Below are 56,811 nucleotides of genomic sequence, written 5' to 3' on the forward strand. Positions count from 1 at the left end.
CACTACATACTCCAAATTCCGGGCGCGCGTACGAGCGCCCGGAATTTATCATCCGATTATTCCCACGCTGTGGGTCCGGTGTCGCGGTAGTTTTGCGCCAGGAGTTCCAGGTCTAGCACATTGATCGTGCCGTCGTTGTTCAAGTCGGCGGCGGCAGGAGAGGCAGTGTTGTAGCTCATGCCGATGGTCAATGCGTCGAATTGATCGATTACGTTGTTACCGTCAATGTCGCCAGCCAGCAGTGTGATGGTCGGCTTCGTGGTCGTGTTCCCCGGCAGGATGTTGGCAGAACCTTGCGCGGAGAGGTAGCCGCTTGCCGTGGCAATCACTATGTAATTGCCCGCCGGCGCGACGAGGCTAAACGTCCCATCGGGATTGGCGTTGACCGAAGTAATCGCCACGTTGCCGGAGAACAGCGTCACAATCACCTGCTTACCCGCAATGACTTGTCCCGCGAGCGTGCCATCCGGGGCAGATGTGGGAGTGGGCGAACTTTCGGGAGTGAAGGTGAAAGTGGGTGTCGGCGATTCAGCCGGGGTGGAGGAAGCCGTGGGCGTGGCAGATTCAGCCGGGGTGGAGGTGAACGTCGGTGTGGCGGTTTCGCCGGGCTGGGAAGTCGGTGTGGCGGTTTCGCCGGGCTGGGATGTTGGCGTGGCGGTCTCGCCGGGCTGGGAAGTCGGTGTGGCGGTCTCGCCGGGTTGTGACGTTGCAGTTGGGGTGTCACCCGGCGCCGGCGTAGAGGTTGCGGTGGGTCCGCTTCCATTGACGGTGAGATTCATGCCAGTGGACGGGAGGGAGGTCAGCGTGTTATTCCCTTGCGAGACGCGCGCGGCACACTCAATGGAAGTCTCGCCCGCTTGCAACGCGGTTACGTTGAAACTAAAGACTGCTCCGCTGGCGGTCGCTTTGTTGCCGTTACTCCCTGCAATTGCCACAATGAGCGCGCCGGGCTGAGGCGTGTTAATGGCGACCGCAGGATCGGCCCCAAAGAAATTAGTGACGACCGGAGTTCCCACGCTGACGAGGCTGGCATCAAAGGTACACGTAAACTCCGCGCTGGTATATCCCTCTGGGGGAACATTATTCAAATTTACGGTGACCACGGCAACTTCACCCACGTTCACACTCGTAGGCGCAACCACCGTGGAAACGGACGGACCGGTACTCACCACATCCCGCAGGGTCATGAAGTAAAACCCGGCGCCTGAATCTGGCTGGACCTGCACGTAGAACGTGCCCGCCGATTGGGAGGTGATGAACGAGCCTGTGCCGCGTGTGACTTCAACGCCGTTCGCATCCTGCAAGATAAGCAGGGGCACAAGGTCTCCAGCCGCCGTGTTGGCTTTCACCTCGAAGGTGTGCGCTTCGGTCAGTTCGAGCCGCCATTTTTCATGGATGGCAGACGATACGAACCCGATGAAGGTGGCGTCCCAGATATTCAGGTTGCGGTTGATGACAATGGGATCCTGAGGCACAGAGGCAGGCGAACTGGCAGAGACAACCTGCCCGCTTCCAAATGTGCTGAACAACAGCGCGATCAAAACAAAGACTTGAAACCGACGTTTTAAATTCATGATTTTTACTCCTCTTCTTAAACGTGACATATCAATACAATGAATATGTTCTGCTTCCATTGTATGACCGAGGTTACGAATCACGCGTTGCAGTAAAGTTGCCGCGAAGTTGCAAAACGATTGCGCACTGTGGAGGACTTTTGGGTGAGGCGTGAATGGATTGCATCCGTTGAATCGATGTGCATTACCTTAAATCCTGATAGAATGGGGAGGAGAAAGCCCTTCGCGGGCTTTTTTGATGTCAACATGCGCCGTCGACTTAAGTCGGCGCTATTCAAGGATGCCTTCATGCACTACAACCTCCGCCTATTCTGGCGCACATTCTATCGTTCGTTCTTTGCTTCCAAAAATACGCCCGCCCCGCTCAATAACAAACGGATCATCTTCCTGACCCTGTTTTATCTGGTCTGGCCCCTCGGGTCGCTCTTCATCTGGCTCTGCTTCTGGCTCGATGACATCTTCTTCCCCGGCTACAAAACGCATCCGATCGAGAAGCCCCTTTTCATCATCGGCAATATGCGCAGCGGCTCTACCTTTTTGCACCGCCTGCTCTCGCGCGATACAGCCACATTCACCAGCCTCACCACATGGGATATTTACCTGACGCCGTCGGTCACACAGAAGAAGTTTACCCAGTTTGTTTCGAGGCTCGATAAAAAATTCGGCGGGTACCTCCACCGCGCGCTCTATGCGTTCGACCGCCGCACTCTGGGTCAGATCAAGATCCATCCCATTTCGTTCTTCCAGCCTGAAGAGGATGAAAACGTGTTGATGCATGCCTGGGATTCGCTGTGGGTTACTTTCCTCTTTCCCTTCATGGATGAGTTTCCCAACTACCAACACTTCGACGAAGCCCTGTCGCCCGAGCGCAAACGAAAGATCATGGCATTCTATAAATCCATGCTGCAACGACACATGTACGCCACCGGTAAAAAATACTACGTGGCAAAGGCTCCCGCATTCAGCGCCAAGATCGAAACGCTGATCGAGTTCTTCCCCGACGCGCGCATCATCTACCTCGCCCGCAACCCGCTCGACATGCTCCCCTCCACAGTGTCTTGGATCAACTACTCGCGCGGCGTATTCACCGGTGGATTCACAAAATATCAATATCTGGATGAAATCACCGACCTGACCCAACACTGGTATCGCTATCCGCTCCAATACCTCGACGCGCATCCCTCCCCCAGATATCTGATCCTCAATTACGACGGTCTGATTCAACGCCCCGAGCAGGTCATCCGCGGATTTTACGAACAATTTGGCTACCCCGATAAACCGGGGCTGGACAAGATCGTGGACGAAGCGGTAAAAGACACGCTCGCCCACCGCAGTGACCACACCTACTCCTACGAGGAGATGGGCTTCACTCGAGAGAAGATCGTCGAAATGTACGCGGACATCTTCGAACGTTTCGGCTTCGACAAGCGCGAAGAAGAAACGTCTATTCGGCGCTCGCAGGTTGTGACAGTCACATCGATCGAATAAAATCAGGTCAGGCGTTTGCCTGACCTGATTTTTTACTTCTCCTTGCGGGTCGTCTTTGGCTTACGAGGCGGAGTTTCTGCTTTCGACTTTTTTCGGCTGACACTTTTAACTTTTACGGTTTCACGTTCCATGGCCGGTAGCGCAGTAATCGCGCCAGCCGCCATCGCTTCCGCGCCTTGACCATCGACCTGATACTCCTCCTCCCAGTTTTCGGCGCCGGGGAAATTAATGGCGTTATAACGGATCATCAACAGAATCGCCCCGGCAACCGCCATCAGCGCGGCGACCACCATCGAATAGCTGATGCCCGTCTCTCCAATCTTCGGCTGGTCTGGGCGGAAAAGTTCGATCCACGCGCGACCGATGCCGGCGAGCAGGAGCCAGCCGGCGAACATTGTTCCGGGCTTGAGTCCCTTTTCATAGCGGCGAGACAGCCATAACAGGAATCCCGCCGCGGCAAAGTTCCAGAGCATTTCGTAGGCAAACGTTGGGTGGAAGCGGGTAGTCTCCAGATAATTGATCACCGCGTCGATCGGTTGATCGCGCATTTCAATCGGGGTCTGATAGGAATATTGGGTTGAGATCTTCAGCCCCCACGGAAGCGTGGTGGCAGGACCATAAAGCTCCTGGTTGACGAAATTGCCGAGCCGCCCAATGCCCTGCCCGATCAACATGGCGGGACCGATCGAATCCAACACCAGCCAACGGTCAACGTTGTATCTGCGCAACAGCCAAAATAATGCGATAGCGCCAAAAAGAAAACCGCCAAAGATATGCAAACCGCCATTCCAAACCCGAAGGATCTCGGAAGGGTTATCCATGTAGATTCGGTTACCGCCAATCGTGGCATTCATTACATACCACAGCCGCGCGCCCACGATACCGACCGGCAACACGCCCAGCGGCAAGCCGAACTGGAAAGCGCCAAACGGAAACTTCATCTTGGGTCCAATATCGACCCAACCTACCAGCACATCCCAGATCACATCGCCATTGCCGCCGCGCCGGATCAATTCCCGCTCGGCAATTAGCGCTCCGACGATCACGCCCGCCATCACGATCACGCCGTACCAATGCAGGGAAAAATTACCAATCGAAAAAATAATAGGGTTAATCATTCATACCTCAAACGCTGATTTTTTGAAATTATAACATTGCAATCCTTCGCCACTTGTCAACCGCGCAATCAGGGTTAGAATTGGGTGATGCGCTCTTTTGAACTCAATATTTTCATCAACCGTCCGCGGGACGAGGTGTTCGACCAACTTGCCGAACCGATCAACATGATCGGGCTTCGTCCGCGGCTGACGACGATCGATGTGCTCAAGGAACAGAAAGATACGGCGGGCGTGGTATTACGCCCATTCTACACAGTGGAGACCTATCGCTGGGCTGGGCTACCCATCTTCCGGAGCCGCATCTATCTCGTCATTCACCTGACCCACCCGAAACGAGCGCTAACGATTCGCTTGTATGGCAAATTTGGAACCCGTATCGCCTTCCATTACGAATTCCATGAGGTGGAAAACGGCAAAACACACCTGGTGCAAAGGGTTCAATTCGAGAAGGTGAACAGACTGGTCGAAAACCTTGTCTACAATGAGGCAAATCACAGCCAGCGCGCCTTGCTCACAAACTTGAAAGTTCGCCTCGAAAAGTAGTCAACCGCTTGCCTTGCAAAATCTACCGTGCTATAATCGCGGCACATCCCCAGTTACTTTACAGCCTACCAATGTGTCATCAGAATGCTTGGTTATTCAACCTGCGCGGGTGACACGCCCGGCAACATCTTGATAGAAAATCCAAATTCACCTACAAACTAAGGGAGTCTCCCGATCCAGCGCCGAACTTCGGCGCGTTTGGGGCGTTCCCTACGAACAATAATCCCACCTAGAGAAAAGAAACATGAAGATACTTGAATTAGAAAACGAACCCCTCTCAAAACTACGAGCGTTGGGAAAATCGCTGAATATTCCCAATTCGAATCGCCTCAAGAAAGAGACGCTCGCCATGATGATCCGCGAGGCGGAGGCGCAAAAAGAAGGTATCGAACTGCGCGGCGGCATCCTTGAGATCATGAGCGAAGGCATCGGTTTCCTGCGAGCCACGAATTACCGCATTAGCGACCAGGATGTGTACGTCTCGCAGGCGCAGTTAAGGCGGCACGACCTCCGGGCTGGCGATCTCGTCATTGGGCAGGTGCGCCCGCCGCGTGAAAGTGAACGGCATTTTGGTTTACTCAAGGTGGAATCTATCAACGGGCTCGATCCTGAAGAAGCCTCCCGAAGACCTGCGTTCGAAAACCTCACCCCAATCTTCCCGGACAAACGTTTTGACCTCGAGACCGATCACGACACGCTCGCCCCTCGGCTGATCAACCTGATCGCCCCCATCGGGCGTGGTCAACGCGGTCTGATCGTATCTCCTCCCAAGGCGGGGAAAACAACCATCCTCAAACAGCTCGCGAATTCGATCTCAACAAAATATCCCGATGTGCATTTGATCGTCGCCCTCATTGGCGAACGTCCCGAAGAAGTGACCGATATGGATCGGTCGGTGGATGCCGAAGTGGTCGCCTCCACCTTCGACGAGCCGGTCACCTCTCACGTGCGCACGGCGGAACTTGCCTTAGAGCGCGCTAAGCGCCTCGTGGAGATCGGTCGCCACGTGGTAATCTTAATGGACTCGATCACCCGCCTCGCCCGCGCGTACAACCTGGTCGTCAACCCCAGCGGGCGCACCCTCTCCGGCGGTATGGATCCTTCGGCGTTGTACCCGCCCAAGCGGTTTTTCGGCGCGGCGCGCAATATCGAGGAAGGCGGTTCGTTGACCATCATCGCAACTTGTTTGGTAGACACCGGCTCACGCCTCGACGACGTAGTCTACGAAGAATTCAAAGGCACCGGCAACATGGAATTGCACCTCTCGCGCAAACTCCAGGAACGGCGCATCTTCCCCGCTGTGGATATCGAACGCTCCTCCACGCGTCGCGAGGACCTGTTGCTGGGTCCCGATATCCTCCAACGGGTCTGGCTCATGCGGCGTATGTACATCCAGATGACTTCGCCCCAGCCGCAAGGCGCCGGCATGGATCAATCTGTCGCCACCGAAGCGATCGTCACTCGTTTGGATAGGGCGCGCAACAATCAGGAATTCCTCGAAAACCTCGGCAGGGATTCGTAACGATACACAGACTCAGAAATGTCGAAAGCGATTTCGTTCCTCAAAGAGAATAAATTCTCCATCGTCAGTTGGGGCGTGACACTCGCCCTGGCGGCCGGGATGATCTTCGGCGCGCTGGCGTGGAAACAGGCTCACACTCCGCAAAGGCTGGTTGCTCCCGCAGCGACAATGGCTCCACAGGAGAAACCGGCCAAGGTGGCGATGCCAGCCTTACTTGGGTCCGATCCGTTTGCGTCCATTTCCAGAGATATCCAACTGAAGACAAACATCCCCGCAGATAAACCTCGGTATAAGCCGGTGGAATATCGCGTGTCGCGCGGCGATTCGATCTTTGCCATTTCCAAATCGTATAATGTGGAACCAGAGACCGTGTTATGGGCAAATTACGATGTGTTGCAGGACGATCCGCACAGCCTGAAACCGGGGCAGGTTTTGAGCATTCCCCCCACGAATGGAATTTATTATCAGTGGAAGGCGAACGATACCTTGCAATCGGTTGCCGCCGAATTCGACGCGAACCTCGACGATATCATCAATTATCCGGGCAACAATATCGACCTGACCGATCCCAAGGTTGACTCTGGTTCGTGGGTGATGGTGCCCGGCGGATCGCGTGAATTCGTGCAATGGCTTGTGCCGACGGTAGGCACCGGCAATTCGGGGACGGGTAGTTCCCCGACCAGCCAAAGCGCCTGCCCCGGCGGCGCAGTTGGCAGTGGCGGCTTTATGTGGCCCGCCGACGCCCATTCGCTCTCCGGCAATGATTATTGGAGCGGGCATCTCGGCCTTGATATTGCGGCTGGCGAGGGCGCGCCGGTCTACGCGGCAGACAGCGGCGTGGTCACCATGGCTCAAGGCGGGTATAACTACGGTTACGGCAATGTGATTCAGATCGATCACGGCAACGGATATTCGACCGTGTACGCCCACTTAAGCACCATTGGCGTATCGCCCTGCCAAAGCGTGAGCGCGGGTCAATGGATCGGCGCGGCGGGCAACACGGGCAATTCACAAGGCGCGCACTTGCACTTTGAAGTGCGTCAGGGCGGCGGTTCGATCAGTCCGTGGTTTGTGCTTCCCTAGAGTATTCGATGAACCAAGCCTCGCTTCACTCTCTTCTTTCAACTATGGGGCTCGGGGAAATCAAGTATTTCAGTTCCATCGGTTCGACGAACGATGAGGCGCTGGCGTGGGCAAACAAAGGCGCGCCAGACTTTTCCGTTGTGATCTCAGACGAACAAACGATGGGACGCGGCAGGATGGACCGTCCGTGGTTCACGCCTGCTGGCACGGCTCTCGCATTCAGCTTAATTCTGCGCCCAACGGCCGCTGAAAGACCCTTTCTTTCAAGGTTTGTCGGGTTAGCCGCCCTCTCCATTTGCAAACCGCTTCAAAACTTTGGTTTGAATCCCCAGATCAAATGGCCCAATGATATTTTGTTGAACAACCGCAAGATTGCGGGTGTGTTGATCGAACTGGTGTGGGCTGGGGACGATATACAATGCGTGGTGATCGGCATCGGGTTGAATGTTCTCAAACGGGCGGTTCCCGATACCGATGTGTTGCGCTTTCCCGGTACCAGTCTCGAAAACGCGTTGGAGCGCGAAGTGGAGCGCGAAGAAGTTTTGCGCGATATTCTTGCCGCTTTCGTATCCCTGCGTCCCGAATTAGGCTCGGATGATTTGATGAATCAATGGGGAACGGCGCTCGCCTTTCGAGGCAAGCAGGTGCGTGTGGAAATGGGCGCCGGTAAATCCGTGGTCGGGCGCCTCGAAGGGATTCTTTCCGATGGCAGTCTGCGAGTGCGCGATGACAATAACAAATCCGTGACAGTACAATTTGGCGATGTGAGCCTGCGCCCGTTCACGGGTATACTTATTCATAACAGGTAACCATGTTCGATAATTTACGCGAATCAGCATCCGACTCCCCGTTCTACGAGGAGGAAACCAACGATCTGTATAGAGAACCGGCATCCAAGCCCATGGATTCGATTGCCGCGCCAGCCCCCCGCAAGCGCGGGTCGCGATTCCTGGGAATGAATGGCGCCCAGCGTTTTTTTCTTTCCATGATGCTATTCTTCATCGTTTGCCTGTTGGGCACACTGGCGATGTTGCTCCTCGGCAAGATGGCTGTGTTGTAGCCTGTAAGAGTTTATACAAAAATCCCGGGATGATCTCCCGGGATTTTTTATTCGTTCGTTCCTCTTAAAGCGCGTTTCTTAGAGGCATGGAAAAAAGAGCCTCAGTCTCAGGGAACACCGAGTTCGCAGAGACTTTGAAAGAGTTTTTTCAGCGTTCTCTGCGCGCTCTCCCGAAGGACATCGGGACGATGCGTGGCAAAGAAAGAGTTATGAAACATGCTCTTACATCAACGGCTGTTGAGGGTCAGGCTTTTCCTCTTCCATCATTGCCGCGCCCGCCTTTTTCATATCCTCGGCAGAGATGCGCGCCACCGACGCCACATAATCTCCCTCTTGCGGCTTGATGAGATGCACGCCTTTGGTGGCGCGTCCGGCTGTCTTCACCGTTTTGTTCTTGATGCGGATCGTCTGCCCGTTGGCGGTCATGATCGTGAGATCGTCGTCTTGTTGAACGACGCGCGCCGAGACGATCTTGCCGATCTCCTTCAATGCTTTATTGTCGATCGTGGCGATGCCGCCGGTGGCGCGTCCCTTGGATGAATATTCTTTCAAGGGAGTCTGCTTGCCAAACCCGCCGCTGGTGACAACTAAAAGCGAACCATCTTTCTCGACCACATCCATACTGGTGACCGCGTCATCTTTCTTGAGTTTGATTGCCGTCACGCCCGCGGCTTGCCTCCCCATCGAGCGGATCTTGGATTCGTTGTAGCGAAGCGCCTGTCCATTTTCAGTGACGAAGATGAGATCGTCCTTGCCGCTGGTGACGCGCGCCCAGCCGAGGTGGTCGCCGTCTTCTAAATTGAGGGCGATCAAGCCGGAAGGTCGGACCGACGCGAATTCTTCCATGACAACGCGTTTGGTTTTGCCGCGCGCCGTCGCCAGGATGCAAAAGCCATGCGCCGAAAAATCCGAGACGGCGATGGCGGCGGTGATACGCTCATCGCCGTTCAACGCCAGCACGTTGACCAGCGGAATGCCTTTTGCGGTTCGATCCGCGTCGGGGATTTGATAGACCTTCTCGCTGTACACTTTCCCTTTGTCGGAGAAGAACAACATCGTGTCGAGACTGCGCGCGGGGATGAGCGCGACAACTTCATCTTCTTCTTTCGTCTCAAAGCCTTTCACGCCGCGTCCGCCGCGACTCTGCGAACGGAACGCCGATGCCGCCACGCGCTTGATGTAGCCGCGTTCGGTGAGGCTGATCAGCACGGCTTCATCTTGCACAAGATCGGCTTCGCTGAGGGATTCTTTGGCTTCTGCCGCGATGCGCGTGCGGCGATCGTCGCCGTATTTTTCGGCGAGTTCGTTCAAATCTGTTTGGATGAGCGCGAGGATCTTTTTCGGGTGGGCAAGCAAATCTTCGAGGTAGGCGATCTGCTCGGCGACTTGTTTATGCTCCTCTTCGATCTTCCAGCGTTCGAGCGCGGCGAGGCGGCGCAACTGCATATCGAGGATCGCCTGCGATTGCAGGTCGCTTAACTTGAAGCGCTTCATCAGGTTTTGCTTGGCAACGTCGGCATCTTCCGATTCGCGGATGGTCTTGATGACCGCATCCAAATTGTTCAGCGCGATCAAGTACCCGTCGAGGATGTGTTGCCGCGCGCGCGCTTTCGCCAGGTCAAAGTTCGTGCGGCGGACGATGACCACCTGCCGATGCTCGATAAAAATTTGCAACGCGCGTTTGAGCGGAAGCGTGCGCGGCTCGCCATCCACAAGGGCTAACACTTGCGCGCCGAAGGTTGTTTGCAGTGAGGTGTATTTGTAAAGTTGGTTCAGCACCTTCTTGGGTTGGGCGCCGCGCTTCAATTCGATGACGATGCTCATGCCGCGTTGATCGGATTCGTCGCGCAGGTCGGAGATTTGGTCAATTTTGTCGTCGCGCACGAGTTCGGCGATGCGTTCGATCAATGTCGTCTTGTTGACTTGATATGGAATTTCCGTGATGATGATCTCGTGCCTGCCGCCCTTCCCCTCTTCGATGTGTGCCATACCGCGGACAACGATACGCCCCTTACCGGTCCCATACGTCGATTCGATCCCCTCGCGTCCGACGATGATACCGCCTGTTGGGAAGTCGGGTCCTTGCACGAACTTCATTAAATCTTCGACGGGAATGTCGTCCATCCTGTCGTGGTTATCGATCAGATAGTTGATGGCATCCACCAGTTCGCGCAGGTTGTGCGGCGGGATATTGGTCGCCATGCCGACCGCGATGCCCGAGGTCCCGTTGAGGAGCATGTTCGGAACCCGCGCGGGCAGAACAAGCGGCTCTTCGAGAGAATCGTCGAAGTTGGGACCGAAATCCACCGTGTCTTTATCGAGGTCCGCCAGCATTTCTTCCGCCAATTTTTGCAGGCGGGCTTCAGTGTAACGCATCGCCGCGGGCGCGTCGCCGTCAATGGAGCCGAAGTTGCCCTGCCCATCCACGAGTAGGTAGCGCATGGAGAAATCCTGCGCCATGCGAGCCATGGTTTCGTAGACCGCCGAGTCGCCGTGCGGATGGAATTTACCCAGCACCTCGCCCACGATACGAGCGGACTTTTTATAGGAGGTGTTCGAGCGGATTCCCAGTTCCTGCATGGCGTACAAAATACGCCGGTGGACGGGTTTCAGCCCGTCGCGGGCGTCGGGAAGCGCGCGCGCCACGATCACGCTCATGGCGTAATCGAGGTACGCCGAGCGCATCTGGGCGTCTATATCTACGTGTTCGATGTTTCCAGATTGGGTGGTTTCTTCTGCCATGTTTATCTCATAGGAAGGGATTTCGGCATAAAAAAGACACGAAGGACGAATTTCTGCGACTTCGCGTCTTAACTAATGAAAGGTCTGCCTGATTTTTCTCTGATTATACCACTGCCCCACCCTAACCCTCCCCAAATTCCGACTGAAGTTCGTCGGAATTTGGGGAGGGTGCCCGCAGGGCGGGAGGGGTAACAAAAAACCCGCCTCTCAGCGGATTTCAACCTGCTACAATGCCGAAGGAGGGATTTGAACCCTCAAGAGATTGCTCTCACCACGCCCTGAACGTGGCGCGTCTGCCAGTTCCGCCACTTCGGCTTACGTGCGGCTTGAATTTTATCTCAAAGGCGGGTTTTGTCAACGCGGGAGCGCACTGACAGACCTCCATGATTCAACAGGACTTACGCAGTTGAATTTGTTGCGCCGTAGTTGCACTGCGGCGGCGGTACAACTGCCCGCCAACTGCGTAACGCCTATTCAAAACTTCGACCAGTTGGAATCGTATGAATTTTGGAACATACTTTTAGCGCTCAACGTCAAGTCAATGTTCTTTGCGCGTTTGAAAAGCGACTCCATTACAGTACCGTTAGGGGATGGAACTTTCAAAATAAAAAGATGTTTAATCAGTCATCAGAGAAAGGAGTAGCCATGTTTATCGCCGCAGTCGCAATCTGTTTGCTCTTGTTCGCGGCTCTTGCCGCCGCAGACCTGCTCGTCTCGAACAGCAATTCAGACGAGTTGAGCAACATGGGTGTCGAAAAAAGACCATGATCGGCGACACCCACATTCCCTAGCCCGATGCGAAATCGAAAACGCATTGGGCTATTTTGTTTAATGGATCTCTTCCGCATGATCGTCCGCGCGGTGTTGGTTGAGGGTTTCAAGTTTCAGGCGTCGCCCTGAGCTTGTCGAAGGGTTTCAGGTTTCAGGCGTCGCCCTGAGCATGTCGAAGGGTTTCAGGTTTCAAGTTTCAAGTTTCAAGTTTCAAGTTTCAAGTTTCAGGCGTCGCCCTGAGCTTGTCGAAGGGTTTCAAGTTTCAAATAAAAGCGGAGATTGGGCAATCGCCCAACCTCCGCTTTTTCATTCCGTGAATCCGTGACAAAGTCCGCTTACCAGTTCATTTACGATTTTGTCATTCCCATTCCCCCGCCTCCCTGCTACAATGGCGCACATATTGCCGAGTAACACAGAATCGTCGGGAGGGCTTTTCATGCACGCTTTCAAAAAATTATTCTACGCATTTCTTTGCGCCAGTTTGTTGACTGCCGCGCTGGGGATACAACCCGCTTATGCCGCCAGCATCGTGGTGAACAGCGCCGCAGACACCGTCGCCAACGACGGCGCCTGCACTCTGCGCGAAGCCATCACCAACGCCAACGCGAACGATCAATCCGGCTCGACGGATTGTGCCGCAGGCTCCGGCGCGGACGCGATCACCTTCGCCGCGAACTACATCATCACGCTCGGCAGTCAACTGCCCGCCATCGCCACCAATATCACCATCAACGGCAACGGCGCGGCGAACACCATTATTGAGGCGAATGTCGCGCCCAACACCGCCACCTACCGCGTTCTGGAAGTGGCTGGCACAGGCAACCTGACGCTCGACGGCGTAACCATTCGGAATGGAAAGGATAGCGACGGCGGCGGGATTTACAACTCTGGAACTGCGACGATCAGCGCCAGCACGATCAGCGGAAATACGGCTGACAACGGCGGCGGCGGGATTTACAACTGGGGAACTGCGACGATCACCATCACCGCCAGCACGATCAGCGGAAATACGGCTGACGGCGGCGGCGGCGGGATTTCCAACTATGGAACTGCGACGATCAGCGCCAGCACGATCAGCGGAAATACGGCTAACATGGGCAACGGTGGCGGGATTTCCAACTATGGAACTGCGACCCTCACCGCCAGCACGATCAGCGGCAATACGGCTGACAGCGGCGGCGGGATTTCCAACCGCGGACCCTTGAGCGTAACGAACAGCACGCTCGCGGGCAACTCCGCCACCAGCGCTGGCGGCGGAGCCCTGAGAAATGGCAACGCCAGCATAGCGACTTTGATCAACGTCACCATCTCGGGCAATGCCAGCACTTCACAAGCCGCCGTCTGGAACGAGAGCGGCACGCTCCACCTGACCAACACCCTCATCGCCAATTCCAGCGGTGTGACTGCTGTGGACTGCCTCAACAGTTCCGTACTCGGCACGAACGCGAACAATCTGATCGAAGATAACACCTGCTCCCCAGCCCTCAGCGGCGACCCCATGCTCGGCGCGCTGGCGAACAACGGCGGCTTCACGCAAACCTTCGCTCTGCAAACAGGCTCGCCCGCCATTGACGCAGGCACAAACGCGGGCTGTCCCGCCGACGATCAGCGCGGCGTATTACGCCCACGAAATGTGACTTGCGATATCGGCGCGTATGAATACTCGTCCGATGCTACTTTCCCAACCGTCATCACCACCAGCCTGGTCGCTTCTTATATCACCACAGGACCCAGCGCCTTCACCGTCACCTTCAGCGAAAACGTGGCAGATTACGCGGGCAATTCCAACCCCAACGATGTCACCAACCCCGTCAACTACCTGCTCGTCGAAAACGGCGCGGACAACGCCTTCAACACCGCCTCGTGCGCGGGCGGCTTGCTCGCCGACGATACGCAAGTCGCCGTCATCGGCGTGACGTATAACGCCGTCACGTTCACTTCCAACGTCACGCTCAGCGGCGCTCTGCCCGTCGGTGTCTATCGCCTGTTCGTCTGCGGCACCACCTCCATCGTGGATCCTTCGCTCAACGAACTCAACAACGGACTCTCCGATTACATCTTCAACTTCGTGGTCACAACCGCCTCAACTGCGAACGCTTCTTCCCTGCCTTCCACAGGCTTCGCCCCGAACCGTATCACCACGCTCCCCGTCCAGCCCGCCGAACTGGCATACCGCGCCATGGGCGATCTCTGGCTCGAGATCCCCGCGCTCAAGATCAAGTCGGTCATCGTCGGCGTGCCGCAAGCCAGCGATAAAACCTGGAACGTGGACTGGCTCGGCGCGAATGCGGGCTGGCTGAACGGCACCGCCTTCCCCACCTGGAACGGCAACTCCGTCCTGACGGCGCACGTCACCGACACGAACGGCTTGCCTGGTCCCTTCGCCGCCATCAAAAGCCTGACCTACGGCGACAAAGTCATCGTGCATCTGCTCGGTCAGCAATATATCTATGAAGTGCGCGACACGCGCCTCGCGCGCCCCACCTCGACGAGTTACGCGTTCAAGTCTCTGCAAGATCATTCCTATCTGACGCTGATCACCTGTCAGGACTACAACGCTTCGTCAGATAGCTATCTCTTCCGCATGATCGTCCGCGCGATATTGGTGGAAGTGAAGTAGGTTTCAGGTTTCAAGTTTCAAGTTTCAAGTTTCAGGCGTCGCCCTGAGCTTGTCGAAGGGTTTCAGGTTGATAAAAAAAGCGGAGATTGGGCAATCGCCCAACCTCCGCTTTTTCATTCCGTGAATCCGTGACAGAGTCCGTTTACCATAGTCCGCTTTCATTCCGTGAATCCGTGACAGAGTCCGCTCACCAGTTCTACAACGTCCGCACATACCTGAACTGCTTATAGCCTGGCGGGTCGGCGTTGATGGCGGGATCAACCGTCACGTGGAGCAAGGCTGGTTTGCCCGAATCAACCGCCCGTTGGAGAGCGGCGGGCAAATCCCCCACCGCATCCACTTTTTCGGCGTAGCATCCCAGCCCTTGCGCGATCAAATCATAGCGCGTCTCGCCTGAAAGATTTACGCCCTGTTGTTGCTCCGTTGGAATGCCGCCGAAGTTGTGCGCCGAGCGCTCCATGCCCCAGCCGTCGTCCACCGCCACCAGCACGATGATCGGCGCGTTCTCGCGGACGGCGGTTTCCATCTCCATGATGTTGAAGCCCGCCGCGCCGTCGCCCGTGATGCAATAGACGGGGCGTTCGGGCGCGGCAAGTTTCGCGCCAATCGCAAACGGGATGCCCGTGCCGAGAAAGCCCATCTTCACCGAATACAAAAAACTGCGCGGCTCATAAATCTGATTGAACGCCACGCCCCACAACGTGGTATTGCCGCCGTCCAACACCGTCACCGCATTGCGCGGGAAAAAACTGCGCGCATTGAACACCATCTGCCCAGGGTTGAGTCCGCGCGCGGGTTGCGCCATCAAAAATTGGATGCCGTTCGTCATCGTCTCCTGCGTCAACGCGCGATACCGCGCCAGGTCGGGCATGTCACTACGGGCGGCGGTCTTCGCCTTCACTTTGGAGAGGATCGCCTTCAGCGCCGATTTCGCGTCGGCGACGATGCCCACATCCACAGGGCGATTCAACCCGATGGAAAGCGGATCGGAATCAATTTGAATTGTTTTCTGTTTCTCGGGCATTCCCCACGCTGGAGGCGAACCCCAACCGTCATACTCGCCCAGCCGCGAACCGACCACGAGGATCACATCCGCTTCATTGCGCGCCAGCGACGTGGCTTGCATATCGAAGAGGAAAAAATAATGCGGGTGGTCTTCGGGGATCGCGCCGCGCGCGCCCATGCTCGAACCCATGCCCGCCGCGAGATAATTGCCCAACTCCAAAAATTCAGCGGAAGCCTCCGCCCACAACACGCCCTTGCCCGCGTGCAGATACGGCTTCTTGGAATTCGCCAGCAACTCAGCCGCCTGCTCGATCCACTCTGGATCGCCCGCGCCCATATCCACTTTGCGATAGCGCGCAGACGGATACACAGGGACTTTCTCGGCGTCAATTTTCACGCTCATCAATTCATCGGGGATGGCGAGGAAGGCGGGACCAGGTCTGCCCGTGAGCGCGGCGCGGAAAGCGGCGCGCACCATCTCAGGCAGTCGCTCAGGCTGACGGACCAACGCGCTATATTTGGCGATCGGTTTCGCCATCTCGACGAGGTCGGTCGCCTGCCACGCGCCGCCCCGCTCAGGGTCGGTGGTGAGGCGCCTGCGCGTGCAGGCAATCGCAAGGATGGGATGTCCCTCCGCAAACGCGCTGGAAACGCCCGCCAGCATATTCGCCGCGCCAGGTCCTGGCGAGCCGATGACCACGCTCGCCTTGCCGTTCGTGCGCGTGTAGCCCTCCGCCAAATGCACCGCGCCTTCTTCGTGTCGGCAGTTGATGTGACGGATGCCATAGCGCGCGGCGTGAGCCGTGAACGGGATGTGCGCCCCGTCAATGATGCCGAACATCATCTCGATGCCCTCGGCTTGCAAACACTTTGCCAACAGTTCTCCAACGGTTATTTCAGTCATGTTGTCTCCTTTTTAATTGGACGCGGATAAACGCTGATTGCGAAGCGTGCGGAGTTTTTTTTCTTTTCTCTTTCTCCGCGTTCATCCTGCTCGCCCGCGTCCCACTTGATAATTGCTTCCTTTTTAATTGGACGCGGATAAACGCTGACTGCGAAGCGTGCGGAGTTTTTTCTTTTTCTTCCGCGTTCATCTTGCTCGTCCGCGTCTCATTTGATAATTGCTTCCTTTTTAATTGGACGCGGATAAACGCTGACTGCGAAGCGTGCGGAGTTTTTTTCTTTTTCTTCCGCGTTCATCCTGCTCGTCCGCGTCCTATTGATTATTTCCACGTTGGAGTCTTGCGCTCATTATCATACGCTTTTCGGGCAAATGTGGGTTTTGGACCGAAGTTGAGCAAGAGACCCACTTCATAAGGCGTAGCTCGCAGGTAATTCAAAAGTTGAGCTTCATGCTCCAACAAAAGACGGCTTGCCGCTTTCAACTCCACAATCACAACATCCTCAACAAGCAGGTCTGCAAAATATTCGCCAACAATCTGCTCTTGAAAATATACAGAAATTTTCACCTGTTGTTGAACCTTCAATCCCATTGCAGTTAGGGCAATCACCATCGCATTTTCGTAAACTTTTTCAAGGAATCCATAGCCCAATTGTGGGTAAACCACTTTGAAAAACGCGTGCAGTATCTTATCTGTGATATCCCTGTGCTTAAGATCAATTTGAGTTACCATGTTCATCCTTTCATGATCGAGCCTTATGAAATTCAACAAGGTGATTTATCGGACGCAGATAAACGCTGAATACGCGGAATTTTTCTTTTTCTTCTTCCGAGTTCATCTGCGCTCGTCCGCGTCCCATTTGACCAATGATACCTTTTTGTTGGACGCGGATAAACGCTGACTACGCGGATTCTTTCTTTTCTCTTTCTCCGCGTTCATCCGCGCTCGTCTGCGTCCCTTTTGATTCCCTGTTCCCGCAACCAAACTTCCGTCCGCTTCATCCCTTCTTCCAAACTCACTTGCGCCTGCCAGCCGAGCAGGTCATGCGCTTTTTGATTCGAGACGGTGTTTTTCTTCGAGAGCATTTCCATCGCGCCGCGCCCGAGTTCGGTGGGTTTGCCGAGCAATTTGAAGATGATACGCCCAATCTCGGCAATGGCAATCGCGGACGAGGTACTCATCACACGCGGACTGCCCTTCCCCAACATGCGATAATAATGCCCGAAGAAAGTTTCGCAAGTGATGGTCTCTTCGCCGCCGAGGATGAAAATTTGACCCATGCCTTCGTCCCTTTCCGCCGCAAGCATGATGCCGTTCACCAAATCGTCAATGTAAATGGCGCGGAAGATTCCCTGTCCATGCGCGGGCAGGAGGAACAATCCCTTTTGAATCATCTGCACGGGGATCACCGTCCACGGGCGCGAGCCAGGTCCGTAAATATCGGCGGGGCGGATGATCGTACAAGTCATCGCGCCTTTCGCGTGCGCCGCCAGGACGACGTGTTCGCTGGCGATCTTCGTATCCACATACGGGTTGCCCGTCGGCATGATCGGTGCGGACTCGTCGGCGCGATCCTCGATATTGAAACGCATGGCGGCGAGCGATGAAACATGGACGAAGCGTTTCGCTCCCGCGCGGATCGCCGCCTCCAACACGCGCCGCGTCCCCAACACATTCACCCGCCACGCTTCTTCCCGCGCCACATTGTTGCTCACAATCGCGGCGGTGTGGATGACAAGGTCGCAGTCAGTCAGCGCGGATTGCCAACGTTCTGGCTTCGATACGTCGCCCGCGACGATGTTCAAAGCGGCATCGGCGCGGATGTCCAGTCCGCAAGTCTCTGCGCCCAATGCGCGATACTGTTCCGCCAGCGCGCGCCCGACAAAGCCCAACGCGCCCGTGATGAAGATTTTTTGATAACGAGTCGTTTTCATATTCAAATATATGCGTAGCGCGCGTTCTCTAACGCGCACTGATATACCATCGGCGTTAGAGAACGCCGATTACGCGCGGTTTCGCTCATTTCGCATCTTTTCCAAGCGCTTCATGCCGCGCCGCTTCATGGATTCGTACAGCCAGAGCATGAGCGACGGGTTGGCATGATTCAACTTCGTCAGCCAGCCGCGCCAGCGCGGGAGGTTGAGTTCAAGCGGCTTATCGCGCATGGCTTTCCAGAAGGCGCGCTCCAGGTCGAACACTGTCAGCGTGGCGCCGCTAAACGCAAGCGCGGCCTCCTCCCCCGCCGACTCGAGGCGTTCCGTCAGCACGGGCGTATCCACCAGATCGGGCGAGATGACCGTCACCGCGACTCCCATCCGCCTCCATTCAATCGCCGTTGCAATCGAAGCGTTTCGCAAGCCGCCCTTCGCCGCCGAGTAGAGCGCGTTGCCAGGCGTGGGCGAGACTCCCGCCAGTGAAGCGACATTGATGATGTGCCCCGCCTTCTGTTTGAGCATGATCTCGCCGACGAGTTTCATCCCGATCAACGCGCCCTTGAGGTTGATGTCAATCACGCGGTCTATCGCGTCGAGCGGCTGGTCGCGCAAAAACAGCGGACGATTCGCCCCCGCGATGTTGAACAGATAATCCACGCGCCCGAAGCGCTTCAACGTCTCTTCGATGAGCGCCTGCCATTGTTCGGCTGAGCGAATATCGAGCGCGCACAAAATCATTTGTTCATTGGGCGCGAACACAGAACGCAGTCCATCCATATTTGAATCGGCGAGTACCAATTGATACTCGCCGATTTTTTTCGAGAGGGCTTCCGCCCAATGCCTGCCGATTCCGCTGGCGGCGCCAGTGATGATGATGGTTTTTAGGGTCATGTTAATTCATTGGACGCTGACGAGCGCAGATTTACGCGGAGATTTTTCTAATATCCGCGTTCTTCCGCGTTTATCCGCGTCCAATTATGAATTGGCATTACTCCGCCGAGTTTGTAGATAACGTCGCCATTTCGCGGGCTTTCGTTTCGTTGACGCGCAACATCAGCGCCCAGCCAGCGAAGAGGAACACGGCAATCGAAAGAAGCGCGAGCCTGTGACCCGATTGTTCAGCCACCAACGCCGCCTGCCCCTGCGACTGATACCAGATGGTCAACTCCGCCGCGAGCCAGCCGAAGATGGCGGGACCGATGAACGAAGAGGTGCGCCCCGTCAGCGCGAAGAAGCCGAAAAATTCGCCGCTCTTTCCCTGCGGGCTGAACGTGGCGACCATCGCGCGGCTGACCGATTGCACGCCCGCCATTGCCGCACCGATGAACGCGCCGATGATGAAGAAGTGCGTCTGGTTTTGGGCGAAGTACATCGCGCCGATACAAGCCGCCATCAGAAAGATCGAAAGCGTCAACGCTTTTTTGCCGCCCAGTTTATCTTGCAGGTTTCCAAAGAGCAACGCGCCGACCACGTTGGTCGCCTGCACGACGATGAAGAAGATGATCAAGCCCGTCTGTTCCAGACCGAACAACACCGCGCCGAGGATCGCGGCGAAATCGAGCGCGATGATCACGCCTTCGTTATAAATCAAATAGGCGAGCATGAACTTGAGGAACTCTTTGAAACCGCGCGCGGCTTTGATGGTCCCGCTCAGTTGCTTGAACGCGATGCTGATATAGTTCTCGCCTGCGGGCAAAGCCTGCGGCTGGGCGCGTTCCTTCAACCAGCGGAAGATGGGGATGGAAGCCAGCGCGAAAAAGATCGCGGTGACAACCAGCGTGCCGCGCACCACGAGCAGGTCGCTGTCGGTCATCAGAATCGGCGGGAGGATGAGGAGTAGGATGACGATACCGCCCGCCGAGCCAATCGCCCAGCCCGTCCCAGCGATGCGACCCGTCTCTTCGGGGGCGGCGATCTCAGGCAGGAGCGCGTCGTAGAAAACTTGCGCGGCGCGATAGCCCAGTTCCGATAAAAGGAAAAAGAGGATCGCGATCGCAATCGTCCCTTTTTGGGTGAAGAATAATAAAGCGGTGAACACAACCGAGAGCGCCGTGAAAAAGAACAGGAATTTTTTCTTCGCGCCCGAATAATCGGCGATTGCCCCCATGATCGGCGCGGCAATGGCAACGATGATCATCGCGACCGAGATGCTCAAGCCCCACAAGCGCGAACCTTCCGCGCCGCCCACCACCTGGTTCTTGAAGTACGCGGAATAGACTGCCAGAAGTACAACCGAAGCGTACGCGGAATTTCCGAAATCGTACAAGTACCACGCCACCCGCTCGCGCTTCGTGGATTTGACCTGCGGAATTGTGTCTGTCATCTGTCCTTCCTCCTCGGCGATATGAAATTGTCTTACATTTCGCGCAAGTATATCATGGGGAAAAATGACTTCCGAAATTTTCAAGAACAAGAAATGCCTGTGTTCCAATCATATTTCTGTCAGGGTCTAACAATGAAAATCGGCGTTAGGCGCTAAAGCCACAAGGTATAATCGGTAAATCACGAAAATAGGTCATGGACGCGGTTACACTGCGTCAAGGCAGGCAACACGCTTTGTTTGGCAAATCGAACTGTCGCCTGAACTTTCATGAAGCGCTGGTAATCGGCGCAACAGCTAAAATGGATATTCAACCTCTTTATACAAAGATCGACAAGACCATCCAGTTGACGATGGGCTTCCTGGTGCTCGAAAGTTCGAGCGGGTACCCGCACGGCGAATCCAACATGTATCTGGTTGCCCCAAACGGAAAGATCCTCTGGAAAGCCGAAACCCCAGAAGGAAATACGTGCTTTTCGCGCGTCAAACTGAATGAAGACGGCGAGACATTTTCCGCCTACACGGTACACGGTCACGCCTGCGAATTAGATCTGAGAACGGGAAAACTGATCAGTTTTACGAGCATTCAATGATCCGAGGCTTTCTCAACCAGCCGTGGTTTCTGTGGGCAGGGCTTGCCATGATTTTGGCAATCGTGTGGGTTTTCGTAGGACCGCATACAAAGATTCCAGCCGCGCCGGGCTTTCGATATTTCATTATCCGCTGGGGTCACGCGCTGACGTGGCTCCTGTTGGCGGTGAATTTCTTCCTGCGAGGGATTAATCCGTCGTTCGATGGGACAGCCAACTTGATCGCCGCGGCGGGCGGGTTGGTATATCTACTGTTTATGGTGATGACGTTTATAATTAAGTAAGCATAAAAAGGAGTCCCGAATGGTACTCAAAACTCTTGATGAACATATAGAAATCACGCCTGGCGTCATGGGCGGAAAGCCGCGTATTGCGGGTCATCGCATCTCGGTGCAGAATGTGGTCATTTGGCATAACGAAATGGGCTACAGTGTAGAAAAAATTGCCGAAGACTATAATCTGAGCCTTGCAGATGTTTATGCCGCGCTCGCCTACTATCACGACCACAAAGAAGAAGTTGACAAATCCATCGTAGAAGGTGAAAAATTCGTTGAGGAGATGAAGAAACTGTATCCATCGAAGTTGAAGAAGAAACTCGATGGCAATTAATCGCTTATGCCCATCAAAGAACGCCCATGCGCCAAAACATCGAGGGCTTGGTTTTGATTGCAGAAACAATGACCGAAGAGGAACTGGTAAATCACGTTGAATACTTATAGCGCTTACCGCGACGCTCTGCGCAAGGCGGATAACAAGAAATCATAATTTCAGGAGTCACAATTGAAAATCATCGCATGTATCAAACAAGTCCCAGACTCGGAAGCGAAGATCAAAGCCGAGAATGGGCAAATCAACACAGGCGACTCGCCGCTGGTCATCAATCCATTTGACGAGTACGCGGTGGAAGGCGCGCTTCAGCAGAAGGAAGCGACAAACGGCACAGTCACCGCGTTGTGCATCGGACCCGAATCCGCGAAGGAGGCGTTGAAGCACGCGCTCGCAATGGGCGCGGACGATGCTATTCTCGTCTCAGACCCCGCGTTAAATAATTTAGATACAGTTGGCGCGGCGCGTGTCCTTGCCGCGGCGATCCAAAAGATCGGCAGCGTGGACATGGTCGTGTTCGGGCGGCAAACGCTCGACAACGGTTCAGGACTCACGTCCGCGCAGACGGCGCGCGCTTTAGGGTGGTCACTGCTGGGGTTGGCGGGGCAGATCAAAGTCCAAGAAAGAAGCGTGACTGTTGAACGAGTCATCGAAGAGGGCAGGCAAACTGTCAAAGCGAATCTGCCCGCAGTCATCAGCGTTGTGCAAAGCATCGGCGAGCCGCGCTATCCGTCGTTCATGGGAATTCGCAAAGCGTCGAAAGCCGAGATCCCCGTGTGGTCGTTGAGCGATCTGGGAATCGCCGCGCCCGATGCGATCATCAAACGCAGTGAGTTGATGAACCCGCCCGCGCGCGACACGTCGGTGGAAATTATTTCGGGCGAAAGCCCCGCCGAGATCGCCGACAAACTTGCCGACAAACTCATCGCGGAGAAAGTGTTATGAAAATTTTTGTTTACATTGATCACTTCAAAGGCGAAGCGCAAGCCACATCGTGGGAGGCGTTGGGACTCGCAAAAAGTTTCGGCGCGACGACTGCTTTGGTTTTTGGTTCTGGCGTGGATGATGTGGCGAAAGCCGCGTTGGAATATGGCGCGGATGACGCGCTCGTTGCAGACGACTCGGCTCTTTTGGATTTTCGCGCTGAGACGTACGCTTCGACCCTCTCTGCCATCGCTTCTTCTCGGACCCCCGACCTGATTCTGTTCCCCACAACGACTCGCACCCGTGAGTTCGCCGCCATGTCGGCCGTGGATTTGAACACCAACGTCATCACCGACGCGACCGCCGTTGAAGTGAACGGCGATTCGATTGTTGTGACACGTCCGATCTACGAAGCAAAATTGTTTGAGAAGGTGACTACCTCCGCAAAACCGCAATTGATCACGTTACGCGGACGCGCATTTCCGAAGCCAGAAAAAGTCGCTGGCAAAACTGGGACAATCACAAAAGTGGAAGCGAAGACCGACGCGCTCACAACCGTCGAAGGCTACAGCGTTGCGGATGTTGGAGTCAGTCTCAACGACGCGGGCATCATCGTCTCGGGCGGACGCGGCGTGTCGAATAATCCGTCCCTGCAACCGCCTGCTGGACTCGACGACAAGCAAGCCGAAATTTGGCGCGCGCATCAAGGATTCAAGTTGGTTGGCGATCTTGCGTCTGTGTTGGGCGGCGCAGTCGGCGCAAGTCGCGCGGCAGTGGACGGGGGCTACATCCCATACTCGAATCAAGTTGGGCAGACGGGTAAAGTCGTCGCGCCCGATCTGTACATCGCCTGCGGCATCTCTGGCGCGATCCAGCATCTCGCGGGAATCCGCTCGGCGAAGATGGTCGTGGCGATCAACAAAGACCCCGACGCGCCGATCTTCAAAGTGGCGCGCTATGGCGTGGTCGGCGACTTGTTCCAGATCGTCCCCGCGTTGACGGAAGCGTTCAAGAAGAAGTTGGGGAAGTAGCATTATCAACAGGGATGCGAATTCGATCCGTATCCCTGTTTTATATAGGGCTTACGCAGTTTAACCGTTGCGCCGTAGTTGCACTGCGGCGGCAGTACAACTGCCCGCCAACTGCGTAAGTCCAGTTATATCTTTTTTCGGAATGACGGAAAGGATGATCGCGTGAAACACACCCAAGTGTTACTGGTCAGCATGGCTCTCCTGACGCTTGCATGCAATGCTCTGCGTATTCCCGCCACCCCGGAACAAGAATCAAACGCGCCCCAGAACTGTCCCTCCACCCTATCGAGCGACGCGGAGGTGGAGCAAGCCCGACGCTATCAAGAATCAGAGTTTACCAATGGGGATTGGGAGCAGAGCTACACGGTAACGGAATTTCGGCTTACGGTCACAAGAAAGAGCGAAGCCTTAAACTCGGTGATCAACTTCGATACGGTCATTTTCTGCGATGTCACAAATCCCGCCCTGAATGAGTACTATTCTCCCGAAAATTTCGCGATCATTTTCCAATATTACGACACCTATAAATTTCTGGATGAATGCCAAACCGGTAATCTGCGGCTGTATGAGTTGGCGTTCAGCGACGCGGGGATCGACTATACGGGTCGCTTTTGGTCTGAGATTCTTGACCAACACCATATTCGAGAAACTCTGGTCGTATTTCCCACGCCTGATCAGGCAAGCCTCGAGCAATTCAGCCAGGCTTTGGAGTTTGAATTGCCCGCCTGCAAGTAAAAAGAATAGGGTCTCCCGTAATCAACGGGAAAGAGCTTCACCACGAAGGGCACAAAGTACACAAAGGCAAAAAGGAGCCTAGATTCCTTGCGTTTTCCTTTGTGACCGTCGTGTCCTTTGTGTTTGAAAAAAAGGTTTCCCGTTAAAAACGGTAGAGCTAAAGAATATTCACCTCGCCGACCGACGGTGGTTGAATCAGTTTGATTGGATGTGAAGTTTCATCCACCCCATTGGGGGAGTAACGAACAGCGGTTCTTCGTGTCATGGCTGACATGCTTCACGACAGTTCCCGTATAAAGAAGCAATCGCCACTCGAGGTGAACCGCCATGAAACGACAAAGCCATAAAACCATCCTGATCTTATTCGTAACCTTCGCGACAATTCTGGCATGTAACATGCCCAGCCAGGCAACGCCCACCGAGGCGCCTGTCGTCGAGCCGTCGGCAACGCTGATCTCGCCCGTGATAGAAACGCCGGTTCCGCCGCCGACCGAAATCGGCATCCAACATACAACCATCCCCGCGAACCTGCCCGAAAATCGAAGTAGTCATGCGGGCGACTACGATTCGTCGGTGACGGCGGACGAGAAAAAATCCAACGGCGGAGACAGGTTCACCTTCGAACGATTCGAGCGCCCGTTCAACGCCAACACGATGGACATTTACTATCCCGAACTCGATATTGTGGACACGTTCGTATTCCAGGATGAAACCTGGCTCTACGGCACAATCAAAGTGGTCGACCGGGCGGCGGTGAATATGTCGCCGTATCGTTTTGCCATGCAACTGGATACGGATGTCAACGGCAAGGGCAATTATCTCGTTGTTGCGTTGAATCCCTCCTCCACAGAGTGGACAACGGACGGCGTTCAAGTGTATCAGGATGCGAATCGCGATGTGGGGAACTTGACCGCCATGGTATCTGATAAGGGCGCTCCCGGAGGCGATGGGTTTGAAGCCAACTTATTTGATAACGGAAAAGGGAACGATCCAGACAGCGCGTGGATTCGCGAATCGCCCAACGATGCCAATACAGTTGAAATCGCCGTCAAGCGCGCATTGGTTGGCAACCCGCCTTTGTATATGGTCGATATGTGGGCGGGTCATGGAAACCTTGACCCATCCCTGTTCGATTTCAGCGACCATTACACTCACGATCAGGCAGGCGCGGCAGACCCGGGGTTGCCGAATTTCTATCCGATCAAATCGGTCTTCGAACTGGATAATTCCTGCCGCATGGCAGTCGGATTCGAACCCAATGGCAGTGAACCCGGGCTTTGTCCTTTTATTGCGCCGCCAAAAGCCGAGGGAGGAGAAACCCCCACCAGTTGTGCTCCCAGCATGACAGAACTCAACTCTTGCATGCAATTCGGCGGAACCTGGAACTACGCGACCTGCCGTTGTGATATTCCCGTTATTCCTTGATGAGCAATAAACAGACTTTATCGGTCATAAGACAAAACCTGCGTTGGACGCCGACCGCAAAGCGCGCAGAAGACGCAGATTGTTTCGCTCTTTTCATCAGCATGCATTAGCGTTCATCCGCGTCTTAAAGCATTTTGCAAGATAATCAGGTTGAGCAACTTGTTCGTCAACCGCAGCGACTCGAGCCTTTGAGTCGCTGCGGTTTCTTTATTTCGCTGGCTTCACCACACGTCCGCCGATGATTGCCGCGATGCCGGCAAGAACTAAAACCAGCGTCCCGCCGCACACGCCAACCGCAGTGAAGGACGCGCCCAGTCCTTTGATCGCGATCTCCTGGTTGGGAACCACTTTTGTGGTTCCATCTTCAAAGGCGCACGTCCATTCCTCCTGGTGACCGCTGGGACCGCTCGGGCTTGTTGTAACGGGTCCGCGATTATATTCTTCCTGGTCGATGGAAACAGCGCCGGGGCAAACCGCCCAACCGGTCAACATATCGAACACCGGAGGGATGCCCACCAACATCGCCCCACCGACCGGCACAATAAACAACAAGGAAGCGCCGCCCGCAAGCAAGACAATTAACGCGCCGATACACGATCCATGCCAACGCTTCATGATCGATCTCCTGGGTTGAAATTTATCGATTTGTTTCTCGTAATGCGACATTCATGTCGCTCTTGCGCAAGAGTAGCCTAACAAGCGAGACGCTTCGCAGTCTCGCATTACGGAGTTAACTGCGTAAGGCGAGTTAATAAGAACATTTCTCGGCTTCATTATAGCAACAAAAAATTGCGCGGAGCGTGTGCTCCGCGCAACCTAACCCCGTCCAAGTTTGATTCAGGCATGAGAAAAACTGGGCATCTCGACCCGGTATGCCGAGGGAAGCAGGTCTTCGACCTTTTTCAACGCGGATCGTAACTGCATTCGAGCGCGGGCGAGGCGGCTTTTCACCGTTCCAACCGGCACGCGCGTCGCTTGCGCGGCTTCTTCATACGACATCCCTTCAATGTCTACGAGGATTACCACCAGGCGGTAATCCGGCGTCAGGGCGCGGATGCAACGACGGAGGACCTCTTGCACCTCCGAGGATTCAGCCAACTCCTGCGGACCTGCCGCGAGGTCCATCAGCCAGGCTGGCGATTCGATCTCCTCGCCTTCGTTGTTATATGGCTCGAGCGGCATGGCAAGGTGACGTTTCTCGCGCCGCAGTTCATCATAACTGGCATTGATCGCCACCCGCGCCAGCCAACTTTTGAAAGACCCGCCGCGAAACGACCGGAGGCTATTGAAAGCCTGGGTCAACGCGTTCTGGGTGGCATCCTCCGCGCTGAGTTCGTTGTGTGTGACCCGCAAGGAAACACGATACATCATATCCTGATACTTTAACACAAGCAGGTTGAACGCATCCAAGTCGCCGCGTTGGGCGGTGGCTATCAACATGGTTTCGGTATCGGGATAAGTTTTCATACGTTTATCATACTCCCCCGATGTTACAAGCCTGTCGCAAAGATGTCACAGTTTTGTGACATCTTAACTATACCCCGCTTGAGATGGCTGTTTATCGTCGCGGCAAACGGAGCGAGAAGACCGTCCCGCGCGGTTCCGCCTGACTGGAGCGCACCCCGCATCCTCCACCGTGCAAAATGGCTATACGATTGACGAGTGCAAGCCCTAACCCGCTCCCCTCTGTGCTCCGCGCATTCGACCCGCGATATAACTCATCGAATATTTTCGACAAATCTTCGGAGGCGATGCCCGCTCCCGAATCTGCCACTTCGATGACGATTGCCCTGCCGTCCTCCATTGCGCGCACCTCCACCGAATCATTCGCGGACGTGAACTTGAGCGCGTTTTCGACGAGGTTGTACACCGCCAGCACGAGCAGGTCGCGGTCGCCGGTGAGCATGGGGAATGGCGATGGGATTTTTGGAATCAACAGGCTGATGCTCCGTCCTTCATAAGCGGGGATGGCGCGCGCGCCTTCCACCACATCCTCGAGCAGGTCCGGCACATTGACTGCGTACCGCTCGATGGGACGCTCGTCGAGGTCGGCGAGTTTGCGCAGGTCGGTAAGCAGGCGCGTGAGGCGTTCGACCGCCCTATTCGCGTTTTGCCCAGCTTGCGAGCGCTCGTCTGCCGCTTGCGCCTCCTGTAAATTGACGAGCGCGGCGCGTAACCCGGTGAGCGGGTTTTTTATCTCGTGATCGAGCCGCCTCAAAAAGTGACGGCGTTTTTGTTGCGCATCTTCCACGTAATCGGCGTAGAGCGTATGCGCCTCGTCTGCGCGGCGTTTGTCCCAGTATCGAACGAATACAATAACGCCGGTGATAAAAAAACCCAACAGGAATGCGAATACTGCCGTGTTGCGAATGGATAACCCAAGCACCAAACCGAAGATGCCAATGTCGATTGTTGTGAGTGTGGGAGGCGCGAATGGTAGCAGAAACCACGCCAGCCCGGCGAGGAGCAGTCCCACCCAGAGCGGCAGTGTGAGTTTGGCGTACCTCAACCATCTTCCTGAAAGTCGTCGCATTTACCCTTCTCCATGAACGGGCGCGATGAAGCGATAGCCCTCGCTGGGAATCGTTTCGATGAAGCGCGGTTCGGAAGGGTTATCGTCCAAGGCGCGGCGGAGTTCTGCCATGCGCGTGTCTACCGTGCGCGTGCCGGTGGGATATTCCCAACCCCAGACCACATCCAACAGGCGTTCGCGCGAGATGGCTTCATCGGGATGGGTCATCAAATATTCCAATACGGCGAGCGCTTTGGGTGTGAGTTCGATGGTTTCACCGGCGATGGCAGCCCGACGCGCGCGGCGATCTAGCACAAGTTCGCCGGCGGTGAGCAACCAGGCTGTGGATAATGATCGTTCGCCGGGGCGCGCCCGCCGCAATACCGCGCGGATGCGCGCCAACAATTCATGCGGATCGAAGGGTTTGTTGAGGTAGTCATCGGCGCCTTCTTCGAGGGCAAGGGCGCGTTCGGAGGCTTCGCCGACTTTTGTGAGCAGGATGGTGGGGGTCCAGATGTTCAGTTTCCGCAGGCGGCGCAATGTTTCGCGCCCATCCATGCGCGGCATGAGCACATCGAGGATGATCAACTCGGGGTGATGCGCCTGCGCTTTATCGAGCGCGGTTATGCCGTCGGATACGACCAACACGTGGAATCCCGCGCGTTCGAGGAACGGCGCGAGGCTATCCGCGATGGTGGGATCGTCGTCGGCGAGGAGGATGGTGGATCGGTCGAGGGACATTAACTCTCCCTCACCCCTGCCCTCTCCTGCGGGGAGAGGGGGAAAAGATGAGGCTAGAGAAAAGCCCGGTCGGGCGGACCAGGCTTCTCGTCGGAAAAGAGGCGATGCATCCTATTGGAAAAATCCAAAGGTGTTGATGATCAAGTCGAAGATCGCCGACTCGACGTTTTTGTCGAAGACCGGCGGGGGCGTGGGCAGGTTGCCAGGGTTGACCGATTTGAGCACGAAGGCGAGGTTGACGCACGCGTTGTTGCTCACGGTGGAGTAACTGACCCAATCGAAGAAACTGCCCGCCGCGCCTTCCGAGCCGCTCTCTTTGAGGAATTGCACGCCGTTGATGGTGACATTGCTCGAGGAGACGGCAGACCCGCTGGCGTATTTACAGGATGCGGCGTTTTCAGTGACGGTGATGGCGAGGTATTTTTCGCGCAGGTTGGTGTTCGGGGCAAATTGTAGATCGGCGCGACCGGAGTTTTCGCTCATGCCAGCCGAGGCGTCGGGCGGAATCATGACAAAGAATTTGTATTTATCGTTTTGGAAACGGTTCCAGCCGTTTGGTGTTGAGGTCTGCGGGTTAGGGGTGGGCGTAAAGGTTGGGGTTGGGTTCTGCGGGTTAGGGGTGGCTGTAAAAGTTGGCGTGCCTCCGCATGGCAATGGAGGGGTTGGGGTCGGCAAGGTTTCAGCGCGCGTATTATTTTGTTCATTGCTTTCAGCAACGGTGTTGCCCGGATCAACTGTCACTGTGGCGGGGTTGGCAAAACTTGTGAAGAATACGGATTTGGATTCGCCCACTGCCAAGCCGTTGACGGTTTGTTGGGCGCTCCCGGACTGCACAATGAAACTTCCCACAGCCGCCTGTCCGCTGTTGGTCACGCTGACGCGCAAGCCCAGCGCTTCACCGGGGTTGAAACAACTCGGGTTCGGGAAGGATACGCTCAGGGAGTTGATGGCGAGGTCTGGCAACGCGCCTCCGCCGCCTGTTGGGCGGAAAATATGCGGACCCACCCACAAGGCTCGGTCGCCAGCGGCAGGACCCACCGCCAGCGCGGTGAGGATGAATTTCACATCTTTACCGGCGAGCGCCGAGAGGTCAATATCCACGTTGTACACTTGTCCTTCGTAGCGTTCGAGGAACGGTCCCCATAGCGTGGCGATCGGGTCGCTTCCTGTTTGAAAGTCGAGGCGGTAGGCAACGTAACAGAGGGTCGCGCCGCCTTCGCATCCGATGGTGGCGCGGAAGCGGTCGCCGTTTTGCACTTTGAAGGCGGGGAAGAAGCCTTGAACGTATCCGCTGGAGACATTTTGGGGGAAGGTGAGGATGCTCGGACGGTTGTCGGTTGCGCCGGTTTCGAGTTTTGCGCTGGAAAGTTTCAACACAAATCCTTTTGCATCGCCGTCGGCGCCGGGGCACTGCAATTGACCAGCCCCGCTGAACCAGGTGCCGGCGCACGCGTTCGTGGCAAAGTCATAGGCAGTGTTGGGGCTGGGCGTGACGGTCGGTCCCGCAGTGGCTGTTGAGGTTGCGGAGGTTGGCGTTTTGCTGGGTCCGCCAGGCGTTACTGTTGGGCCTGAAACTTTTATATCGACCCACCAGGGTTTGTTTGCTTGCGCGCCAATACCAAACAACGCGCCGCTGGCGTTCTTGAACATCCAGTAACCGCGATAGGAACCTGCGGCAGAGGGCGCGATCATCGGCACCGAAATGTCGATGGTCTGCCCCACTTCCACCGCGCGCGAGAATGCCGCGGCGGAGGGCGCGCCCATTTGTTCGCCGCTGAAGAATACCATTTGGTATGAAGTCGACCATGCGCACGCGCCGACGTTCTTCAATCGCCAGGTTTTGGTAAACGTCTGACCGGGCGCAAAGGTTGTGCCGTCGGATACAGTCACGTCGGAGACGAACTGCACCTTATCGCATGACGATGGCTGGACGGTCTGCGTGATCGGGGCGGGTGTTTTTGTCGGTGTGGAGGTGGCAAGTGTGCCGGTCGCAGTTGGAGGAGGAGCGCTTCCTTTTCGGACGATGACCGGGTTACCCCATAGGGCGCGATCGCCCACGGGCGAGCCATACGCGGAAATATACAAAATGAATTTGACTTCCTGACCTGCAAGCGGAGAGAGGTCGATGTTCGCATCGTAGGTCAATCCCTCGTAGCGTTCGCGGAATGTCCAAAACGTGCGGATCGTGCTCCCCACTTCGTAATCGAGCCGGTAGGCAACATAACATGACGTTGCATTGAATTCACATCCCACGCGGGTTTGGAATTTATCGCCGCTTTCCACTTTGAAGGCGGGGTAACGCGCTTGAATGAATCCGTTGGTGAGGTTTTGCGGGGCAAACAACATGCCCGCCTGCGCCATCTCGACACTTGATTCAAACTTCGGCTTATCTTTCTTGATGGCAAAGCCTTTTGCATCGCCGTCATTCCCGGGGAACGAAAGCCCGCCCGCGCCGCTCGACCAGGTGGCTTCATTTGCCTTTGCGGTAAAGTCGTAGACTACGTTCGTGGTCGAAGAACCGACGACATTGATCTCGACCCACCAGGCTTTGTTGGCGCTTGCGCCAATTCCAAACAACGCCCCGGAGGCGTTTTTGAATTTCCAGTAACCGATGTAATGACCTGCGGTGGCGGGCGCGGTCATGTTCACGGTGAGGTCAATGATCTGACCGGGGGCAACATTATTCGCAAAATTACTGGAGGTGGTGGCGCCCATTTTCTCACCGGTATCGAATACCAGCGAGTAGGAGGTCGTCCATGTGCAGGTGCCAACATTCCTTAACTTCCAATCTTTGGTAAATGCCGCGCCCGCATCAAAACGGGTACCATCGGGGACGGTGACATCGGCGATAAACTGCGCCCTATCGGTGCATGACTGCGCCGCCGCTACAGACGACGCGGTTGCGGCGGCTGGCAGGAGCGACAACATCAACGCGAACACCACCATGATGGAAAGTGCATGGAATCGGGTTTTCATAGGCTTCTCCTCTTGTTCCAATTGACTACGACGATAGAAACGTCGAAAAGTTCCTCAGTGACTATACGCCTCTAGTATAACTTTTCTTTAACAAATGTTCAATATCGGCTGGATGACTCTTTTCTCCTCGTATAATGTAAACGCCTCGCAGGATTCCTGAATGGATTTCACCTCTGATCCAAGCCTGCGGGACGGTGAAAATTACACCATGCCTAGAACGATTCTCCACCTGGACCTTGATGCCTTTTTCTGCTCCGTCGAAGAGACGCGCAACCCCGAACTTCGCGGCAAAGCCTTCGCGGTGGGAGGCAGACCCGAGGAAAGAGGAGTCGTCGCGTCCTGCTCGTATGCCGCGAGGCGGAACGGAGTCCGCAGCGCCATGCCGATGAGCCAGGCACTTCGACTCAACCCCGGGCTGATCGTCGTGTCGGGAAATCATCGCGCCTACCGCGACGTGTCAAAACAAGTGATGGAGAGACTCCACGACCTCACCGCGTTGGTGGAACAGATTTCAATTGACGAGGCTTTCCTCGACATCTCGGATATTCAGGATGACTCACAACGCATCGCCCGCGGACTTCAGACTCGCATCCGCGACGAACTGCATCTCCCCTGCTCGATTGGGATCGCGTCGAACAAGCTTGTGGCGAAGATCGCCACCGAGGTTGGCAAAGCGCTCGCGCTGAAACGCATCAAAGCCGACGGGCGAACTGAGCCGCCCAATGCGGTGACAGTCGTCCCGTCGGGCGAAGAAGCGGCGTTCTTGAATCCACTGCCAGCGGATATGTTATGGGGCGTCGGTCCGAAAACATCGAAGCGACTCGCCGAGCTGGGCATCCACACGATCGGCGATATTGCGAGGTGGCGCGAAGAGGATTTGATCCGCTTGTTCGGCGAGAATGGGCGCGACCTTGCGCATCATGCCAAGGGAATTGATAATCGCGCTGTTGTCACAGAGCGCGAGACGAAATCCGTCAGTCAGGAGATCACGTTTTCGCGCGATGTGCGCGACGACAAAATGTTGGAGAAAACTGTGCGCGAACAATCGGCGGAGGTGGCACGGCAGTTGCGAAAAAATGAACTGGCTGGCTCGACGATCAAGTTGAAGATCCGCTGGCCCGATTTCACCACGTTGACGCGGCAAAAAACGTTGAACCATCGCACCGATCAAGAGGATGAAATTGCAAAAGCCGCATTGGAGTTGTTGCGAGCAGTCCGCAAGCCGAATCAATATGTGCGCCTCATCGGCGTCGGCGTGAGCGGACTCGGCGCGCCGATCCGTCAACTCGGCTTGTGGGATGTGGACAACGAGAAGTCGCGCAAACTACAAGAGGCGGTGGATGTGTTGAGGGAAAAGTATGGCGAGGATGTTATTTTCAAAGGAGAGCAAGAAGTAGACACGTAGACAGGTAAACAGGTAGAGAAGTAAACAAGGAGAATGCCATGAAGACTCTTGATCTGAAAAAGGAATTGAAATATTTGTACGCGCCTTCCGCAAAGAAAGCGGAGATCGTCAAAGTGCCTAGACTGCAATTCGCAATGATAGACGGCGTGATCGAAAAAGGAAAAGAGCCTGGCAACTCGCCCGCCTTCGCCGAAGCGACTCAAGCCTTGTACAGTATTTCGTACACGCTCAAGTTTATGTTGAAGAAGCACAAAACCAACGCGATAGATTATCCCGTGATGGCATTGGAAGGATTGTGGGGCATACAAGATGTGAATGTTGACGTGGGTAAAAAAGATAATTGGTCTTTCACGTTGATGATCCTGCAACCCGCTGTCATCACCAAAGATATTTTCGCGGAGGGGATGGAACAAGTCCGCAAGAAGAAAGGCGACTCGCCTGAATTGTCGAAGGTGCGGCTGAGTCATTTTGAAGAAGGCATCTGCGCGCAGATGATGCACATCGGACCGTACGCCACCGAACCCGCCACCATCGAGATCATGCGCGCCCTCGCGGCCGAAAACGGCTACCGCGATAACGTCGGACCGAACGGCTTGCACCCCGAGATCTATCTCGGCGATCCGCGCAAAGCAGATCCCGCGAAGTTGAAGACGGTGGTGAGGCATCCTTTGAAGAAAGTCTAAAATCTTGAACCGCAAAGGGCGCTAAGACCGCGAAGAAAAAAATTAAACTTTAGCGCACTTCGCGTGCTTAGCGGTAAAAAAATGAATTGCTTTTACCATCCCAACAGACCCGCCATTGCCCTCTGCAAATACTGCCAGCGCGGACTATGCTCCGATTGCGCCGCACACGCAGGGGATTCGCTCGCGTGCAAGAATCTGCACGAGGAACAAGTCCGCGCGATGGAGGCGTTGATGCAGAGGAACATCCTGCAATCGAAACGCGTCGGCTCGGATTATTTGCGGAACACAATTTTTTACGGCGTTGTTGGGATTTTGTTCACTGTGTTTGGAATATCCCAACTCAATTGGCTGGGATTGCAGGCTGTCGTCTATGTGATGATCGGGCTCGCTTTGCTCTGGGCGGCAGTGGCGAATTATTTGGAAAGTAGGAAGTATAAATAAATGGGAACTTGGATTTCACACCTTCGCATCGCCGAAAATTTGTTGAAATATTTTCCTGAACTAGACGAGGTCGCATTTTCTTTTGGTAATCTCTCACCTGATTCGGGAATCCCCAATGCAGACTGGACAGAATTTGATCCTCCGAAAGAAGTTACCCACTTTCTGAAAAAAGGCGAGGGTGAAGATGCCATTCATGATATTGTGTTTTACGACCAATATCTACGCAATGTCAATCCAACAGACAACATTAAACTTTACAGTTTTCGCCTCGGTTATTTCTTTCACCTGATCTGTGACATCACGTGGGCAAAACGCATCGGCGCAGCAACTAAACGAGATTTCAAAGAACTATTTGAAAAGAATCGGAAAGAATCTGTGGGGATTGTCAAAGATGATTGGTACGGATTAGATCAACTCTATGTGAGAGATCACCCCGAAAACATTTTCTGGCGTTTGATTATGAAATATCCAGACCCGCCGTCTTATCTGCCTTTTGTGAAGGATGAGGCGCTTCACCAGCAGTTTGCCCATATCCGCAAATATTACAGTCAACAAGAAGACAAATGGTTTCTTTCTCTGCCTTACATCTACTTAAATGAAAAAACGATGAGTCGCGTCGTGGACGACAGTATTCAGGCAGTCTTAATGGTCTACGAAAAAGTGCAGAACATGAAAAACCTTGAGGAAGTAAAAAGCAGTGTCAGCATGTTACCTGAATTCTTGATTACGCCTTATGACTCTCCTTTGGGAAATTAACACTGCAACTTCGTCAATCCACCTGCGTATGCCTTTCTAGAAATCAAAAGGTGACTGTCACTTCAAAAGTGACAGTCACCTACTCAACGAAAGGAGTACACACATGAACACCAACTACAAACAATTGACTCGAAGCGCGTCCAACCGCATGATCGCGGGCGTGTGCGCGGGCTTGGGCGAATACATCGGCATTGACCCGACCATCGTCCGCTTGTTGACCGTGCTGGCGTTTTTCACAGGCTTCGGCGGGATCGTGCTGGTCTACCTGATCATGGCGCTGGTTGTCCCTGAGCAGGCGCAAGTGACTGAATAAGGATCGATGAGACGACCTATACGGTCATCTCATTTTTTCTTGTTTGAGCTCTTCCTATTCATTAGATCAACTTTCATAGCAAGTAATTTATTGGAAGTTTCAAATCTCATGACGTTATTAAAATAAAACACCGAACGGTCTACTGCTTCGCTCATAGGATTATTTGTATATGGAATAATCGAATCGATCTTCTTGTTCAATTCAGCACGTATACTATGATTATCAGACCAAAGATGTGAAATTATGCCAAGCGCATATGAAGCAATCAATGATTTATCAACTTTTTCGGGAAGGGAATCTCGGCTAATAAGAATATTAAGTTTATTTGCGACAATAAAGCCTATATGCGTCAAGTTCTTAGAAATGGCTTGTACACCAATTTCATATAGTACTTGGCTAACCTGGTTTATTGAACTTAAATGCAAAGTAGCTGTCATATCCAAAACATCTATGTATTTGAAGACAATTTCATCTACTTTTCTTGGTTGAGTTTCTACTCTTCGTATAACAATTTGACTTAAACCGCCAAGCGATCTGACCGCATCTTGTATATCATCTCTTACATCCAACTCTCTATCTTTACTAACAAATATTATTAATCGAATCATATCAGCTGGTATAGAAAAGTTTTGTAAGTTACCAGAGATATCAGTATCAAACACTTCCACCAATCTTAATGAAAGCGACTCCAAACTTTCTCCCTGATACTCGGGACGAGAACAGGCTTTTTCGACAATCCTAGTCATACTTAAGAGAATAAGATTCCGAATTTGCCATGAGTCGGTTTTAATTCCCAATTCAAGCAAATCAGAAATAGAATTCTTATTTAACTTGCCCGATTTTTTCAAAGAACGGAAAACTTCCAACTCTAATTGCTGCACTAAACCATCATAGGTGTTGACAAAATATGCAAGAACAATTGCCGTACTCATATCAACCAACAGCAAGATCAATATCAAACCATACCAAATCCGTTCTGATAAACCTGTATACCTGTTTGCATAAAACATTGCTAAGAATAAAAACACAAATGATATAAAAATTGGCACAAGTGCAGTAAACACCCATTGTTTTCTTTTTAAAATTACAATTCTAATTTCCCGAGGTGCGGCCCATGGGGTATATACCGCCGGAAATAATATCAACGACACTATAGGACCAAATGGAATATCCATCATTTTAGCCCTCTTGTTTTTTCTAAATATTTAGGGTTTTGCTCTTTGATCCGATCAATAAGATCAACGAGTATTGTGTCTTTAAGGCCTGCAACTTTCTGTTGAAACACCTGGATATTCAAATCTTCTAAACTGGCATGAAGAACCGCATCATTCTCTACTGTAAATACGCCAACATGGTACGGTCTAATCCATCCTGGAGGTGGAAAAGAAATATCGGATTTATGACTTAGCAACCAATTTGCTAATTCCAAGCCTAACCGCGCATCTGCGTTATCTTCGCCCCTTTCTCGATACACATTGACCCAGTAATCGTCTATTCCTGGAGGTAAGCGCATATCAAGAATGACCACGTCATATTCCTTGGTTAGTAAATAACGGACTGCGCTCGTAGCATCCTCGGCGAGATTGATATCATATTCACCACTGATATAAATAGGACCGGTCAGGTTTCTCAATTCCAAACGGGCACTATCTTCCACCCAAAGAACTTTGGTCTTCATACAGTTCTGGCCTCCTCAGCTGGTTTAGAATTTCTTACCGAAGGCAATACGAAAGTTGCTTTCGTAAGAAAAGGTTGATTGTAGTAGCCTTCACTTCTTTCATCATAAGAACTATGAGCAGGATGACTTTCAATTTCTAGATACCCGCCGTGCGACTTGGCAATATGATTTGCATCAGTAAGTCCAATACCCGTACCAAGACGACCGAGATCTTTGGACATTTCTCCACGATAACCAAGTTCAAATACCTTCCCCGTTTCAATTTCCTCACGCTTTATAGGTACTCCCCAATTTTCAAATTCGATATAAACTTTTTGATCCTTTAACATTGTACGGATAGATACCAATGTTGTCTTCCGGCGCTCAAAACCGCGATGCCAGGAATATTTAATGGCATTATGCATCAAATTAGAAAAGGCGCGTACTATCTCGCGCTCATTGACGTTGACATATATATCATCTACTTCTTTGCGATCAATATCTACTTTGAGACTTCGGGCATATTCAGCGTGACGCCTAACGCATTCAATAATGAGTGCCTTTACACTCATAATCTGACGTTGAACCGGGGCTCGCGCATCAGAAGTGATAAATTCGCGCAAGCTATGTATAGTGTAATCCATCTGAATGACTGCCGCTCGTGTCTCAAGCACTTCTTTGAGACTAGCCAGCCTTTCCAGTTCCCAAGCCACGATTTGGATTTCACGTGTCCGTGCACGCGGGATTTTCCCCGGTGTGATAGCGGCATGGATTTGACCCACCTCATTAGCTACTTTCCTTAGTGCGGGAGAGTATGACTCGGGAGTCGGGATTTGTTCTTTGAAGGAACGCAGAAACCTCACAAACCACAGTAACTGCTTCCAGCGTGAGGCAGGCAAAGCCTTCAGACGCTGTTTCTCGTCGGCACTTTCAACCAATCGTTCGATGGTAAATGCCAGCTTGTTAGCCGCGTCAGTCAGATGCGATTCCACTTCATCTGTGGACGGAATGGAAACATCCGGAAATGGCTTTGGTTCAAATGCCTCAATCACTGCATCCAGCGTCTGCTTGACCATTACCAAGGTGGTTGTGTTGGCGTGTAGAATACGCCCAATATCGAAGCGCAATTCATTGACCGCATCGCTTAATTCCCTTTCATGCCGCCTAGACTCAATCTCACTTGTTATATCCACCATGCATCCCACAAAACCAATTATCTGCCCATCATGGGCTTTCATTACTTGTGAATAATCTTCAACATATAAATCCCGCTGTCCTACTTTCAAATGCAATATTCCCCGCTCAACATTCTTCCCCTGTTTTGCACGTTCAATGGATTGCTCAAGCGTAGATTCTCTATCAGCAGGGTTAGCATAATAATCTTCAATATTCGCGTCAATTGGGCCTTCGATGGGTAGTTCCAACATCTTGCGAGCTGTTCTGTTACAAACAATTATCTGCCCGTCCAAAGTTGTCATATATACCCCAATAGGCAACTCACGAAAATCGAAGTTCTCAAACTGGCTTAATGAAGCTGACATGCTAAGTCCTCAAAACTGAGTATACAACATATCTGCTAAAGTTGTCATTACCTCGCCAGCGAAATAAACACATCCTCCAACGTCGGCTCGCCGACAACCACATCGCGCACACTCAACACCTTCAACCCCCTCAATAACTCCTCTTTCTTCTTTCCTCTTTCCGTTATAGTTCTCAAATGATCCCCCGCCAGCGAAACGCTTAACACGCCGTCCACAGCGGGCAACACTTCCAGTCCCACTTCCAACGGATCGGCATACACTTCCCACACGTCGCCCGCGATGATGTTCTTTTTCAAGTTCGACGGCGTGTCCATCGCGAGCAATTTTCCGTCGCGCATGATGCCGACGCGTTCGCAATATTCGGCTTCGTCCATGTAATGCGTTGTGACCAAAATCGTCACGCCGTTTTCGGCGAGTTCGTAGATCAAATCCCAGAAGGCGCGGCGCGCGGTGGGGTCAACGCCTGATGTCGGTTCATCGAGGAACAATAATTTCGGTTCATGCACCAACGCGATTCCCAACGCGACTCGCTGACGCCAGCCCGCCGACAGCGAACGCGTCAGCGTGGAATCATGCCCACGCAAGCCGACCAGTTCCAACGTCCGCGCGATGCGCGCCTTGTCGCGAATCCCGTAGACGCCGCCGTAAAACGTCAAATTTTCCAGCACGGTCAGGTCATCATAGATCGCAAATTTTTGCGACATGTATCCCGCGCGCGCCCGCACCTGTTCGCTTTGTTTGAACGCGTCGAATCCAAGCACGGTCGCGCTGCCATCGCTCGGCTCGAGCAAACCCAACAGCATGCGGATCGTCGTCGTCTTGCCCGATCCGTTCGGACCGAGATAACCAACGACTTCGCCCGCGCCCACTTCAAAGTTGACGTGATCCACCGCGACGAATTCGCCAAATCGCCGCGTGAGATTTTTCACTTGGATGACTGCTTCGCTCATTTGGACTCCGACCCCCCTCTTATCCCCCCATCGTGAACATGATGGGGGGAAGATAATGCAATGAAGACATCTTCGAGAACGGGACTCACCGCGCGGAGTTCATCCACGCGTCCGCCCTCGCTTCGAATCGCGGACTTCAACCTGCTCAGCACATCGTCAGCCTTTCTCTCCCCTACGCGGATGTGCAGACGATCACCGAACGCTTGAACATCTTCGACATCCCGATCGTTGTGCGCCACGTGACGCAAAAGATTGATCGGCGAGCCGCGCAACTCAAGCACGCGATTATTGAGTCGCGCCCGCAGATTCGACGGCGTATCTTCCGCGATGATTTTTCCATTTTTCATGAATCCGACGCGATGGCATCTGGAAGCCTCATCCATATAAGGCGTGCTGATTAATACTGCCACATCGCCCTGAGCGGAGGACTGAGCGTTCGCTGCGAAGTCCGCAGACGAAGGACGACTTGCAACCTGCGCTTCGTCTGCGTTCGCCAAACTACGGCTCACTCCGCTCAGCGCGAGAGATTGGGAGGGCGACACCAACTTAATCACCAACTGCCAAAAGTCTTGACGTGTGACGGGATCAACGCCTGTGGTTGGTTCATCGAGCAATAGCACGCGCGGCTTTGTCACCAGAGCCGAAGCCAACCCCAATTTCTGTTTCATGCCTCCCGAAAGTTGACCTGCGCGGCGGTCTTTGAATTTCTCCAGCCCGACGAATTCGAGAATCTCCAGCGAGCGCGGAAGCCACTCATTCGATTTCAATCCACGCGCCTCGGCAAAGAAGCGGATGTTTTCGAGAACGGTCAAATCCTCATACATGGAAAATCTCTGCGAGAGATAACCAAATTGGGCGCGGGCTTGTTCGGTCTGCTTGTTGATGTCGTAGCCGCAGATGACCGCCTCACCCGCGTCCGCTTTGAGCGCGCCGACGAGCAGGCGAATCGTCGTCGTCTTCCCCGCCCCATCCGCGCCGACGAGTCCGTAGATTTCGCCTGATTGGATGCGCAGGGAAACATCGTCAACGGCGTGTGTATCGCCGAAGTGTTTTTTGAGGTTGGAGGCGGAGACAAGGAGGTTATTCATAGTTGGGTTGAAATATTATTGAGTCGAAAGTCGAAGGTCGAAAGTCGGATGAACGTTAAACTTCGTAGTCTGCTTCGTCATCGGAAATGCGGCGTTTGCGCGGGTTGGATTCTAGATAGGTGATGAATTTTGAAATTTGACGGGCGCAGGTCTGAGCCAAAGCATAAGTTTCTGTGAACTGTTCTTCGGTAATGTAACTTTGGTCGAGAGCCACGTAGAGTTGCGCTCGCGCTTCGCCTGCCGACGCTTTTGCTATTCCGAGAAAATTGATGAACTGAATATCAGTACGGCTTTCAAAACCTTCGGCGATGTTGCTCATCACGGAAACAGAGGCGCGTCGAATCTGGTCACGTAAGCCAAAGTCGCGATTAAAGCCTGTCTGATTGCCCAATCCATAAATCAAGTTGGTCAATTGCCTTGCAGTCTTCCAAGCCTCGATCTCTTCAAAGCGAGTGATACCAGCCATTTTATTTTTCTCCTTTTGGTATGAATTTTGACCTACAGCATTATTTGACCTTCGACTTGCGACCTTTGACCTGTGACTTTACTTGAACACCACATCCGCTGGCATGCCGATCTTCAATTTGCCGTCGTTATCTGTCACTTTCAACTTGATGGCATACACAGTTGAACTGCGTCCCTCCACAGTTTGGACGTTGCGCGGGGTGAATTCGGCTTGGTCGGCGATGTGGATGACTTCGGCGGTGAAGGTTTCGCCAGGGAACGAGTCGACAGTGACGGTGGCTTGTTGCCCAATCGAGATATTGCCGTATTGGTCTTCGGGAATGTACACAGTGATGGTCAATTCATTCAGGTTTGCCATCGCAAACGCGACGGAGCCAGGTTGGACAAACTCGCCCGGTTCAACGTTGCGCGTGAGGATGACTCCATCCATGGGCGCGTTGACCGTGAGTTTGGCGATCTGCGTGTCAATGAGATCGAGATTGGCTTGCGCGGTGTTGACGGCGGCTTGCGCTTGTTCCATCGCGGCTTTTGCCTGATCGAGAGCCTTTTGCGCGGTGACAACGGCAGGAGAATTCGCGCCCGTTTGCAAAGCGCGGAGATTGTCCTGCGCCGTATCGTAATTTTCCTGCGCGATGGCAACGTTGGCGCGGGCTTCAAGCACATCCTGCGCCTTATCAGTGGAGAGGGCATCATCGTATTCGGTTTGCGCGTCGTCCAGTGCGAGTTCGGCGTCATCGAGGACAACTTGCGCGGCATCCCGTAAATCCTGGCTGTCGGATGCGCCAGCGGTTTTGTCATAAGCCGCCTTTGCAGTTTCCCATGCGAGTCGCGCCTGAGCGAGGTCCGCTTCAATGGTCATGAATCGCGCGTTACCGTTGCTTTTTTGAAGATCGGCTAATTTCGCCTGGGCATCTTGTAATTTCGCCAGAGTCGCATCTACTTCGGCTTGCGCGGCGGTGAGTCGTTCCGCTTTGGAGAAATACCAGCTGGGTTGATTAAACTCTGCCGGGTTTGTCGCGCGCCAAACATTCGCGCGCGTGGATTGTTCTTGCTCGAGCGCGTTGTTGAGAGTCGCATCGTATTGCTGTTGCGCCACGGCGTATGCGGCGGAGGCAGTGTTGAGGGCGGCGTTGGCCGAGTCAAGCTGGGCGGACGCGACGGCTCGCTGGGCGGTAAGCAGACTCCCGTCGAGAGAAAGAAGCGGATCCCCCGTCTGCACGGGCTGTCCCTCATCTGCAGACACGTCCAACACTTTGCCCATCATCTCAGGCGAGATGTTAACCATCACCGCCTCGATGGCGCCCGAGGCTTTGAGTTGTCCATTTTCTTTGGGCGCGAGGGAACGGAACGCGTAATATCCGATGGTGGAGAGGACGATCAATACAACGATGATGCGAACGGCGAGCGGTGGTTTGTGCATGGTGAACTCCTTTAATCGAGTCGTTTTCTAAATCGCAAAGCGGCGAGGGTCATGATGCCGATTGCGAAGAGAGTCATGGCGATGACATCGAATTGAATCTTATCGAGTCCCACGCCTTTGAGTAATAACGCGCGAATGATGACGAGGTAATAACGCAACGGCATGAGATACGAAAGCCATTGCAATATTTTGGGCATGGCTTCAAGCGGAAAGAAAAAACCAGAGAGGAAAATGCTCGGCAGGAGAGTCATCCAAACCGTGAGCATGGCTTCCTGCTGTGTGTTGGCGATCGTGGAGGCGAGCAGACCGATGCCGAGACCCGTGACGAGGAACACGCCTGAAAGCAAAATGATCAGGGCGAGGTTGCCGCGGATCGGAACGCCGAACCACCAATGCCCCACTGCAAGGACTTCAATCGTGTTGAAAAATCCCAGCACGACATACGGCGTGAGTTTGCCGACGATCAATTCCCATGGACGAATCGGTGTGACGATAAGTTGTTCGATGGTGCCGCGTTCGCGTTCGCGCACAACGGAGGTGGCGGTGAGAATTGCCGCAATCGCGTAGAGGATCATGCCGATCACGCCGGGGATCATGAAGTGCGCGCTGATGAGGTCGGGGTTGAACCAAACGGTCGTACGGACTTCGACAGGCGGTTGCACGCGCAAGTTCATGCCGCTAAGTTCAAATTTTTGCAAAAGGATTTTCGAGGCGTGCGCCTGTCCGATCAATTGCGAGGCGGCGAGCGCGGTAGATGCGCTGGTGGGATCGGAGCCGTCGAGGATGAAGGCGATCTGCGCGTCTCCTTCGGCAAGCCGCTGGGCGTAATCGGGCGGGATGATGACCGCCGCGCGCGCTTTGCCTGCCAGGATCAGATCTTCGATCTCCGCTTCGGAATCGACCGCGTACGCGATTCGGAAATAATCCGCCGCGCGATACGAATCAAGCAGGGCGCGCGATTCCACGCTCTGACTTCGGTCCAACACCGCGAGCGGAACATTACGCACATCGTTTGTGGCAGAATACCCGAGCAGGAACAATTGCATGATGGGAATGACGACGATCATGACCAGAGTGCGCGGGTCGCGGAAGATCTGAATGAATTCTTTGCGGATGATGGAGAGGAGACGGGTGTTCATGGGGGCTCCAGTGAAGAAGTGATCAGTTATTAGTTAGCAGTGATCAGTGGGTGATGCGGGTTACGAGATACGAGTTACGCAGTACGTATTACGTAGTGCGTATTGCGTGTCTACGTGTTTACCTGTGTACGTGTATACCTATCTACTCCGCAGGCTTGAGAATGCCGTGTAGGAAAATGTCCACGTAAGCATCCTCTGTGTTCTTCGGCATGAGTTTGCTTAGAATCGAATTTGAAATCATCATTTCAGTCATTAGGTATGAAATCACCAGTCCGATAAATGAACGCATCAACAAGGCGGGGTTGGTGACGCGCAGGTCTTTCCGTGATTTGATAAACCTCTCGAAGACAGGCAGTATTTTGGGGGCGATCTCTTTCAACAGCGCCGCGCCGTGCCTGCCTTTGAATTCGACCAGTTCGATGAACATCAGGTTCACGAATTCGGAACGCTTGCCCATCTCGGCGATGACGATGTGCGCGGCGTTCGTGTAAAAGTCTTCGGCGGTGTCCCCCTCCGCGGCAAGGACGGCGGGCAGGATTTGCTTGTACGGATGTTTATCAATGATGATGCCCTCAAAAATCTCCTCCTTGCTGGAGAAGTGGTTGTAGATCCCGCCCAACGCCAGCCCGACCGCGTCTGCGATCTGGCGCATGGACGTGGCGGCGTATCCCTGCTTGAGGAATAGATTCATCGCCGCGTCTTCGATGGCGAGGCGGGTGGCTTCGCCTTTTTTGAGTTTGTCTTTGGGCGTCATAGATTTGCCAAAGCAACAACAAGAGCAACAAAAGAGGCCAACTGCCATACCGTGCTAAAAGTGTGCCAGCGGGCAAAGCGATCCAAGGTTTGTGAAAGCAAAGTCTCATCGTCTGAAGCTTGACGCAGGCTTAGCAGGGCTGGAAGCGCTCGCGCCGTGCCAATGAAAGCCAAAACAGTGGCGATTAACGACGCTGCGATTGACCAACTGACAATCGCCGATTCCCCTCGCAGAAAAGCAGCGACAGTCACAAAAAGTGTCAGGAGCGCGCCCAGAATTGAGACGGGAGCATACGTCTTGACCCCAACACCAAAGTTTGCGACAGCAAATTTAGTATAAGGAATTGCGCCAATTTGCCGCCGTACAGGCAGGCTGATCATTGCGACGTCATAAATCAGACCCGCCCCAAAACCTCGCACGAGTGTTGTGAAAGAAAGTGTTATGAGAAACCAATCCATCGGATTTTCCCTTCGTGGGCTTTTAATAAAAAATGAACAGTCGTTCGTTTTTTATTGTAGCGTATTCGGACAAATTTTGTCAAGCCTGAAAACCGAAATGGTAGAATCGCCCCATGCTTCCCCTCTCCAGCATGGAAAAATACATCCGCGCGCATTTGCGCTATAACGTCACCATGAATCTGTTGGATGGCGCCTTCTTCGGCTTGGCGCTCGGCTTCGGCTCGTTCGCCACGATCATCCCCCTCTTCGTCACCCAATTGACCGACTCCGCGATCCTCATCGGACTGGCGCCCGCGTTCCACGCCATCGGCTGGCAGTTACCGCAACTCTTCAACGCGGGTCAGATCGCGCGGGCGCGCGAGTATAAGCCGATGGTCCTGCGGAACACCCGCCACGAACGCGTCCCGTTTTTTGTGCTGGGAGTCACCGCGTTATGCATTCCCGTCATCGGAGTCAAAGCCGCGTTGGTCATCACGTTCCTCGCGCTGGCGTGGCAGGGAATCGGCGCGGGCTTCACCGCCAACCCGTGGACGAGTTTTATGTCGAAGATCATCCCGCCCGAATCGCGCGGCGCGTTCTTCGGCATGCAAGGCGCGCTGGCGAATCTGGCGATCAGCATCGCCGCCATCGGCGCGGGATATTTGTTGGAAACTGTCGTCTTCCCCAAAAATTTCGGCGTCAGTTTTTTGATCGCGGGCATTTTCCTTTTTGTATCGTATGCCGCGTTGGCGCGGTCGCGAGAACTTCGGGACGAGGAAAAAGTCGTTTCGGAGAAGCAGGCTCACTTTTGGGAAGACGCGAAGCGCATCCTGAAAAAAGATAAAAATTTTAATTGGTATCTCGTCTCGCGCTTCTTCATGATGTTCGCAACGATGGGATTCGCGTTTTACATCCTGCTCGGGTTGCGGCGCTTCCAAATGGATTCGATCACGGCGGGCTACTTCACCGCCGCGCTCACGCTCGCGCAGACGTTCGCAAACGCGGGCATGGGCTGGCTCGGAGATAAAGTTGGGCATCGCGCGATGTTGATCCTCGGCGCGGTCGCGACCATTGCGAGTTCGGTCATCGCGTGGTTTGCGCCGACCATCGCATGGTTGTATCCCGCGTTCATTCTTTCAGGAATCGGCAATGTCGCCTTGTGGACAATCGGCATCACGTTCACAGTGGGCTTCGGCAACGACATCGAACGTCCCACCTACATCGGCTTATCGAACACGCTGGTCACGCCTGCAACCATCGCCGCGCCGATCCTGGGCGGATGGCTAATCGATCATCTCGGGTTTGGTTCCGCATTTGAACTGGCGACGATCATCGGAATCATCGCCGCAGGCATTTTGATTTTTGTTGTGAAAGATCCGCATAAAAACGTAATGCCGACTTAAGTCGGCGCTACAGGAGATAACCATGACCCTCATTCAAGAAAAAGTTTCGCAAGCGATTGACATTCTCAAAGAACAACAAACCGATATGTGGTTGACGTTCGTGCGCGAGACGAGCGGTGTGCGCGATCCCGCGCTCGATCTTTTGATTGGCGACAACGATCTCACATGGCACTCCGCGTTGATCCTCACACGCGAAGGCAAGAAGATCGCGATCGTCGGCAACCTCGAAACGGAAGCGGTTCGACAGCTCAACGTCTTCGATGAAGTTCTTGGATACGACTCCGCCGTCAGCGGACTTTTGCGCGACACGATCACTCGCCTCAACCCCGACGGGATAGCGGTCAACACTTCCCGCAACAACGTCCACGCCGACGGTTTGACTCACGCGATGTACGAATTCCTCAAAGAGTATCTGGCAGGCACGCCATACGCGGATCGTCTCGTCAGCGCGGAACCCATCATCAACGCCCTGCGCGGACGCAAGACTCCCACCGAACTTGCGCGCATCCGCAGAGCCGTTGAGATCACGAACGAAATTTTCGAGAAGACTTTCTCTTTTATCAAAGTCGGCATGACCGAGATCGAAGTCGGCGAATATATGCACAACCTTGTAAAAGAATATGGTGTTGGACTCGCTTGGCCCGCAGAGAACTGCCCCGCTGTGAATTCAGGTCCAAACAAAGTAGTGGGACACAATGGTCCCACCGAGATCAAGATCGAACGCGGACACATTGTCCATTTCGATTTTGGCGTGAAATACGAAGGCTACTGCTCCGACATTCAACGCGTTGGCTACGTCTTGCGCGAAGGCGAAACCGAAGCGCCTGTCGAAGTCCAGCGCGGCTTCATCACGATCCGCACCGCCATCGAAAAATCACGCGAGGCGATGAAGGTTGGCGCGACGGGAAATTCTATTGACGTGATCTCGCGTGAGATCGTCGAAGATTCGGGGTACCCCGAATTCATGCACGCGCTCGGTCATCAGTTGGGACGTGTCGCCCACGATGGCGGCGCGTTGTTGGGTCCGCTGTGGGAAAAGTATGGCGAGTCGCCGAATCAAAAACTGGAACTCGATCAGGTCTACACCATCGAGCCGCATGTCATGGTCGCCGGGTATGGATGTGTGGGGCTGGAGGAGGATGTGGTGATGACAAACAAAGGCGCGGAATACATCGGCGAGCCGCAGAGGGAAATTGTGTTAATTCAGGGATAAAAGTGAAAAAGACACTGCGGTCGCAGTGTCTTTTTCACTCAGGCAATGTCAGCAAGCCCGCCCTTTTAGCGGCATCCTTAAGTTGCATGTCATACGTAACAACAGTGACGGGCAACTCGAGCGCATCCTGCCAAGTTAACCCACAAGCCAGATGAATAGCATCGTATCCACGCAGGGAAAATTCTCCAGTAAGCGAATCGGCACGGGCGACAAGTTCCTCAGAAATCACGATACGTTCATAATGGTGCCAATCAGATCGGAAGTCTCTTAAGGCAATCGAGTGATGTTCCTGAGTAATGGAATTCATGCGAAACAAACGATTGATCCCAGCCGCCATTTCCGCCCGCGTGGTCAATCCTGTGGCAACAACCGCTCCGCCAGCAATCAACTCAGCAATATAGTCAGAGCCATTCTCTTCAATATATCGCTTGATCAACGCGCTGGTATCAAAATACAGATTCATTCCGCATCTCCACTACAAGGTCAGAGGCAAGCTTTTTGCCGCGATTGATCGCAACAGGTTTGCGGCGCGGCAACTTCTGGCCACTCCACGCAATAATGCCAGCCTGTTGCAAGGTTTTCACTCGCTCCTCCAAGGTAATGTTGGGCGGAAAAATTCGCGCGACGGACTTGCCGTGCGAAGTGACGTTGATAATCTGCCCCTTCTTCGCCTTCGCAAGGTAATAGCCCAAACGGGCTTTGAAATCGCGGACTCCGACAGTCATTTCAGCCATTCCTGCTCCTTCCAATTTTGTGACCACATTATATCATTTATGGTCACAAAATTATACCCCTGCAAAATACCCATCCTCAACCCCCTGCCAAGTCTCTTCGTGTAATTTCATGTACTTCGTCAACAGCGGATGGACACGCGCCATCTCCTCGTAAATTTTTTGTGCGACCCTTCGAATCGAAAAGTGCGCGTTGGCGGCGGAACGTAACTGGCAAAATGCAAACGCCTCGCGCAGATTGAATTGCGCCAGCACGCGACGGTTGAATCCGTTGGGGACGACATATTGCGCGACAGCGGGATTGAACGCGAACAACTTCTCGTACATCCCGCCAGCGGACTCCATCGCCGCCTCATACGCGGACTGGAAGCCTGCCTCGCCGATCAACAGCGGAGTCGCGTACCCCAGCCGCGTCGTCAGTCTCTGCGGCGTCTGCGTCATCATGCGGTGACGTTTGAATTCGGCGTACGCGCCCTGATCCATGACGAGATCGAAGGTGTAGGTGGAATATTCCAGTTCGCGGAGGGGAACATCGAATTTCCTCAGTCTGCTCAATAAACTCTCAGCAAGTTTTTCTTTTTCTCCGCCGCTCAATCCCTCAACATGATTCAGCGCATCTGCATAAGCCATCTCGCCAAACCGATACAACGCAGCGGCAAGTATTTTCCTCTCCCCATCTTTATCGTAATCAATCAATTTACACCAGTCTCCACTCTCCACTTTCCATTTTCTATTCTCTAATTCCCCCAATTCTCGTATCGTCTCCACCAAATACGGAACTTCATCCGCATATTTCACCAGCGTAGGAGTCTCGGCTTTGGAAACTTCTCTCACCTTCACGCCGATTTCTCGCACTTCGGCGAGTTCGTGCGAAAGCATTTTGCGAATCGTATTTTCGATAACGCGCGCGTTCGCGGTCATGCCGACGTTCGCCAGCGCGGCGGCGGGAAGGAGGAATCGGCACACGTCCACGTACTTCGAGCGGATACGGCGATCCCATGCCTCGTCTTTTTCGTTTTCGCGGCGCGGGAAGCGGTCGAGGATGAGAGTCCGCACGGGGTCAAGCGACTCGGCATACGTCCGAAAGAGGAAGCGGATCGTTTCCACAAATTCATCATGCAATGGATGTCCGATCAGTTCGGGCGGAATCGTGAAATCATCCTGTCCCCATTTTTGATAGCGCGTGGATTTTTCAGTGTATGAGGCGAGTCGATTCGACTCGATGCTCTCGATGGCGATGCGCGAAACATTTTCGAAGGCGATGTGCAGAACCGCATGTTCCGCCACCGAGGCGTGACCGTATCCCACCACCCACTTCTCATGGAACTGCGCCGACTTTTCGTCGCTGAGTTCGGCGGCAATGTCACGGAAGGATTCGGGCGAGCGCGATGTTTTGGCAAAAGCGACCGCGATGGTTTCGGGGCTGAGCGCGCGTGGCGAGAGTAAATAAATTTCATGTTTGGGCATGAGGGTCTCCTATAGTGAGCGAGATAAATCTCGCTTTACGAAAGCGGGCAGATTATAAAAGAAAAGGGCGGTCAAATGACCGCCCGCGGGTTTTGTCACAAAGACTCAACGGTTTGTTTCATCTTTATCGTGACCACCATCGTAATGATGAGCGAAAGCAAATACAACGCGCCAAAAATCGTGTATGCCAAGCCCGTTGCACCACTTGCAAAGAACAGCGCGGCAAAAACGACGAAGAGGACAAATTGCGCATACGCCAATGTTTTAGCCGAACCTTGCCGAGCAACGTCCGTGTTGTGTTTGCGCGAAAGTGAAATCAGGAGGAGGAAATATAAACCAAACGCCAGAAACTCTCCCGTTTCAAGAATGATATTCAACCATGCAGGGACGGTGAATCCCGCCCAGAAATTGACTTCGCCGCCGAGGGGCCAAAATATTTCAACGCCATTGAACCAAATCATCAGGTCGACCAGAATGTGCATCAGAATACCGGTGCCAAACCCGATCCCAAAGTTATTCCATTTTTGATTTTTCGTCGCTGCGGCAACGATATAAAATAACACCAATATGGCAAGCACAGTGAAAACGCTATGCGTGAACGTACGATGTAATCCATGCGTATCGCCGCCGGTCAACGTAGCATAGGCGACGGCAAGGTTATCGAGGTCGGGCGCCATGCTGCCCAGCACTGCGCCAAGCAACAGCCATTCCTTTTGCGGCATCCATTTACGCGCCGCTATCCCTATGATTGCATGAAGTCCGTTTTGTGACATGTTACTCTCTCTTGATCTCTGGAATTTAGGAACTGCCGATATTTTGCGGAAAGTCCGTTGGGTTCGACGGTTTCTTTGGCGCCAATTGTTGGAGTTTGTTCAACGCGCTCAAACCGCCGAACAAGCCAAAGAGGAAAAACACATGGAAGAGCAAGCCCATCCACTCTTGAAAGACCAGCATCAAAAGCGTATCAATCGCATAGAAAATCATGCCCACAATGAACGCCCATTTCATGGCGCGGTTGGCGAAAAGACCGAAGAGCGCAAAGATTCCCGCGACAGCCGCGCTGACGATCAAACCGATCACTTTCACGACGAGCGCGGATTCTTGCATAGCATTAGCCAGCTCAATGAAGATAGTGTCCACAAGCAGGGTTCCAGCCAAGCCCACGACAAAATACATGCCTCCTCCAAATTGAAGCAAGGCGGAGTTGATGACTGACAGCGCGGCGATCCAATAAAAATTGTTCGCGCCGCTCTTCATGCGACGGACAAGGTCTGCAATTGCCGCTTGCATACGATACATCTCTCCCGTAGAGTCTGAAGCAGGCGATTGGACAGGTTGTGGCGTAGGTTCAAAAGATTGCATGATGTTTGATTTCCCTTCTCATGTGGGTTCCTATAGACACTTTACAACAAATCGGATTGAAAATCAATTGCAAAGAGGTTTCAGTCTTCACCGAAAGATTTGCCTTACCCTCTCCACATCACCCTTGATCTGTGCAATAAGCGCCTCGACCGAGTCGAATTTCAACTCATCGCGTAATCGCGCTTCAAATTCGAGTTGCAGATTTTCATCGTAGATATCGCGATCAAAATCGAGCATATACGCCTCCACGCTCATTGTTTTTTTATCGGGGGTGAATGTTGGGTTGGTACCGATGTTGACTGCCGCACGAAATTTCTCACCATTCACATACGCCCAGCACGCATAAATGCCGCCAGCGGGAATCAATTTATCAACCGCATAATCCAAGTTTGCGGTAGGGAATCCAATCCTCCTACCGCGTTGGTCGCCGCGAATCACAACTCCCCGCAAACGATACGGATGCCCCAGCAACTTTGCGGCTTCTTCGACTTTCCCAACGGTGACTAATTTGCGGATCGCTGTGGATGAGATCACGCCGCTCTCGTCACTTAGGGCTGGTACGGTTTCGACAGTGTATCCCAACTCCGAGCCGATCTCGGTCAGGCGCGGAATATTGCCTTCGCGGTCTTTTCCGAGCGCGGAATCATATCCAAGCACAAGGTGATCCAGCCCGAGATAGGATTTGAGGCGTTGCATGAAGTCGAAGGCGGTGATGTTCGCCACCTCCCTGTTGAACGGATGCGTGATAACCACGTCCACGCCCATGTTGCCGAGAATTTCTGCGCGTTCGTCGGGCAGGGTCAGCAACTTGATATCGCCGCGCCCGAACACTTTGGATGGATGCGGATCGAACGTTAACACAACCGACGACGCTCCGTCTGCGCGCGCGCCCTCAACAAGTTTCTGAATGATCTGTTGATGTCCGCGATGCACGCCGTCGAAGACACCGACAGTGAGCCACGACTTTTGCAATGCTATTTCTTCGAGGGAACGATAATGATTCATGTAGATAAACGATTCCAGCGCCTCATCGGCGCTGGAATGATAACAGTTAACTTCTTTATCGTGGAGGACTAGGCGTCGTTCGTGAAGAATACTTTCTTCGGTTGCCAGGCGAGCGCGCCGTCTTCGCCTGTGATACATTCCATCAATGCGACTAGTTCGCCTTGCGTGCTGACGCCGCGCACTTTATTTCCAAGCGCCGCATCTTCCGCCGCTTTCACGCGATGACCATGCCTCACCCCTTCTACTTCATCGGGGCTGAGTTCGATGGCGGGCCAATCGCCCAAGGCTTCGGCGGCGGGGATGAGATATTGATACCAATTGCCTGCGGTGAACGCCTCTTGCAATTTGCGGAGCGGCGTCGCGTCGCGCAACGAGAACCGTCCGCTTTTGGTGCGACGCAAGCCGACGAGGTACGCGCCGCATCCCAATTTTTCACCGAGATCATTCGCCAACGAGCGCACGTAGGTGCCAGACGAACAATGCACATCAATCACAACTTCGGGCGGCGTCCACTCCAACACTTCGAGGTGATGCACGGTGATCTTGCGCGGGGCAAGGTCCACCTGCTCGCCCTGACGCGCCATTTCGTACGCTTTGCGTCCCTGCACTTTGACGGCGGAATACGGCGGCGGCGTTTGCTCGATCTCGCCGACGAACGTTTTCAACGCTTCTTCAAATTGCGCCTCGGTCACATTGACGGGCTGGGCGGATGGAGTCACCCTCCCCTCCGCGTCGAAGGTATCAGTCTTGCCTCCCATGCGGATAATCGCCTGATAGCGTTTATCCGATGCGGAAACATATTCGCTCAACCGAACGGCGGGACCGACCAAAATCACCAACACGCCAGACGCGCGCGGGTCAAGCGTGCCGGTATGCCCTGCGCGGCGCAAACCTGTCCCATTTCGGATTGCCTGGACTACATCGTGTGAGGTCATGCCAACAGGCTTGTCCACCACTAGGACGCCGGAGATGGCATTCTTCATTGTCTGGTTATCGGTTTGTTTATTCATTTTTCCTCCATAAATTTATTGATGGCATTTGTGGATAACTATTTTAATCAAGGTGGAGCATTTCACGAGTTGACTTTAGTACTACAGGCTGTACCTCGCTTAACGCGCCGGGGATGTCTGCCCCGGCTGCGGCGGCATGACCGCCTCCGTTGAAGTGTTTCGCAACTCTCGAAACATCCACAGACGGGTCCAGCGCGCGCCATGAAATCTTGACATGCCTGTCGTTTTGTTCGACGAATATCATACCCACTTTGTTTCCGTTCCCGGTAATTGCTGAGATTATATTAATCAAATCGGCATCGTCGTTCCCGCCGTATCCGGCTCGTTTGCGATCTGCGACGGTTAGGGTTGCCCAGACAATCCCATGCTTTTGCTCAAGATTGGAAAGCCCCGCCCCCCAATATCGCGCCGCAGGAAACGTTTTATGCACCAACGAACGCATGTACAAGTCAGACATGTCCACGCCTGTTTCCATCAACGCGGCGCACAACCGCATCGCGGAGGGGTTTGTGTTTGGCGTGCGGAAGCCAAGCGTGTCGGTAACGATCCCGGTTAATAAAGCCGCGGCAATCGGCTTGGTGATCTTGTATCCCCATTGGGGCAGATAATTGGTGAGGATGGCGGCGGTTGCCACCTCATCTTCTTCGATCAGGTTCAATATGCCGAATCGTTCGTTGGTTTTGTGATGGTCGATATTGATATCGGGCGCGCCGAAATTCTCAAATGCCTTCCCTACGCGCTTGAAATCGGCGCAATCGACGGTGATGAAGGTATCGTGTTCCCCTTGCGGCTCTTTGACGATCAGTTCGCTTCCCTCCAGATATTTGAACGAGGAAGACACGCCGTCTACCAGCACCATTTGCGTTTGTTTACCGGCGTCTTTGAGCGCCAACCCCAAACCGAGCAGGGAACCGATGGCATCGCCATCCGGGCGAACGTGCGACGCAATGACGATCTTCTGCGCCTGCTCCAACCGTTGTTTAATTTCCCCTGATTGTGTTTCTATCATTCTCGAAAAAATCCCTTCCATTCATGATCACCCGGCGTCTTGGCGAAGTATGATCATCGCATCAACAAGCCGCGCGGTTATTTTTTGTTTCTCAACTCTGCCAGCGCCTTTTCAATACGGTCGGCATTTTCAGGCGTCACATCCCAGTGGAAACGCAGGCGCGGAAAGGCGCGCAGTTCGACGCGCGAGGCGAGAGTCCGCCGCAGGAAACCGGAAGCAGACTCAAGTCCGGCAAGAACGTCTTTCGAGCGCGTCGTCCCTTCGATGGCGGAGACGTACACATCCGCGTAGGCAAGTTCCCTATCTACTTTTACGTCGGTAATGAAGATCTGTTGCAGGCGCGGGTCGCTGATCTCGCGGATGAGCATGTCCGCAAGTTCCTGACGGATGCGATCCGCGATACGTTGAATACGAATTCCTGAAGGCATGGCAATTTACGATTTACGATTTTTGATTTACGATTTACGATTGGTGGTCGAGTAGTTCTGAGCGAAGTCGAAGCGTCGCGGGACATATCGAGACCACAGTTTTTGATTTACGATTTTTCCAACACGTAGCAAATAAGTTGGTCGCCGGGCTGAATGTCGCTGAAACCTTTGAAGCCAACGCCGCATTCGTATCCCTGCTTGACCTCTTTGACATCATCCTTCTCATGGCGAAGCGAGCCCATGTCGCCTTCGTAGACAAGGTCGGTGCCGCGATAGAGTTTCACCTTGGCGTTGCGGCGCAGTTCGCCATCGGTGACGCGGCAACCAGCCACACGTCCGAATTTCGAGGCGGTGAACACCTGCAACACTTGCGCGCGACCGATGACTTTTTCCTTCACTTCGGGTTCGAGCATACCCTTGAGGGCTTTCTCGATATCCTCGGTCATGCGATAGATGATCTCGTACAGGCGGATATCCACGCCTTCTTTATCGGCAAGCCGCCGCGCAGAGACTTCCGCCTGCACGTTGAAGCCGATCATGATCGCCTTGGATGATGAAGCCAGCATCACATCGTTCTCGCCGATATTACCGGTTTCAGCGTAAATAACTTTGATACCGATCTCGCCCTCGCCAAGTTTGTTCAACTCGGAAATGACCGGGTCAAGCGACCCTTGCACGTCGGCTTTGACGATGAGGTTCAATTCCTTCGCTTCGCCCGCCTGCACGTTGGCAAACAAGTCTTCCAGCGAGAGCTTCTTTTTCGATTGCGCCTGCGCCTTCGCGGCTTCGGCTCGTTCAGCCACGATGACGCGCGCTTCTTTATCCGAACCGACAACTTCAAACAGATCGCCTGCCGACGGAACGTCGCTCAAGCCCATGACGGATACCGGCGTCGAAGGTCCAGCCTTCTTCACGGGTTTGCCTTTGTAATCGGAAAGCGCGCGTAATTTCCCATGCGCGATGCCCGCCACAACCACATCCCCCATTTCGAGCGTTCCGTTTTGAATGAGCAGGGTGGCGATCACGCCCTTGGTTTTATCCACTTCGGCTTCGATGACCGTGCCGATAACCTTGCCGTTCGGGTTTGCCTTGATCTCGGTATTATCCGCCACGAGCAAAATGCCTTCCAACAGATCGTCGATGCCCTGCTTCTGCTTGGCAGAGACGGGGATCACCATCGTATTCCCGCCCCAATCATCAGGGACGAGTTCTTGCTCGGCAAGTTGTTGTTTAACGCGGTCTGGGTTGGCGTTGGCTTTATCGATCTTGTTGAGCGCCACCATGATCGGAACACGCGCGGCTTTCGCATGGGCAATGGCTTCGCGCGTTTGGGGCATGACCCCATCGTCCGCCGCGACGACCAGCACCACAATATCCGCCCCTTGCGCGCCGCGCGCCCGCATCTGCGTAAACGCCGCGTGACCGGGCGTATCGAGGAACGTAATCGGGCGACCCTTCTTTTCCACTTGATACGCGCCGATGTGCTGGGTGATGCCGCCCGCCTCGCCCGACGCCACATCCGTCTGGCGGATCGCATCGAGCAGGCTGGTTTTGCCGTGATCCACATGTCCAAGGATCGTCACGACCGGTGGGCGGTTCTTCAACTGCCCAGCCTCCTCGCCGGCGATCATCTTACGCCACAGCGGAACTTCGCCAGTCTCCACTTTGACTTCTTCGATCACTTCGGGCGCCGCTTCATAGCCGTATTCAGCCACCACGATCGCGGCGGTGTCGAAATCCACCGACTGATTAATGGTCGCCATGACGCCGTTGGTCATCAATTTTTTGATCAGGTCGATTGGGCTTTTTTCGATCTTTTGCGCCAGGTCTCGCACCACAATACTGACCGGCAATTCGATCTTCTTGTTTCCATTGGTACTCATAGGACTGCCTCCAATTCTCAAAACGCCAA

The 56,811-nt window shown here is 53.9% G+C and carries 55 protein-coding genes and 1 tRNA gene; 22 read left to right on the plus strand and 34 right to left on the minus strand.

The window, feature by feature from the left end; all coding sequences use genetic code 11:
* Positions 1-56: 56 nt before the first annotated feature.
* Positions 57-1,574 carry a dockerin type I domain-containing protein gene (locus AC16KF_RS16750; protein WP_484038498.1) on the minus strand — a complete coding sequence of 506 codons (1,518 nt, stop codon included), beginning with the start codon at positions 1,572-1,574 and terminating at the stop codon, positions 57-59.
* A gap of 288 nt (positions 1,575-1,862) precedes the next feature.
* Here AC16KF_RS16750 and AC16KF_RS16755 point away from each other — a divergent pair, with 288 nt between their 5' ends.
* Entirely contained in the window at positions 1,863-3,062 is a 1,200-nt protein-coding gene (locus tag AC16KF_RS16755; RefSeq protein WP_484038499.1) for a sulfotransferase family protein, read from the plus strand.
* Positions 3,063-3,094: 32 nt separating this feature from the next.
* Here AC16KF_RS16755 and lgt read toward each other — a convergent pair whose 3' ends face one another.
* The gene (gene lgt / locus AC16KF_RS16760; RefSeq protein WP_484038500.1) at positions 3,095-4,180 is read right to left on the minus strand and encodes a prolipoprotein diacylglyceryl transferase; all 1,086 of its coding nucleotides are present in this window, start codon (positions 4,178-4,180) and stop codon (positions 3,095-3,097) included.
* A gap of 87 nt (positions 4,181-4,267) precedes the next feature.
* On the opposite strand from lgt, the gene AC16KF_RS16765 reads away from it, so the two are divergent.
* The 5 genes from AC16KF_RS16765 (at position 4,268) to AC16KF_RS16785 (ending at position 8,388) form a co-directional block, all read left to right on the plus strand.
* Positions 4,268-4,723 carry an SRPBCC family protein gene (locus AC16KF_RS16765; protein WP_484038501.1) on the plus strand — a complete coding sequence of 152 codons (456 nt, stop codon included), beginning with the start codon at positions 4,268-4,270 and terminating at the stop codon, positions 4,721-4,723.
* A gap of 244 nt (positions 4,724-4,967) precedes the next feature.
* A complete protein-coding gene (gene rho, locus AC16KF_RS16770) occupies positions 4,968-6,245 on the plus strand; it encodes a transcription termination factor Rho (protein ID WP_484038502.1) in 1,278 nt (425 codons plus the stop codon).
* Positions 6,246-6,263: 18 nt separating this feature from the next.
* Positions 6,264-7,328 carry a peptidoglycan DD-metalloendopeptidase family protein gene (locus AC16KF_RS16775; protein WP_484038503.1) on the plus strand — a complete coding sequence of 355 codons (1,065 nt, stop codon included), beginning with the start codon at positions 6,264-6,266 and terminating at the stop codon, positions 7,326-7,328.
* Between the two features lie 8 nt (positions 7,329-7,336).
* Positions 7,337-8,137, plus strand: coding sequence for a biotin--[acetyl-CoA-carboxylase] ligase (locus AC16KF_RS16780; protein WP_484038504.1), 801 nt, complete (start codon positions 7,337-7,339; stop codon positions 8,135-8,137).
* 2 nt (positions 8,138-8,139) lie between these two features.
* Positions 8,140-8,388 carry a hypothetical protein gene (locus AC16KF_RS16785; protein WP_484038505.1) on the plus strand — a complete coding sequence of 83 codons (249 nt, stop codon included), beginning with the start codon at positions 8,140-8,142 and terminating at the stop codon, positions 8,386-8,388.
* A gap of 222 nt (positions 8,389-8,610) precedes the next feature.
* On the opposite strand, the gene gyrA is transcribed toward AC16KF_RS16785, so the two are convergent.
* Both gyrA and AC16KF_RS16795 read right to left on the minus strand, forming a co-directional pair.
* The gene (gene gyrA, locus AC16KF_RS16790; protein ID WP_484038506.1) at positions 8,611-11,130 is read right to left on the minus strand and encodes a DNA gyrase subunit A; all 2,520 of its coding nucleotides are present in this window, start codon (positions 11,128-11,130) and stop codon (positions 8,611-8,613) included.
* A 231-nt stretch (positions 11,131-11,361) separates the two neighbouring features.
* Positions 11,362-11,445, minus strand: a tRNA-Leu gene (locus AC16KF_RS16795).
* Positions 11,446-11,775: 330 nt separating this feature from the next.
* Here AC16KF_RS16795 and AC16KF_RS16800 point away from each other — a divergent pair.
* On the plus strand, positions 11,776-11,898 hold the full coding sequence (locus tag AC16KF_RS16800) for a hypothetical protein (protein ID WP_484038507.1): 123 nt from the start codon (positions 11,776-11,778) through the stop codon (positions 11,896-11,898).
* A gap of 439 nt (positions 11,899-12,337) precedes the next feature.
* Entirely contained in the window at positions 12,338-14,521 is a 2,184-nt protein-coding gene (locus AC16KF_RS16805; RefSeq protein WP_484038508.1) for a sortase, read from the plus strand.
* Between the two features lie 196 nt (positions 14,522-14,717).
* Here AC16KF_RS16805 and AC16KF_RS16810 read toward each other — a convergent pair whose 3' ends face one another.
* The 5 genes from AC16KF_RS16810 to AC16KF_RS16830 all read right to left on the minus strand — a co-directional run bounded on the left by AC16KF_RS16810 (position 14,718) and on the right by AC16KF_RS16830 (position 20,793).
* On the minus strand, positions 14,718-16,430 hold the full coding sequence (locus AC16KF_RS16810; protein ID WP_484038509.1) for a thiamine pyrophosphate-binding protein: 1,713 nt from the start codon (positions 16,428-16,430) through the stop codon (positions 14,718-14,720).
* 319 nt (positions 16,431-16,749) lie between these two features.
* Positions 16,750-17,160 (minus strand): GxxExxY protein, encoded by a 411-nt coding sequence (locus AC16KF_RS16815; RefSeq protein ID WP_484038510.1) that lies wholly within the window; start codon positions 17,158-17,160, stop codon positions 16,750-16,752.
* A 203-nt stretch (positions 17,161-17,363) separates the two neighbouring features.
* Complete coding sequence (locus AC16KF_RS16820; RefSeq protein ID WP_484038511.1) at positions 17,364-18,362, minus strand: NAD-dependent epimerase/dehydratase family protein; 999 nt, start codon at positions 18,360-18,362, stop codon at positions 17,364-17,366.
* A 69-nt stretch (positions 18,363-18,431) separates the two neighbouring features.
* The gene (locus tag AC16KF_RS16825) at positions 18,432-19,253 is read right to left on the minus strand and encodes an SDR family oxidoreductase (RefSeq protein ID WP_484038512.1); all 822 of its coding nucleotides are present in this window, start codon (positions 19,251-19,253) and stop codon (positions 18,432-18,434) included.
* A gap of 97 nt (positions 19,254-19,350) precedes the next feature.
* A complete protein-coding gene (locus tag AC16KF_RS16830; protein ID WP_484038513.1) occupies positions 19,351-20,793 on the minus strand; it encodes an MFS transporter in 1,443 nt (480 codons plus the stop codon).
* A gap of 86 nt (positions 20,794-20,879) precedes the next feature.
* On the opposite strand from AC16KF_RS16830, the gene AC16KF_RS16835 reads away from it, so the two are divergent.
* The 7 genes from AC16KF_RS16835 (at position 20,880) to AC16KF_RS16865 (ending at position 25,993) form a co-directional block, all read left to right on the plus strand.
* Complete coding sequence (locus AC16KF_RS16835) at positions 20,880-21,275, plus strand: hypothetical protein (protein ID WP_484038514.1); 396 nt, start codon at positions 20,880-20,882, stop codon at positions 21,273-21,275.
* On the plus strand, positions 21,272-21,556 hold the full coding sequence (locus tag AC16KF_RS16840; RefSeq protein ID WP_484038515.1) for a hypothetical protein: 285 nt from the start codon (positions 21,272-21,274) through the stop codon (positions 21,554-21,556). Before AC16KF_RS16835 ends, AC16KF_RS16840 begins: the two co-directional genes overlap by 4 nt.
* 19 nt (positions 21,557-21,575) lie before the next feature.
* The gene (locus tag AC16KF_RS16845) at positions 21,576-21,881 is read left to right on the plus strand and encodes a DUF433 domain-containing protein (protein ID WP_484038516.1); all 306 of its coding nucleotides are present in this window, start codon (positions 21,576-21,578) and stop codon (positions 21,879-21,881) included.
* Between the two features lie 171 nt (positions 21,882-22,052).
* Positions 22,053-22,823: an electron transfer flavoprotein subunit beta/FixA family protein gene (locus AC16KF_RS16850; protein ID WP_484038517.1), complete on the plus strand. Its 771-nt coding sequence runs from the start codon at positions 22,053-22,055 to the stop codon at positions 22,821-22,823.
* The gene (locus AC16KF_RS16855) at positions 22,820-23,833 is read left to right on the plus strand and encodes an electron transfer flavoprotein subunit alpha/FixB family protein (protein WP_484038518.1); all 1,014 of its coding nucleotides are present in this window, start codon (positions 22,820-22,822) and stop codon (positions 23,831-23,833) included. Before AC16KF_RS16850 ends, AC16KF_RS16855 begins: the two co-directional genes overlap by 4 nt.
* Positions 23,834-23,995: 162 nt before the next feature.
* Positions 23,996-24,568, plus strand: coding sequence for a hypothetical protein (locus AC16KF_RS16860; RefSeq protein ID WP_484038519.1), 573 nt, complete (start codon positions 23,996-23,998; stop codon positions 24,566-24,568).
* Between the two features lie 327 nt (positions 24,569-24,895).
* A complete protein-coding gene (locus AC16KF_RS16865) occupies positions 24,896-25,993 on the plus strand; it encodes a hypothetical protein (protein WP_484038520.1) in 1,098 nt (365 codons plus the stop codon).
* A gap of 207 nt (positions 25,994-26,200) precedes the next feature.
* Here the strand turns inward: AC16KF_RS16865 and AC16KF_RS16870 are convergent, their stop codons facing one another.
* The 5 genes from AC16KF_RS16870 to AC16KF_RS16890 all read right to left on the minus strand — a co-directional run bounded on the left by AC16KF_RS16870 (position 26,201) and on the right by AC16KF_RS16890 (position 32,222).
* The gene (locus AC16KF_RS16870) at positions 26,201-26,608 is read right to left on the minus strand and encodes a hypothetical protein (protein WP_484038521.1); all 408 of its coding nucleotides are present in this window, start codon (positions 26,606-26,608) and stop codon (positions 26,201-26,203) included.
* Between the two features lie 222 nt (positions 26,609-26,830).
* Entirely contained in the window at positions 26,831-27,460 is a 630-nt protein-coding gene (locus tag AC16KF_RS16875; protein ID WP_484038522.1) for an RNA polymerase sigma factor, read from the minus strand.
* A 91-nt stretch (positions 27,461-27,551) separates the two neighbouring features.
* Positions 27,552-28,526: a sensor histidine kinase gene (locus tag AC16KF_RS16880; protein WP_484038523.1), complete on the minus strand. Its 975-nt coding sequence runs from the start codon at positions 28,524-28,526 to the stop codon at positions 27,552-27,554.
* Positions 28,527-29,246 (minus strand): response regulator transcription factor, encoded by a 720-nt coding sequence (locus tag AC16KF_RS16885; protein WP_484038524.1) that lies wholly within the window; start codon positions 29,244-29,246, stop codon positions 28,527-28,529. It lies immediately after the preceding gene.
* Positions 29,247-29,357: 111 nt separating this feature from the next.
* Positions 29,358-32,222 (minus strand): NBR1-Ig-like domain-containing protein, encoded by a 2,865-nt coding sequence (locus AC16KF_RS16890; RefSeq protein ID WP_484038525.1) that lies wholly within the window; start codon positions 32,220-32,222, stop codon positions 29,358-29,360.
* A 160-nt stretch (positions 32,223-32,382) separates the two neighbouring features.
* Here AC16KF_RS16890 and dinB point away from each other — a divergent pair, with 160 nt between their 5' ends.
* From dinB to AC16KF_RS16915, 5 genes are all read left to right on the plus strand, one after another.
* Positions 32,383-33,627, plus strand: coding sequence for a DNA polymerase IV (dinB, locus tag AC16KF_RS16895; protein WP_484038526.1), 1,245 nt, complete (start codon positions 32,383-32,385; stop codon positions 33,625-33,627).
* A gap of 38 nt (positions 33,628-33,665) precedes the next feature.
* On the plus strand, positions 33,666-34,310 hold the full coding sequence (locus AC16KF_RS16900; protein ID WP_484038527.1) for a GyrI-like domain-containing protein: 645 nt from the start codon (positions 33,666-33,668) through the stop codon (positions 34,308-34,310).
* Between the two features lie 81 nt (positions 34,311-34,391).
* Positions 34,392-34,751: a hypothetical protein gene (locus tag AC16KF_RS16905; protein WP_484038528.1), complete on the plus strand. Its 360-nt coding sequence runs from the start codon at positions 34,392-34,394 to the stop codon at positions 34,749-34,751.
* Positions 34,752-35,507 carry a zinc dependent phospholipase C family protein gene (locus tag AC16KF_RS16910; RefSeq protein ID WP_484038529.1) on the plus strand — a complete coding sequence of 252 codons (756 nt, stop codon included), beginning with the start codon at positions 34,752-34,754 and terminating at the stop codon, positions 35,505-35,507.
* A 103-nt stretch (positions 35,508-35,610) separates the two neighbouring features.
* On the plus strand, positions 35,611-35,820 hold the full coding sequence (locus AC16KF_RS16915) for a PspC domain-containing protein (RefSeq protein ID WP_484038530.1): 210 nt from the start codon (positions 35,611-35,613) through the stop codon (positions 35,818-35,820).
* 29 nt (positions 35,821-35,849) lie between these two features.
* On the opposite strand, the gene AC16KF_RS16920 is transcribed toward AC16KF_RS16915, so the two are convergent.
* From AC16KF_RS16920 to AC16KF_RS16965, 10 genes are all read right to left on the minus strand, one after another.
* Complete coding sequence (locus tag AC16KF_RS16920; RefSeq protein WP_484038531.1) at positions 35,850-36,998, minus strand: hypothetical protein; 1,149 nt, start codon at positions 36,996-36,998, stop codon at positions 35,850-35,852.
* Entirely contained in the window at positions 36,995-37,498 is a 504-nt protein-coding gene (locus AC16KF_RS16925; RefSeq protein ID WP_484038532.1) for a response regulator, read from the minus strand. Before AC16KF_RS16925 ends, AC16KF_RS16920 begins: the two co-directional genes overlap by 4 nt.
* Positions 37,495-39,018 carry a PAS domain-containing sensor histidine kinase gene (locus AC16KF_RS16930; RefSeq protein ID WP_484038533.1) on the minus strand — a complete coding sequence of 508 codons (1,524 nt, stop codon included), beginning with the start codon at positions 39,016-39,018 and terminating at the stop codon, positions 37,495-37,497. The genes AC16KF_RS16925 and AC16KF_RS16930 overlap by 4 nt, the downstream gene beginning before the upstream one ends.
* 47 nt (positions 39,019-39,065) lie before the next feature.
* Positions 39,066-39,968, minus strand: coding sequence for an ABC transporter ATP-binding protein (locus AC16KF_RS16935; protein ID WP_484038534.1), 903 nt, complete (start codon positions 39,966-39,968; stop codon positions 39,066-39,068).
* Entirely contained in the window at positions 39,965-41,056 is a 1,092-nt protein-coding gene (locus AC16KF_RS16940) for an ABC transporter ATP-binding protein (protein ID WP_484038535.1), read from the minus strand. Before AC16KF_RS16940 ends, AC16KF_RS16935 begins: the two co-directional genes overlap by 4 nt.
* A gap of 55 nt (positions 41,057-41,111) precedes the next feature.
* Positions 41,112-41,522 (minus strand): four helix bundle protein, encoded by a 411-nt coding sequence (locus AC16KF_RS16945; RefSeq protein WP_484038536.1) that lies wholly within the window; start codon positions 41,520-41,522, stop codon positions 41,112-41,114.
* A gap of 78 nt (positions 41,523-41,600) precedes the next feature.
* Positions 41,601-42,941 carry an HlyD family secretion protein gene (locus AC16KF_RS16950; protein WP_484038537.1) on the minus strand — a complete coding sequence of 447 codons (1,341 nt, stop codon included), beginning with the start codon at positions 42,939-42,941 and terminating at the stop codon, positions 41,601-41,603.
* 11 nt (positions 42,942-42,952) lie between these two features.
* Positions 42,953-44,080 carry an ABC transporter permease gene (locus AC16KF_RS16955; RefSeq protein ID WP_484038538.1) on the minus strand — a complete coding sequence of 376 codons (1,128 nt, stop codon included), beginning with the start codon at positions 44,078-44,080 and terminating at the stop codon, positions 42,953-42,955.
* A 142-nt stretch (positions 44,081-44,222) separates the two neighbouring features.
* The gene (locus AC16KF_RS16960; RefSeq protein ID WP_484038539.1) at positions 44,223-44,834 is read right to left on the minus strand and encodes a TetR/AcrR family transcriptional regulator; all 612 of its coding nucleotides are present in this window, start codon (positions 44,832-44,834) and stop codon (positions 44,223-44,225) included.
* Positions 44,831-45,292, minus strand: coding sequence for a hypothetical protein (locus AC16KF_RS16965; RefSeq protein WP_484038540.1), 462 nt, complete (start codon positions 45,290-45,292; stop codon positions 44,831-44,833). The genes AC16KF_RS16960 and AC16KF_RS16965 overlap by 4 nt, the downstream gene beginning before the upstream one ends.
* A 113-nt stretch (positions 45,293-45,405) precedes the next feature.
* Between AC16KF_RS16965 and AC16KF_RS16970 the strand changes: the two genes are divergently transcribed.
* Both AC16KF_RS16970 and AC16KF_RS16975 read left to right on the plus strand, forming a co-directional pair.
* The gene (locus AC16KF_RS16970; protein ID WP_484038541.1) at positions 45,406-46,674 is read left to right on the plus strand and encodes an MFS transporter; all 1,269 of its coding nucleotides are present in this window, start codon (positions 45,406-45,408) and stop codon (positions 46,672-46,674) included.
* A gap of 22 nt (positions 46,675-46,696) precedes the next feature.
* Positions 46,697-47,887 (plus strand): M24 family metallopeptidase, encoded by a 1,191-nt coding sequence (locus tag AC16KF_RS16975; protein ID WP_484038542.1) that lies wholly within the window; start codon positions 46,697-46,699, stop codon positions 47,885-47,887.
* A 34-nt stretch (positions 47,888-47,921) separates the two neighbouring features.
* On the opposite strand, the gene AC16KF_RS16980 is transcribed toward AC16KF_RS16975, so the two are convergent.
* The 10 genes from AC16KF_RS16980 to infB all read right to left on the minus strand — a co-directional run bounded on the left by AC16KF_RS16980 (position 47,922) and on the right by infB (position 56,782).
* Entirely contained in the window at positions 47,922-48,350 is a 429-nt protein-coding gene (locus AC16KF_RS16980; RefSeq protein ID WP_484038543.1) for a type II toxin-antitoxin system VapC family toxin, read from the minus strand.
* The gene (locus tag AC16KF_RS16985; RefSeq protein WP_484038544.1) at positions 48,334-48,621 is read right to left on the minus strand and encodes a type II toxin-antitoxin system Phd/YefM family antitoxin; all 288 of its coding nucleotides are present in this window, start codon (positions 48,619-48,621) and stop codon (positions 48,334-48,336) included. The genes AC16KF_RS16980 and AC16KF_RS16985 overlap by 17 nt, the downstream gene beginning before the upstream one ends.
* Positions 48,622-48,672: 51 nt before the next feature.
* Positions 48,673-50,085 carry an FAD-dependent thymidylate synthase gene (locus tag AC16KF_RS16990; protein WP_484038545.1) on the minus strand — a complete coding sequence of 471 codons (1,413 nt, stop codon included), beginning with the start codon at positions 50,083-50,085 and terminating at the stop codon, positions 48,673-48,675.
* Positions 50,086-50,180: 95 nt separating this feature from the next.
* Complete coding sequence (locus tag AC16KF_RS16995; protein ID WP_484038546.1) at positions 50,181-50,858, minus strand: metal-dependent hydrolase; 678 nt, start codon at positions 50,856-50,858, stop codon at positions 50,181-50,183.
* 25 nt (positions 50,859-50,883) lie between these two features.
* Positions 50,884-51,447, minus strand: coding sequence for a hypothetical protein (locus AC16KF_RS17000; RefSeq protein WP_484038547.1), 564 nt, complete (start codon positions 51,445-51,447; stop codon positions 50,884-50,886).
* Positions 51,448-51,534: 87 nt separating this feature from the next.
* Positions 51,535-52,452, minus strand: a complete 918-nt coding sequence (locus tag AC16KF_RS17005; protein WP_484038548.1) for a bifunctional riboflavin kinase/FAD synthetase — start codon at positions 52,450-52,452, stop codon at positions 51,535-51,537.
* A gap of 68 nt (positions 52,453-52,520) precedes the next feature.
* Positions 52,521-53,462 carry a tRNA pseudouridine(55) synthase TruB gene (truB, locus tag AC16KF_RS17010; RefSeq protein WP_484038549.1) on the minus strand — a complete coding sequence of 314 codons (942 nt, stop codon included), beginning with the start codon at positions 53,460-53,462 and terminating at the stop codon, positions 52,521-52,523.
* A gap of 43 nt (positions 53,463-53,505) precedes the next feature.
* Complete coding sequence (locus AC16KF_RS17015; RefSeq protein ID WP_484038550.1) at positions 53,506-54,471, minus strand: DHH family phosphoesterase; 966 nt, start codon at positions 54,469-54,471, stop codon at positions 53,506-53,508.
* Positions 54,472-54,548: 77 nt separating this feature from the next.
* Positions 54,549-54,899, minus strand: a complete 351-nt coding sequence (gene rbfA / locus AC16KF_RS17020; protein WP_484038551.1) for a 30S ribosome-binding factor RbfA — start codon at positions 54,897-54,899, stop codon at positions 54,549-54,551.
* A 107-nt stretch (positions 54,900-55,006) separates the two neighbouring features.
* On the minus strand, positions 55,007-56,782 hold the full coding sequence (gene infB / locus AC16KF_RS17025; RefSeq protein ID WP_484038552.1) for a translation initiation factor IF-2: 1,776 nt from the start codon (positions 56,780-56,782) through the stop codon (positions 55,007-55,009).
* Positions 56,783-56,811 lie beyond the last annotated feature (29 nt).

It is taken from the genome of Candidatus Defluviilinea gracilis, assembly GCF_057138825.1.

Excerpts from the sequence above, each read along its gene's own strand:
- lgt (WP_484038500.1), bottom strand. The coding sequence starts at position 4,180 with ATGATTAACCCTATTATTTTTTCGATTGGTAATTTTTCCCTGCATTGG.
- AC16KF_RS16815 (WP_484038510.1), bottom strand. The coding sequence starts at position 17,160 with ATGGTAACTCAAATTGATCTTAAGCACAGGGATATCACAGATAAGATA.
- AC16KF_RS16825 (WP_484038512.1), bottom strand. The coding sequence starts at position 19,253 with ATGACCCTAAAAACCATCATCATCACTGGCGCCGCCAGCGGAATCGGC.
- AC16KF_RS16750 (WP_484038498.1), bottom strand. The coding sequence starts at position 1,574 with ATGAATTTAAAACGTCGGTTTCAAGTCTTTGTTTTGATCGCGCTGTTG.
- AC16KF_RS16940 (WP_484038535.1), bottom strand. The coding sequence starts at position 41,056 with ATGAATAACCTCCTTGTCTCCGCCTCCAACCTCAAAAAACACTTCGGC.
- AC16KF_RS16820 (WP_484038511.1), bottom strand. The coding sequence starts at position 18,362 with ATGAAAACGACTCGTTATCAAAAAATCTTCATCACGGGCGCGTTGGGC.
- AC16KF_RS16950 (WP_484038537.1), bottom strand. The coding sequence starts at position 42,941 with ATGCACAAACCACCGCTCGCCGTTCGCATCATCGTTGTATTGATCGTC.
- AC16KF_RS17000 (WP_484038547.1), bottom strand. The coding sequence starts at position 51,447 with ATGCAATCTTTTGAACCTACGCCACAACCTGTCCAATCGCCTGCTTCA.
- AC16KF_RS16920 (WP_484038531.1), bottom strand. The coding sequence starts at position 36,998 with ATGATGGATATTCCATTTGGTCCTATAGTGTCGTTGATATTATTTCCG.
- AC16KF_RS16890 (WP_484038525.1), bottom strand. The coding sequence starts at position 32,222 with ATGAAAACCCGATTCCATGCACTTTCCATCATGGTGGTGTTCGCGTTG.
- AC16KF_RS16990 (WP_484038545.1), bottom strand. The coding sequence starts at position 50,085 with ATGCCCAAACATGAAATTTATTTACTCTCGCCACGCGCGCTCAGCCCC.
- AC16KF_RS16765 (WP_484038501.1), top strand. The coding sequence starts at position 4,268 with ATGCGCTCTTTTGAACTCAATATTTTCATCAACCGTCCGCGGGACGAG.
- AC16KF_RS16970 (WP_484038541.1), top strand. The coding sequence starts at position 45,406 with ATGCTTCCCCTCTCCAGCATGGAAAAATACATCCGCGCGCATTTGCGC.
- AC16KF_RS16905 (WP_484038528.1), top strand. The coding sequence starts at position 34,392 with ATGAATTGCTTTTACCATCCCAACAGACCCGCCATTGCCCTCTGCAAA.
- AC16KF_RS16910 (WP_484038529.1), top strand. The coding sequence starts at position 34,752 with ATGGGAACTTGGATTTCACACCTTCGCATCGCCGAAAATTTGTTGAAA.
- AC16KF_RS16805 (WP_484038508.1), top strand. The coding sequence starts at position 12,338 with ATGCACGCTTTCAAAAAATTATTCTACGCATTTCTTTGCGCCAGTTTG.
- AC16KF_RS16955 (WP_484038538.1), bottom strand. The coding sequence starts at position 44,080 with ATGAACACCCGTCTCCTCTCCATCATCCGCAAAGAATTCATTCAGATC.
- AC16KF_RS16930 (WP_484038533.1), bottom strand. The coding sequence starts at position 39,018 with ATGTCAGCTTCATTAAGCCAGTTTGAGAACTTCGATTTTCGTGAGTTG.
- infB (WP_484038552.1), bottom strand. The coding sequence starts at position 56,782 with ATGAGTACCAATGGAAACAAGAAGATCGAATTGCCGGTCAGTATTGTG.
- AC16KF_RS16900 (WP_484038527.1), top strand. The coding sequence starts at position 33,666 with ATGAAGACTCTTGATCTGAAAAAGGAATTGAAATATTTGTACGCGCCT.
- AC16KF_RS16945 (WP_484038536.1), bottom strand. The coding sequence starts at position 41,522 with ATGGCTGGTATCACTCGCTTTGAAGAGATCGAGGCTTGGAAGACTGCA.
- AC16KF_RS16985 (WP_484038544.1), bottom strand. The coding sequence starts at position 48,621 with ATGGCTGAAATGACTGTCGGAGTCCGCGATTTCAAAGCCCGTTTGGGC.
- AC16KF_RS16925 (WP_484038532.1), bottom strand. The coding sequence starts at position 37,498 with ATGAAGACCAAAGTTCTTTGGGTGGAAGATAGTGCCCGTTTGGAATTG.
- AC16KF_RS16865 (WP_484038520.1), top strand. The coding sequence starts at position 24,896 with ATGAAACGACAAAGCCATAAAACCATCCTGATCTTATTCGTAACCTTC.
- AC16KF_RS16755 (WP_484038499.1), top strand. The coding sequence starts at position 1,863 with ATGCACTACAACCTCCGCCTATTCTGGCGCACATTCTATCGTTCGTTC.
- rbfA (WP_484038551.1), bottom strand. The coding sequence starts at position 54,899 with ATGCCTTCAGGAATTCGTATTCAACGTATCGCGGATCGCATCCGTCAG.
- AC16KF_RS16800 (WP_484038507.1), top strand. The coding sequence starts at position 11,776 with ATGTTTATCGCCGCAGTCGCAATCTGTTTGCTCTTGTTCGCGGCTCTT.
- rho (WP_484038502.1), top strand. The coding sequence starts at position 4,968 with ATGAAGATACTTGAATTAGAAAACGAACCCCTCTCAAAACTACGAGCG.
- AC16KF_RS16960 (WP_484038539.1), bottom strand. The coding sequence starts at position 44,834 with ATGACGCCCAAAGACAAACTCAAAAAAGGCGAAGCCACCCGCCTCGCC.
- gyrA (WP_484038506.1), bottom strand. The coding sequence starts at position 11,130 with ATGGCAGAAGAAACCACCCAATCTGGAAACATCGAACACGTAGATATA.
- truB (WP_484038549.1), bottom strand. The coding sequence starts at position 53,462 with ATGAATAAACAAACCGATAACCAGACAATGAAGAATGCCATCTCCGGC.
- AC16KF_RS16855 (WP_484038518.1), top strand. The coding sequence starts at position 22,820 with ATGAAAATTTTTGTTTACATTGATCACTTCAAAGGCGAAGCGCAAGCC.
- AC16KF_RS16835 (WP_484038514.1), top strand. The coding sequence starts at position 20,880 with ATGGACGCGGTTACACTGCGTCAAGGCAGGCAACACGCTTTGTTTGGC.
- AC16KF_RS16780 (WP_484038504.1), top strand. The coding sequence starts at position 7,337 with ATGAACCAAGCCTCGCTTCACTCTCTTCTTTCAACTATGGGGCTCGGG.
- AC16KF_RS16935 (WP_484038534.1), bottom strand. The coding sequence starts at position 39,968 with ATGAGCGAAGCAGTCATCCAAGTGAAAAATCTCACGCGGCGATTTGGC.
- AC16KF_RS16965 (WP_484038540.1), bottom strand. The coding sequence starts at position 45,292 with ATGGATTGGTTTCTCATAACACTTTCTTTCACAACACTCGTGCGAGGT.
- AC16KF_RS16880 (WP_484038523.1), bottom strand. The coding sequence starts at position 28,526 with ATGCGACGACTTTCAGGAAGATGGTTGAGGTACGCCAAACTCACACTG.
- AC16KF_RS16915 (WP_484038530.1), top strand. The coding sequence starts at position 35,611 with ATGAACACCAACTACAAACAATTGACTCGAAGCGCGTCCAACCGCATG.
- AC16KF_RS16775 (WP_484038503.1), top strand. The coding sequence starts at position 6,264 with ATGTCGAAAGCGATTTCGTTCCTCAAAGAGAATAAATTCTCCATCGTC.
- AC16KF_RS16980 (WP_484038543.1), bottom strand. The coding sequence starts at position 48,350 with ATGAATCTGTATTTTGATACCAGCGCGTTGATCAAGCGATATATTGAA.
- AC16KF_RS17005 (WP_484038548.1), bottom strand. The coding sequence starts at position 52,452 with ATGAATCATTATCGTTCCCTCGAAGAAATAGCATTGCAAAAGTCGTGG.
- AC16KF_RS16785 (WP_484038505.1), top strand. The coding sequence starts at position 8,140 with ATGTTCGATAATTTACGCGAATCAGCATCCGACTCCCCGTTCTACGAG.
- dinB (WP_484038526.1), top strand. The coding sequence starts at position 32,383 with ATGGATTTCACCTCTGATCCAAGCCTGCGGGACGGTGAAAATTACACC.
- AC16KF_RS16840 (WP_484038515.1), top strand. The coding sequence starts at position 21,272 with ATGATCCGAGGCTTTCTCAACCAGCCGTGGTTTCTGTGGGCAGGGCTT.
- AC16KF_RS16845 (WP_484038516.1), top strand. The coding sequence starts at position 21,576 with ATGGTACTCAAAACTCTTGATGAACATATAGAAATCACGCCTGGCGTC.
- AC16KF_RS16885 (WP_484038524.1), bottom strand. The coding sequence starts at position 29,246 with ATGTCCCTCGACCGATCCACCATCCTCCTCGCCGACGACGATCCCACC.
- AC16KF_RS16875 (WP_484038522.1), bottom strand. The coding sequence starts at position 27,460 with ATGAAAACTTATCCCGATACCGAAACCATGTTGATAGCCACCGCCCAA.
- AC16KF_RS16975 (WP_484038542.1), top strand. The coding sequence starts at position 46,697 with ATGACCCTCATTCAAGAAAAAGTTTCGCAAGCGATTGACATTCTCAAA.
- AC16KF_RS17015 (WP_484038550.1), bottom strand. The coding sequence starts at position 54,471 with ATGATAGAAACACAATCAGGGGAAATTAAACAACGGTTGGAGCAGGCG.
- AC16KF_RS16995 (WP_484038546.1), bottom strand. The coding sequence starts at position 50,858 with ATGTCACAAAACGGACTTCATGCAATCATAGGGATAGCGGCGCGTAAA.
- AC16KF_RS16810 (WP_484038509.1), bottom strand. The coding sequence starts at position 16,430 with ATGACTGAAATAACCGTTGGAGAACTGTTGGCAAAGTGTTTGCAAGCC.
- AC16KF_RS16870 (WP_484038521.1), bottom strand. The coding sequence starts at position 26,608 with ATGAAGCGTTGGCATGGATCGTGTATCGGCGCGTTAATTGTCTTGCTT.